Source organism: Porphyromonas pogonae (genome assembly GCF_036320655.1).
Taxonomy (GTDB): Bacteria; Bacteroidota; Bacteroidia; order Bacteroidales; family Porphyromonadaceae; genus Porphyromonas; species Porphyromonas pogonae.
This window is the reverse complement of sequence record NZ_CP143258.1, coordinates 2,616,029-2,673,699: the sequence shown is the minus strand read 5'-3', so window position 1 is coordinate 2,673,699 and position 57,671 is coordinate 2,616,029. Positions and strand designations below refer to the sequence as shown.

Genomic DNA, 57,671 nt, shown 5'->3' with positions numbered 1-57,671 from the left:
AATCCTTTTCGGGAAGATTCGTTAGCTTGGGCTTCGTGGATAATAGCCCGACTGGGATCATGGAAAGCTTATGTAAAATCTGGCGGACCTCCAGGATATAATACCATATGCAAAGGTCTAAAGGTTTTCCATGAGCACCTCACTGTACTATCTTTCATGAAACAAAAAAATTAAAAGATGTGTATAAAGATTAGCTTGTCAAGAGGTGAGATCGTTTTTTGTGTAGAAAAATATTATAATGCATTTACATACTATTATACTTATTTTAAGTACTTTTGCGTAGTATGGAAACAGAGCAAATTTCGATTATAGATTACGATTATAATCTTCCTGATGACAGAATAGCCAAATATCCACTCACCGAGCGAGATTCATCTAAATTACTCGTCTACCGTAAAGGTGATATTTCTTATACATCATTCAGTGATTTGCCTGATGTATTGCCCATTGATACTTTATTGGTGCGCAATAATACACGGGTTATACGTGCACGACTTTTGTTTCGGAAGGATACCGGTGCGCAGGTCGAGGTTTTTTGTCTTGACCCTATCAACCCTCATACTTACGAATTGTCTTTGCAGTCACATATCGGATGTTCTTGGCATTGTATGTTAGGTAATGCCAAGAGGTGGAAGGAGGCTCCGCTGCACAAAACCATTGAGCATCCTGATGGCAACATCACCCTCACTGCACATAGGTTGGATACCGATACTGTGCATTTTACATGGGATCGTGAGCAGTATACCTTTGGAGACATCTTGGAGTTTATGGGCATCTTGCCTATACCGCCCTATCTCAATAGAGATACGGAGCAAACGGACCTCATCACTTATCAAACGGTATATGCCCGTGAGCAAGGTAGTGTGGCAGCTCCCACCGCAGGACTTCATTTTACTGAAAAGGTCAATGATGCTTTACAGCGTAGGGGGGTGGGTATACTGGATGTAACGCTACATGTGGGTGCAGGCACATTCAAACCCGTAAAAAGTGATACGATAGGAGAACACATGATGCACAAGGAGCTTGTTATTGTGGATTGTGATACCTTGCAAAAGATGCTTCAGGGCAAGGACAGGAGGGTTGTTGCCGTAGGTACTACCTCTGTGCGTACACTGGAGAGTCTGTATTGGTTGGGTGTGAAATTGATGGCTCAGCCCTCTCTTACGGCAGAGGAGTTGTGCGTAACACAGTGGGAGCCTTATCGAACAACGCAAGACCTTGTCTTGCCGGTCAAAGAGGATGCTTTGAAGGCGCTAGTGAGTTGGCTTGATCGCAACGATACATCCCAACTTGTATTTCCCACAGGTATCTTGATTGCTCCGGGCTATAGTTTTCGCATCGTGCAGGGGATGATTACCAATTTTCATCAGCCTCGCAGCACATTGCTTTTGCTCATTTCTGCTTTTATTGGTGAGGACTGGCGCAGAGTATATGACTATGCGATGCAAAACGGATTCAGATTCTTGAGCTATGGCGATAGTTCGCTACTTTTGCCCTGAGGCACCGGGGCAGGTTTGGAAAATCAGGTGCTTTGTCCCAAATAGAAAAGACGCTATTTCATAATTGTTAGATTAGCTGTTGAACATATCTTTAGTTATTCAAATTATATTATCGGAAATGCGTTGATAAGAGGGAGAATGAATGTTCATTTTCTGTTGAATAAAAGAGCTTTTTGATGAATAGAATATTAAAAAAGGAGTTGATACGGATTGTCAGGGTTTTTTCCGTATTGTCAATATCATCCATCTGTTGTAGCATGCAGTTGGCTGCCAATACTCAAAAGAAGGATAGTACCTTGGTACTCTCACTCGATGATGCCGTGAGAGTAGCTCTCAGTGAGAATCCCAAAATAAAAGTAGCGGATCTGGAGATTGTAAAAAAGAATTACGATCATAAAAAGACGTGGAGCAAATTTCTGCCTCAAATCGATTGGAATACCAATTATTCTTACACCATTAAGAAGCAGAAAATGTATTTCGACGGTATGCCGGGAATGCCTACCAAAGGAGAGCCGGTGGCTTTCGAGGTGGGACAAACTCATAATATACAGACGGGGGTGCAGGCGGGTATTCCTATCATTGCACCGCAGTTATGGAGCACGTTGGCTGTGACGGAAAAAGACATTGAGCTTTCCAAAGAGAAATCGAGAGGTAGCAAGATAGATCTTGTGGCTGAAGTGAAGAAGGCATATTACAGCATACTCCTGGCCAAAGACTCCTATGAGGTATTTAAGCGTAGCCATGATAATGCCACTCTCAATTATAACCAAATCAAAGAAAAGTTTGACAGAGGATTGGTGGCGGAGTTCGATCTGTTGCGTAGCGATGTGCAACGGAGAAATATTGAGCCCAATATGGTGCAGGCCGAGCAGTCTGTTGACTTGGCGAAGGCTCGTCTCAAAGTTCTGCTTGATCTGGATCAGAATTACAACATCATAATCAAGGACTCTCTGACACATTACAAAGACGACCTGATCTCAAAAAGTCTGGCACCTGTGGATACTATACTTACCAATAACTCTGCTCTACGCCAGTTGAGTATACAGCAAGGACAACTCAAGGACAACCTCAAGATAAGTAAACTGGCTTATCTCCCCACTTTGTCATTGGGTTTTTTGTACAACTATAATTACATGAGTAATAAGTTCAATTTGGACGATAGCAAACGCTGGACACCTTATTCAATGCTCAACCTCACCCTGAAAATTCCATTGTTTAGCGGAGGTGATAGGTATTACAGTGTCAAAGCTAATAAGATATCACTACAACAAATGGAGATGTCGCGCCATGATGCTGAGCAACAGACACGGCTGGGTATCCTCAATGGACGCACGCAGCTCAAGAATGCCGTGCAGCGATATATTGCTGCCGAACAAGCGGTACGTATGGCCAAAAAAGGATATCAGATTGCCCAAGTGAGGTATAAAACGGGAGAAAGCACTCTGGTAGAACTCAATGATGCGGATCTGGCTCTGTTGCAAGCGGAGCTGAACTATAATCAAGCGATATATGATTTTATGGTGGCACGTGCGGAAATGGATAAACTTTCCGGAGTGGAACCCATCTATACATACAAGAATAATTCTCAAATAAACAACAGTCTCAGATGAATAAGAGATTTATATTTTCGGGTATCATAGCTCTGATGGTTGTGACACCGATGTTCAATTCTTGTGGCAATAAAGCGGATAACAAGAAAGCACAAGACTCCACAGAATCAGCAGCAAAGTTGGTAGATACGGCATCGGTGATTACCGGTTCCATTAATATAGAAGAAGAGTTTACCGCTGCCATAATTTCCAAAGTGAAGAACAATATCTCAGCTCAGATGGGAGGGCGTGTAGAAAAGATCTATGTGAAAGTAGGTGATCGGGTCAGTCAGGGGCAAGCTTTGGCTCGGATGGAAGGCTCTCAGCTCTCACAGATCAGAGTGCAACTGGATAAGGCGAAGACTGATTTTGCCAGAATGGATGAGCTGTACAAGATAGGAGGCATATCCAAGTCTCAGTGGGAATCAGCCAAGACAGCCATGGAGATAGCTCGCTCGCAGTATGGTAATCTCGCTCAGAACACTTCTCTTCGCAGCCCTATATCAGGTCTTGTCACAGCCAAGAACTATGATGATGGTGATGTGACCTCACCACAGCTTCCTATACTTACCGTGGAGCAGATATCTCCGGTGAAGTTGGTGATCAATGTATCAGAAGACTATTATAAATCACTCAAACTCAAAATGCCGGTAAATATAACAGTGGATGCACTGGGCGATAAACCTTTCGAGGGATATGTATCGCTTATTCATCCTACGATAGACCCTATGTCTCACACTTTCACTGTGGAGATAGAAATTGCCAATAAAGACCAGCAGATAAGACCGGGAATGTATGCCCGTGTGAATATGAGTTTTGGAAACAAGGAGTCTGTGCTGGTACCTTACCAGTCTGTAATGAAGCAGCCGGGCAGCGGAGATAGATATGTATATCTCTATGATGAAGGCAAAGCTCACTACTGTAAAGTGGAGGCCGGTAAGGTGCAGGGTAAATACTTCGAGGTGATCTCGGGTTTGAAGCCCGGCCAAGTGGTCATCACTGCGGGCTTGAATAATCTTACGGACGGTGGAACCGTAAAAATAAAGAAGGGATAATGCAATTATGAGTATTTATGAAATTGCCGTCAAGAAACCGGTAACCACAAGTCTCATCTTCATAGGGATATTTGTTTTAGGCTTATTTTCGCTTACACGGCTATCAACCTCTTTGATGCCGGATATCGAGACTAATAATATCATGGTGCTGACTTCGTATAACGGAGCTAGTGCAGAGGATATCGAAACGAATATAACGAAGCCACTGGAGAATGTGCTCAACGGTATCAGTAACCTGAAGCATATTACGTCAAAAAGCCAGGATAACATCTCTGTAATAACCTTGCAGTTTGAGGCGGGAACGGATATTGCCGAGGCTACCAACGATGTGCGCGATAAGCTGGACTTCATATCGAACCTGCTCCCGGATGAAGTAGGGCGTCCTATGATCTTTAAGTTCGGTTCCAATGATATTCCTGTTACGGTACTATCGGCGGAAGCCAAACAGAGTACAGGATCTCTCAAAAAAATACTGGAGAATCAACTTACCAATCGCTTGGCTCGCATCGATGGTGTGGGTACGGTATTGGTGGTAGGAACCGTAAACAGGGAGATTCAGATCTATTGTGACCCATACAAGTTACAGGCTTACAATATCCCTATAGCTCAAATAGCTCAGATCGTAGGCGCTGAAAACCGTAACATCTCTACGGGGCTTATTGATGTGGGTTCGCAGACCAACTCTCTCAGAGTACAAGGTGAGTTGAGAGACCCCAAAGAGCTCGAAAGCCTTGTGATAGCCAATTATCAAGGCCATAATGTGTACTTGAGGGATGTAGCTCGTGTTGTAGATACAGAGGCTGAACGCCAGCAGGAGATCTATGCCAATAATAACCGTGGTGCTATCATTGTAGTACGTAAGCAAGCTGATGCCAATGCGGTGAAGATATCACAAGCTATAGCCAAAGCTCTCCCTGAGATCAGAAGCGGCCTGCCCTCTGATGTCAAGGTGAAATATGTAGTGGATACTTCTACTTTTATCGTAAAGACGATAGATAGCCTCAAGAGCACTATCTTCATTACTTTCCTTGTAGTTATGTTAGTGGTGTTGTTCTTCTTAGGGCGTTGGCGAGCGACTATTATCATTGTTATCACTATCCCTATATCATTGATAGGAGCGTTTATATACCTGATGGCTACAGGCAATACTCTCAATATTATATCGCTTAGCTCCCTATCCATAGCTATAGGTATGGTGGTGGATGATGCTATTGTGGTGCTTGAGAATATCACCAAGCATATAGAGCGGGGTAGTTATCCCAAGCAAGCTGCAGTGCATGCTACCAATGAGGTGGGTATTTCGGTAATAGCTTCTACTTTGACTATGTTGGCGGTATTCCTTCCGCTCACGATGGTGCAGGGCTTTACGGGAATATTGTTCCGTCAGTTGGGATGGATTGTGAGTATCGTGATGATAGTATCTACCATAGCAGCTTTGTCGTTGACTCCGATGCTGTGTTCGCTTTTACTCAAACGTAATCCCAAGCAGTCTCGCTTGCAAAAGAAGATATTCACACCGATTGATAAGTTCCTCGACAAAGTGGATACTTATTACGGGCGTTTCTTGCATTGGGGGGTGCATCACCGCACATTGGTTATTTTGGGAACATTGGGATTATTTATTTTGACTCTCATGATGTCTCCATTGCTTAAGACGGAATTTATGCCGGAAGCAGACAACTCTTATCTTACAGCGACGGTGGAGCTCCCTGTGGGAACTAATATGCCTATTGCCAAAGAGGTGGGACAGCGTATCTATGACCGATGGATCAAAGAGGTCAAAGAGATTGATGTATGTACCATGACGGCAGGGCAGGCTGATGAGGACAACAGTATGTCTGCAATCAATGAAAACGGAAATAACATCCTCTCTTTCTACATAAATCTTTTGCCACGGTCCGAGCGTGAGCGTGGTATTGGTGAGATCTCTGCTCAGTTGCGTAAGATAGTGGATGATTTCCCCGAAGTATCAAGCTATACCATAGGCTCAGGCCAAGGAGGAGGAGCCACAGGTCAAGCTAATGTGAAGATAGATATCTTTGGACATGACTTTTTGGAGACGGACAAAGTGGCCAAGAAACTTTTGGATGACTTGCATAAGTCTAAAGCATGTGCCGAAGCCAATATCAGCCGTAAGGACTACAAACCGGAATATCGTATTGAGTTCGATAGGCAGAAGCTGGCCGATAATGGGCTTAATATCAGTAGTGCTGCTTCATTTGTGAAAGCGGGTTTGACGGGGAATATCGCTTCTTATTACAGGGAAGACGGTGAGGAGTATAAGATCAGGGTACATCTTGATCCTAAATTCCGTGAGTCTATGACGGACATATCCAACATCATGATATATACCCCACAGGGAAAAGGTATACGTCTCGGAGACTTGGCCAATATTGTAGAGCGTGATACTCCCCCGACCATCGATCGTAAGGACAGATCTCGTGTCGTGACAGTAACGGCCTCAGTGGCCAAAGGCGCAGCGCTGAGTGACTTGGTCAAGGATACCAATAAATCCATGAAGTCGATGCAAATCCCTTCAGGCATTACCTATACTATAGGGGGAACATATGAAGACCAGCAGAAATCTTTTGCCGATCTCGGTACGCTCATGCTACTTATCATACTGCTTGTGTTTATTGTGATGGCGGCACAGTTTGAGAGTCTTGTTGATCCTTTTGTGATTATGTTTGCTATTCCATTTGCTATAAGTGGTGTTATTATAGGTTTACTGTTGAGCGGAAAACCTTTTGGGGCCATGGCTCTGATAGGGCTTATCATGCTTATGGGTATAGTGGTGAAAAACGGTATCGTGCTTATCGACTATACAAGGCTCTGCCGTGAGCGAGGCATGGGTATCCTACAAGCTGTGACCACAGCCGGAAAATCGCGCTTAAGACCTGTATTGATGACTACCCTCACTACTATATTGGGTATGGTGCCGCTGGCAATAGGTATTGGCGAAGGCTCAGAGCTATGGCAACCCATGGGGATCACTGTGGCATGGGGATTGGCATTTTCGACACTTATTACACTGATCATTGTGCCCACAGTATATGCTTCCATATCCGGCATAGGAGTGAAAAGAGAACGTAAACGACTGGAGAAAAAACTCAAAGTAAAGCATCATAAAGCATGAAACAGCAGAAATGTATATTCATAACATATAATCAGGCATATCACCCATTGATATTGCGGATTCTTCACAAGAACACCCTGAAAGGTTATACTACTTGGACGGAGGTTGCCGGTCAAGGCTCTGCGGATGGTGAGCCGCATTTGGGTTCACACGCTTGGCCTACCATGAACTCTGCTATGATGGTGATATGTGACGAAGATAGGGTGGATGCGATATTGAGTGACCTGCATCAGCTCGATACCGCTACCCCGGAACAGGGACTTAGGGCTTTTGTAATGCCGGTGGAGAAGTCTATATGAGATTTTTCTGAAAGCTTCTCTTTTTATTACATAAATGATTTCTCCCGCATGTGCTTACAAAGCCACGCGGGAGTTTTTTATATAAATGTGTGTGTGGTTTTATGGTGAGGAGGGGATGATACAAGATGTTTGGACGTAGGGGCGTTATGAGGTATTGTGTTAAAGTGATATCGAATCTTGTTTGGTATTGTGGGATTATAACCTAATCTGATTTTGCCTATCTTTGCACTTATGAAACATCCTCATATACATCGCCAACTTATCTTGCTGTGCAGTGTGCTGTGCATAGTGTTTTCTTCATGCGGATATCCCCGCAAGCAACCGGTTGTAATCACTTCTCCCGACAATAGGCTTGCGGTAGAGTTTGTGTTGAATGATCACGGTGAGATGTTTTATAGCTTTAAAGTAGATGATTCTTTATTGATCGATAAGTCTCGTCTGGGATTTGTAGCATCCAGTGGGCAAAGGCTAAGCGATGGTTTTACACCTCTACTAGTGAGTACTGCCGGTGTAGATAGCTCTTACACCATGCCTTGGGGTGAAAATAAAGAAGTTCGTAACCGCTACAATGAGATGCGCATACCTCTTAAGAATGATGATGGAGGCTTAATGGAAGTTATTTTCAGAGTATTTGATGATGGTATGGCTTTTCGCTATGCTTATGAGACTAAGAATAAGGCTGATTCCGTAATGATCAAAGATGAATTGACTTCCTTTCGCTTTACTCACGATGCGCTTACATGGTCTATTCCCGCTAATGGGGATACATATGAATTGCTATACCGTAAATTAGCTCTTTCCAAACTTAAGGATGCCAATACGCCTATTACATTTAAATTCTCAGACTCGCTATACGTTTCGCTACATGAAGCGGCTCTCACGGATTTTCCTGAGATGACACTCAAAAAAGACCCTTCTAATGCTCTCGGACTGAAAGCGGAGCTTATCCCTCTGCCCGATGGTACTAAGGCCCGTATGGGGGCTTCGTTTGTGACACCTTGGCGCAGTATTATCATTGGCAGAAGAGCGATAGACTTGCCTGCCAGCAATGTATGGCTCAATCTCAATGAACCATCCAAAATAAAAGATACATCCTGGATAAAGCCCATGAAATACGTTGGTATTTGGTGGGGAATGCATTTGGGCTTAGAAACATGGACAATGGATGACAGGCATGGTGCTACCACTGAAAACGCCGTGAAGTATATTGATTTTGCTGCCGACAATGATATTCAGGCTGTACTTTTTGAAGGTTGGAACGAGGGCTGGGAAAACTGGGGCGGTAGCCAACACTTTTGTTATACTTGTCCATATGCCGATTTTAACATGGATAGCATAGTCAATTATGCGCAATCCAAAAATATTCAACTGATCGGTCACCATGAGACAGGTGGTAATATCCCCTATTACGAAAGTGTGCTCGATAGTGCTTTTGCTTGGTATGCTGCCCGTGGCGTAAATGTTGTAAAGACAGGTTATGCGGGTGCTTTTCCTGGTAAATATCTACATCATTCGCAGTATGGGGTACGCCACTATCGCAAGGTGGTGGAGACTGCCGCTAAATATAAAATAATGATAGATGCTCACGAACCCATTAAAGATACTGGTATAAGAAAAACTTATCCTAATATGATGACTCGTGAGGGTGCACGCGGAATGGAATGGAATGCTTGGAGCGAAGGTAACCCTCCCGAGCATCAGGCAATCTTGGCGTTTACACGCCTTTTATCAGGACCAATGGATTATACCCCCGGGATTTTTGATATAAAGCTAGAGAAGAGTAAGCAATCTCCCAAGCGTAAGAAATGGAATGGACTCGATAAAGGCAATAGCCGGGTAAACAGCACTCTTGCTAAGCAAATAGCTAACTGGGTAGTATTGTACTCTCCGCTACAGATGGCTGCAGATCAGATCGAGAACTATCAGGATCATCCTGCTTTTCGTTTTTTTAAGGACTATGATACCGACATCGATAGTTCATATCCCTTAGCCGGCGAGCCGGGAGAATTCTATGTGGTGGCAAGACGAGCAAAAGATAGATTTTTCTTGGGTGCTATAACCAATGAAAAAGCTAAGGAAGTAAATATCCCTCTCAACTTCTTGGAAAAAGGAGTGCAATATACAGCAACACGCTATATGGATACCGAGAAGTCACATTGGAGAACAAACCCTCTAGCCTATGAAATAGTAGAAGAGACTGTGGATGCCAATTCTAAGATAAACATTATGATGGCTCCCGGTGGGGGGCAAGCTATCACTTTTATTCCTATTAATCAGTAATACAATATTGTAATATATTATGAGCAGTATCAGAGAAGGAGAAAATGAACTAACTCATTTGGGCAACTCTACAACTTACAGTCAGGACTACGCCCCGGAAGTATTGGAAGCATTTACAAACAAACATCAAGATAATGATTATTGGGTCAAATTCAATTGTCCTGAATTTACCAGTCTTTGCCCAATAACAGGACAGCCTGATTTTGCCACAATATACATTAATTATATCCCGGATATAAAAATGGTGGAAAGCAAAAGCTTAAAGCTTTATCTATTCAGCTTTCGTAGCCATGGAGCTTTCCATGAGGATTGTGTAAACATCATCATGAAAGATCTGATAAAGCTTATGGATCCTAAATACATTGAGATACAGGGAGACTTTACGGCTCGCGGAGGCATCAGTATTTTGCCTTATTGCAACTATGGTCGTCCCGGGACGAAATATGAGCGCTTGGCTGAGACACGCCTTGCTAATCTGGATATGAGATGAAAAAGGCTCTGGCTATTATCAATCCTATTTCAGGGATTAGCTCCAAAGGAAGTATTCCGGAACTTTTGGCCGATGCTTTCAGAGACACAGATATCCAATTATTTCTTACCTATACCAAAGAAGGCGGACATGCTTATGACCTTGCCCGTACAGCGGTAGACCATGGGTATTATATGGTCATTGCTGTGGGGGGGGATGGTACAGTAAACGAAGTAGCCAAAGCTTTGCTATACTCCAGCGCTATCTTGGGCATTGTACCCAAGGGATCGGGTAATGGATTGGCAAGAGCGCTGAACTTGTCAATGAACGAGGGTAGGGCTATAGAGCAACTGGTAAAAGGCCGTGTACGGACTATAGATTGTTGTAAGGCCAATGAGCATCCTTTTTTCTGTACTTGTGGTATGGGGTTTGATGCCGAAGTAAGTGCCAAGTTTGCCGAGTCTCCTTTCCGTGGTCCCATAGCTTACGTCAAGACAGCTATTGAAAAGTTTATATCTTATACTCCCGGTTATTATGATGTGGAGTTTAATGACCAAAAGTTGAAGAAGGAGGCTTTCTTGATTGCTGCTGCCAACGCTAATCAATATGGCAACAATGCTTATATTGCACCCAATGCCAGCATGGAAGACGGAGTGATGGATCTGGTGATTATGAAACCGTTTCATGATATAAGAGCGGCACAGATGGCTTTACAACTTTTTACAAAGCAGTTGGATAAGAGTTCCAATACAGAGATTTACCAAACAAAGAAAGTAACCATTTGCAGGGAAAAGGACGGTGTGGTGCATCTTGATGGCGATGCTGTAAACATGGGTAAGAAGATTATTATAGAAGTGCTACCGCGATCCATCAAAGTAGTGGCTCCTGCTTGAACATAAAATCACATTCATACGCTATTGCTCCATTATGATATAATGTGAAGAGCTGGGAGTTTGAAAGCATTTACAATAATCTTTTATTGATATTAAATAGTAAGGGTGATACAAATCTTATTGATTTACATCACCCTTGCTATTTATGATTTTCTCATCCCGTAAATAATGAGAATTCTTATATGATACTCTCATTAAACAATCTTTTGTAAGATTGGTCGGAAGAGAGATTAGTGCTTGCTTAGATACTCTGATACACCTTTGTTATCTGCTTTCATTGCATCTTGGCCTTCATTCCAGTTCGCAGGACAAACTTCACCGTATTTTTCAACATGTTGCAAAGCTTCTACCATACGAAGTGCTTCATCTACATTACGCCCCAAAGGGAGGTCATTAATTACCACATGGCGCACTACTCCCGATTTATCAATCAGGAATAGACCACGATAAGCTACCGGCTCGCCGGTCATATAGGCATTGCCATCTTCATCGTAATCCATTTCTCCTGCAAGAACACCGTAGTTATCCGAAATCGTTTTCGCAAAGTCAGACACAATAGGGTACTCTACACCTTTGATACCACCTTGGCTCTTGTCCATTTGTAACCACTGGAAATGGGAGAACTGTGAATCTACCGAGCAACCCACTACTGCCACATCACGCTTTTCGAATTCAGCCAACTTGGCTTGGAAAGCATGAAGTTCTGTGGGGCAAACAAAGGTAAAGTCCATGGGATAGAAGAAGAAAATTACATACTTCTTACCCAGATATTGATCCAAAGAGAAATTCTCTATGATTTCGCTGCCTTTCACTGCTGTTGCATTGAATGAAGGCGCTTTTTTTCCTACTAAACTTGCCATAAATTTTTTGTTTTATTAATTTTATTAATTGTCTTGTTTCTTGCTATCGCAAAGATAAATGAGAGGGATTGGCATAACAAATATTTTAAATAGAACCTTTCAATCATATCATAAACTATATCAATAACGCATCTCATGACACATATGTTTTATAATGGCAAAGAGTATACATGTGTTTATTTTCTATTTTATCAAATTAAAAAGCATTGGACCTGCTTTGCTTATGCCTGTTGCATTTTATTTATTTTAACGTTAGTTCGGTCTAAGCGTGGGGTGCTAGTGGGTTGATGGATTGTGTATGATTTCTAGGTTTAATTCCGGTTTTTTTGGTAGCAGATTGTAGGCAATTATGCCGGCAATCAAATTAATGGCGAAATTATTGACGCTTCTGTGTCGTGTGTGCTCTATTTGACAAACGTTTTTGAGTAGGTCATTAACGGTTTCCACAAGGGCTCTTTTTCTGAGTAATATCCTATCATACAGGCTCATCAGAGTGTTTTTTATATTTTCTCGTGATGAATTTTTTAGAAGTCAATCTGTTATTTCAATCACTTATAAATTTGTAATCAATTACAGAATACCAAAAACATAAAAAGCAAATTTTAAAAACTAAATAAATAGTGTCATTTGGATAGATTTGTTCATTATGATGCTTTTATTTTAAAATAATTTGATTTCTTTTATTTTTTTCATGTTATAATTCCTAATTGACAGGAATAATCATCCTGAAGTAAATTTTTGTTATCTAGATTTTTGTATTAAAAAACAAACTGCTATATTAGCAGGACTAATACTATAAAAAATAATGAGGAGAGGTCATTCGAATTTAAGTCATAAATAATTTCCTAACATTATAATAATTTAAAGTTTAGAGTATGAAAAGATTTACGCTGTTTTTTGCAATCCTTTTTGCCTCGATAGGGATTGCTTTGGCACAACAGAAGGTTGTGAAGGGTGTAGTCATATCTGCTGAAGACAATGAGCCTATCATAGGCGCATCTGTTTTTGTTAAAGGCAACACTAAGATTGGTGCTGCTACGGATGTGAACGGTAAATTTACCCTCTCAGTACCGGCTGATGCCAAAATTCTTGTAGTATCTTCTGTTGGTATGGCTAATTTGGAAGTCAAAATCCAGCCCAATATGAAGATTATCATGAAATCCGACTCCAAACAATTGGATGAAGTTATGGTTGTTGCTTATGGAACAACAAAAAAAGAATCTTTTACAGGGTCTGCAGCTGTAATAAAGTCTGATAAGTTAGCTGAAAGACCTATTTCTAACGTTACGAAAGCTTTAGACGGTTTAGCCCCCGGGGTTATGGCTACTTCGGGCTCTGGACAACCCGGGGAGGGGGCTTCAATCATGATCCGTGGTATTGGTTCAATGAATGCAAGTGCAAGCCCGTTATATGTTGTGGATGGTGCTGCCTATGATGGTTATATTAACTCTATAAATCCAGATGACATTGCAACTATAACTATCTTGAAGGATGCGTCTGCTGGAGCTCTTTATGGTGCAAGAGGAGCTAATGGGGTAATTTTGATTACAACTAAAAAAGGGCGAGCTGGTAAAACTGCTGTTAATTTTAAAGCAACTTGGGGTTTTTCTTCTCGTGCAATTCCACGATATGAAACTGTTGATGCTGCCGGCTTTATTGAGGCAATGTATCAGCACTATAAAAATACTAATTTAGATGCAGGTCTAGATCCTATCGATGCCGGCAAAAAAGCAGTCAGAGATATGGTCTCCGGTAATGAGCCTATTTTCGGTAATAAAGAGATGTATAATCCATACAACATGCCTGCAGAGAAATTAATTGACCCGGCAACAGGCCTTGTGGATCCTTCTGCCAAATTGAATTATCATTCCGACTGGTTAAAGGAGGCTATGAGAAATAATCCTTTACGTCAAGATTATGTTGTTTCTGTTAGAGGAGGATCTGATAATACTAAATGGATGTACTCTCTCGGATATTTGGATGAGCTTGGACTGTTAAAAACAACTTCATTTAAGAGATATACGGGACGAATGAATATTGACACTAAGATGACTAATTGGATGAATGGCGGTTTAAGTTTTAACTATGCAAAGTCAGAGAGTAATTATGCATTAGGTTCCGGTTCTCAAAATGCAAATGTATGGTTTACTGCTCAACGCATGCCTACTATATATCCTTTGTATAAATTAGATGAAAACTTTAATCCTATTAATCAAGACGGCAAGCTTGTGTTCGATTATGGAGAGTTTCGTCCGGCTGGAGCTATCCCAAATAATAATCCAGTCGCCACCTTGTACGACGACAAGTCAAATACAGATAATGACAATCTAAGTGGTAAAACATATATAAATATTGAAAATACCAAAGACAATTTACTTCAGGGGCTAAAATTTGCATTAAATTTTAATTTTGATTTAATTAATTATAGAGCTTTTTCGTACAGAAATCCTAATAATGGGGATGGCAAGAAGTCACATGGATCTGCAACACACTACAGTGATAGATTCTTTTCCTACACCTTCAATCAATTGTTGACTTATGATAAAAGGTTTAATACTCATCATGTGGATTTATTATTGGGACATGAGTTCTATAGTTATAAAGCAAATAAACTGTCTGGTTACAAAACTAATTTTCCTTTTCTTGGTCTTTACGAGTTAGATGCAGCTGCAGTGCAACAATCCTCATCCAGTATCATGAATAATCATCGTATCGAGTCTATCTTGTCAAGATTTAATTATGATTTTGATAACAAATATTATTTTTCATTTAGTTATAGGAGGGATGCTTCTTCTCGTTTTAGAAAACAAAAACGTTGGGGTAATTTCTGGTCTGTAGGCGGAAATTGGAGAGTCAGCAAAGAACAATTTATGCAAGATGTAAAATGGGTTGACGAGCTCTCTTTAAGAATGAGTTACGGGGTGCAAGGAAATGAAAGTATAGGTATGTTATATGCTTGGCAACAATTATATGACTTAGGATATCCAAATGCCAGCTTCCCTGGAGCGATGTTGGGAAGCCTAGCAAATCCTGATTTGAAATGGGAGAAGAATGGTAATTTTAATATTGGGGTTGAGGGTTCACTTTTTAACAGACTGAAGTTTGGTATAGAATGGTATTCTCGAAAAACAAATGATATGTTAATGTTCGTTCCGATGGCTTCCTCATTAGGTTATGATGGATATAATGATAATGTCGGTTCAATGACTAACTCCGGGTTTGAGGTCTCACTGTCTGGGGATATAATTAAAACTAAAGATTTTAACTGGAATCTTTCCTTAATGGGGGCTACAATGAAGAACAAAGTTGATAAGCTTATTAATGGAAAAGATATTATTTCTGGATCGCGTATAACACGTGAAGGAGAAGTGTATGACTCTTATTTTCTACCTATATCAGCGGGAATTGATCCGGCAACAGGAGAACAATTATTTAAAGTTTGGGATACAGATAAAGACGGAGCTAAAGGCCCGGAATATATCACATCTAACCGAACAAAGGCTGAGTCATGCAGAGTAGTCGCCGGAAATAGATTTGCTGATTTATCAGGTTCAATCCAAAACTCATTAAAATATAGAAACTTTGATTTTGGTGTTATGTGTACTTACTCTATTGGCGGGAAAATGTTGGATGGAGTGTATTCCGGATTTTTAAGACCAGATCAATTAGGCTCTAATTTTTCTACTCATATTAAGAATGCTTGGAGAACTCCAGGGCAAGTAACGAATATCCCAAGAATAAAAATAGGCTCTAAGTATACAACGACTGATTCTGATCTTATTGATGCTTCATATTTTGCAATAAAGAATATTTCTTTGGGTTATAATATACCTCAGACATGGGTTCAAAAATGGGGTATAGTTGGGTTAAGATTGACGGCTACATGCGATAATGTGTATATGTTTACCCATTTGAAAGGAATGAATCCTCAGATGTCTTTAACAGGGGGTACATCTCATAGCTACGTTTCTACAAGAATGATTGCTTTTGGTCTTGATGTTAAATTTTAATTTTTTTGGCTTTATGAAGAAAAATATATATATAATGGCATTATTAGCCATATTTGCATTTCCTTCTTGTTCTGACGAATTAGATACTAATCCGACAGATAAGGTCCCCTATGATATGCTTTTTAAAGATGGCGAAAATGCCCAAACTGCAATAAATGGTATATATAGGTCTCTGTATACTGCTGGTTGGGGAAGTGGTTGGACTCATGAAAATCCAGGATTGATGACTATTCCTATTATGTGCAGTGCCTGGGGGGAAGACTTAGTTATAAAAGAATCTGGATCAGGTTGGTTTTACTATGACTATACACTACAAATAGCAGGTGATTACATTCACAAAAGTGGGCATTCTTATCAGATGTGGAATATGAATTATACAATTATTAATAATTCAAATGAGATTATAGGCTCGGAGAAGAGACTGACTGATCCTTTAGGCCAAAATGTGGTTGCCCAAGCTAAAGCTTTAAGAGCATTTGCTTATTTTAATCTTATTCAGCTATACCAACAAACATATGATGGTAATCAAGATAAGCCAGGTGTTCCTGTTTATACAGAGCCGGTATCTATCAAATCCGAAGGTAAGCCTCGAGGTACGGTAAAGGATGTATATACCCAAATCAATAAGGATTTAGATGAAGCAATCTCTATGTTTGAGAAGCTTGGACGGAAAAATCAGGTTGATCCGTCTCATATTGACTATTATGTGGCACAAGGATTCAAAGCAAGGGTTGCTTTGGTTATGCATGATTTTGAGAAGGCAGAAATCGCTGCTCAAGCAGCTTTGTCAAATCCATCTAAGAAATTAGCAACAATGAAGGAATTAGGTCATTTTAATAAGGTTGACGCTCCTTCTGTATTGTGGGGCTCAAAGATATTAAAAGATCAGTCTTTGACTATCCTTTCTATTTTTGGTCATTTTGATGCTTCTAATTCCAAAGGATTTTATGCAGAGAAGTCAAGAAAACTCATTTCTACGGGATTATACAACCAAATTTCTGGTACAGATTTAAGGAAATCTGGTAAAGAGTCTTGGTGGAATAGTGTACTGCCTGAGGATGCTGCATTGGGAGATCAAGTTTCATATTGTCAAGAAAAATTCAAATTTGATAATCCAAGTGATCAGACGGGTGACTATATTTATATGAGAATGGAAGAGATGTTATTAATTCTTTCTGAAGCTCAGTGTCAATTAGGGAAGTTTGGAGATGCTAAAGCTAATCTTAAAAAACTCATGGACTTGCGCGATCCAAAAGCTCAGGATGTATTGTCTAAATTATCTGATAGTAAGGATTATAGTAAGGATACTAATCAAATTCCAACTACATTGATGGAGGAGATTCTATTACAAAGAAGAATTGAATTATGGTGTGAAATACCTCGAATATGGGATTTGCAAAGGCTACATTTAGGCTACAATAGGTCTTATAGCGGATCTAATCATAGAGTAAAGGTTGATGCATCAAATACCACTGCAGCTGCTCCCAATTTTATTTTGCCAATTCCTATGGAGGAGTTTAATGGAAACAAATCAATGGATCCGGGTAAAGATCAAAATCCAATTGTCCAACTTTAAAATAAAAGAACATGACTAATATATTAAGATTAATTTTGGCATTTCTTTGTGCTATTGGGTTATTCTCATCTTGCAATAAAGAGCCTGAAGGTGTAAAATATTCCGTTGAATCAGGATTTAATGGAGTTACATTCTTGCAAAAAAGCTATTCAACCTCTATAGCACAACCTGAAATAAAAATCCAGGTGGCAAGATCTAATCCAAATGAGGAATATACTGCTAAATTAATAACCAAAGTATCCAAAGAAGTTTTGACGTATTTCGATATTCCTTCAAGTGTCAACTTTGAAAAAGGTGTATCATCTACGTATATCATTATTAAGGTTAAAGATTTTAAATCTTTACCTTACCTGGAAAGTTATTCATTTAACTTGTCATTTGAAGATGAGAAGCAAGTTTCATATTCAGGTAAGTCTTCTATTATTGTTTCAGCCACAAAGGCTTTAACATGGATTCCTTTGGGAAAAGCTACCATAAATGAGTATGATGTTTTGGTTGGTACGGATGATTTTAAGGGTAGCGTATTTAGAGGAAAGGAAGCAAATATATTTAAGGTTATGATGCCTTACAATGGAGATGATTCTGTCCCTGTAATTTTTAAATTATCAGAGGATTTTATGACGCTCGAATCTTTTCCTAAGCAATCATTGCAAAAATATTCAGTCTTTGTTGAAGGGGTAAGTTTAATTGTTAAAGGCAATGATTTAAACTTTAAAGTTAATTATTATCAGGGTCCTAAGCTAATTATTAAAAACTATGATTTGCTTATAAAGATGCCTGATGGATGGAATAAGAAATAAATATCTATTATAGAGTATCTTCAGTTGTAATATTTAACTTGAGACTGTTTCATAATGAATTAGTCGCAACAATTGAACAAATTAATAATTATTTATTCTGATCTAGAGCTCGGTATTGTACCGGGCTCTTCCCATTCAATCTTAGTTTCAAAAAGTTATCAACAAATTGAGACCGTTGCATAGCAGGCCAATTGCTTCGTTGCTTGTGAGATTCGCGCTTGGTCATTTACCTGAAGTAAACTCCCTGTGCACTCACTCTTAGCGCCTTGCACTTTACCCTCTCTGCCCGGTCAAAGAGTCTTTTGTCGGCTTTGCCTCCAAAATCCATGAGACTGTTGACTTTTGCAACAGTCTCAATTTGCATTTTTCTACTCAAGGTCATTGTGCATGGGCGTTTCACGCTCTATTTCTTCTCTTTTCCAACCCGCTATATTTATCTTGTTTAGCAGGGATTTTGGCAGGGCGGTTTTCTTTGTTTTTGAGCGTTTTTCGGTTTGCTTTTTTTTGATTTGAGAGAGGGTTCAGGTTTTGGGTATTTTTCGTTTTTGATGATTGGAAGGGTGATTTTGTCCGTTTTTTGTTGATGTTCTTTTTCCGCCCTTTGGGCGGTGTTTTTTGGGGGAGGAGGCTTTTCACTGCTTTGCAATGATATTGTATTCCGCCAAATGCGGAACATTTTATTTCTTGAGGTGTATAGGTCAAAAAACAGCCTCCTTTTTGACCTATACACCTCGGTTTATGTGCCTATGTTGATATATTTGATACTTCTTGTTTTTTTTGTTTTTGTCAGATAATACACCTCGTTAGAAGAGATAGAAGAAGCTGACTTCACAATCAATGAAGTCAGCTTCTTTCGTTTGAATTGCTACTATCCTACATAATAGCCTTTTGCAGCGGGCAATAAGTCTAAGTATAATCTTTATCGAAGAGGTTTGATTTCTCTAAGAATCTTCAGAGTAGCTCCCGTATTTTGCTTTACATATCTACCGGCATTCAGCCCGTATGCTTCACGAATGTCTTTGTTATCCATCCAACTATCCATTATGGTATTGAACTGGTCTGCCGATCCTATTAAGGCTGCACCTTTTTCCTGAATCAGATCTTTGGCCTCTTTGAATTTATTCATATTTGGCCCGATAATTACAGGTATACCATATACCGTAGCTTCCAATGTATTGTGAAGGCCATGTCCGAAACCTCCTCCTACATAGGCCATATCGCCATACCGATAAATAGAGGATAGCAATCCGAAGCAGTCTATGATGACACAGTCATACGAACCTAAGTCTTGCCCCTCGATCTGAGTGTAGCGTATGCATGGGCGGGATATGCGACTCTCGATTTCTTGTAAGTGTGGTTCGTCTATTTCATGTGGAGCGATGATGAGTTTCAAGTCCTTGCGACCATTGAAATAATCAGCAATGAACTCTTCATCCACAGGCCAGCTACTACCTGCTATCAGCACTGTGTTACCGACTGAGAATGCTGCTATGAGTGGAAGTTCTTTGGCATTCTCTGCTACACGCGATACACGGTCGAAGCGTGTATCGCCTGCTACAGTCACCTTGTTTATATTATGCCTGAGCAGTAGCGCTTTACTATCGCTGTCCTGAACGAAGAGCTTGTCGAAATAGGTAAGAAGCCTTCGGTACCAAAGTCCGTATTTTTTGAAAAACAATTGATCAGGTCTGAAGATCGCGGATATAATATAGGTGGGGATATGGCGCCTATGCAACTCTGTGAGAAACGTAGGCCAATAGTCATATTTCACAAATATAGCCATCACGGGATTTACATAATTTAGGAATCGTGTCACATGGCTATAGCTATCTTCCGGGAGGTAAACCACCCAGTCAGCACCGTTATAATCCTTCTTGACTTCGTACCCTGAAGGACTAAAGAATGACAACAATATCTTATGATCAGGGTAACAAATCCTAAAAGCTTCCATAAGAGGTCTTCCTTGCTCAAATTCCCCTAGTGAAGCGGCGTGTACCCATATGACGGGGTTATCCTGAAGAGCTTTCTTTTCCTTTTGCAGAAAAGGCCATAGGCGAGATCTTCCCTCAGATATTAGTTGGGCTTTGTGGTTAAAGGGGGTTGCTACTTTTATCCCCAATCCGTATAGATGTCCGGCTAAACTGCTTAGTAAATTCATCCCAAAGTCTTTATCGCCTTGTCAAGTCTCTCTAGAGTTTCCTCTTTTCCTATCAGGGCTGTAATATCGAAGATGTGTGGGCCTTTGCCTTCTCCTACAAGAGCGAGACGGAAAGCGTTCATGATCTTACCCATGTTGTAATTCTTCTCCTCTATCCAGTTTTTGACTGAAGTCTCTGTGGCTGCATCCTCAAAATTGTCAATGCTTTGTAGCAATTGGCTTAGCTCTAGCATCTGCGTAGCACTATCATCTTTCCAGCGTTTCTTTACTGTTTTTTCATCGTATTCAGATGGTGCTACGAAGAAGAATGAAGCTTGGTCCCATAGTTCTTTCACAAAGTTTACACGCTCTTTGACCAAGGCTACTACTTTGGATACATATTCCGGTGTTGTGGTAATATTATGCGTTGATAGCACGGGCATGAACAGAGAGGCCAGCTTATCATTGTCCATCATTTGGATATAATGATGATTGAACCATTTGCCTTTTTCGTAATCAAATTTGGCTCCGCTCTTGCTACATTTCTCAAGGTTGAAATGTTGTATCAATTCGTCCATATTCATTACTTCCACATCATTACCGGGATTCCAACCCAACAAAGCCAGGAAATTTATAACAGCTTCCGGCAGATATCCGCTTTCACGATATCCGCTGGATATTTCACCTGTTTTGGGGTCTTTCCATTCTAGTGGAAATACGGGAAAGCCCAATCTGTCTCCATCTCTTTTACTCAGTTTGCCATTGCCTTCGGGCTTGAGTAGAAGTGCAAGGTGTGCAAAGCGGGGCATAACCTCTTCCCACCCAAAGGCGCGATAAAGTAATACATGAAGTGGTGCACTGGGAAGCCATTCTTCGCCACGGATTACATGACTTATTTGCATCAGATAGTCATCGACAATGTTGGCCAAATGATACGTTGGTAATTGATCGGCACTTTTGTAGAGCACTTTGTCATCCAATATAGAAGAGTTGATTACTACTTTGCCTCTAATAATGTCATTGACCTCCACATCTATACCCGGCTCTATTTTGAAGCGTACTACATATTGGGTGCCTTCATCAATGAGCTTGCTTACCTCCTCTTGGGGCATGGTCAGAGAATTTCTCATCAAATCACGTGTATGTGCGTCATATTGGAAATTTTCTATCTCTTTCCTTTTCAGTTCCAGCTCTTCGGGAGTATCAAATGCAATGTAAGCTTTGCCATCGTCAAGAAGTTGCTTTACGTATTTTTTGTAAATATCTTTGCGCTCACTTTGTCTGTAAGGCCCCAAATTGCCTCCATAACCGACTCCTTCGTCGAATTTAATACCCAACCATTGTAGTGATTCTTTGATATAATCTTCTGCCCCCGGCACAAACCTATTGCTGTCTGTGTCTTCGATGCGTAGTATCATATCACCATTGTGCTGGCGTGCAAAAAGGTAATTGTAAAGGGCCGTGCGTACACCACCTATATGTAATGCTCCTGTGGGACTTGGGGCAAAACGTACTCTGACTTTTCTTTCCATGAGGATATACCAAGTAATATTATTTTCGGCAAAATTAAGAATATATTTTGTGTCTTACTCAAATATCAGAAAGTAAGTGTATATTCTTGCCAATTAGCATAGGAAATTGTCTATTTTTCACCGTTTATTTATGATTGTTAGAATCTCTTTGATGGTAACTTCTTTGCTCCCTGTTTGGGTAGAGAGTATGGGCAACCTCGCTATAGAGCTTCTATGGATGATCTGTTTACCAGCTCTCTCTTCAACCATATTTTCATGACAGGGTCGGGGATGACTGTTTGTTGCTTTTCAATCTCTATCAATTCTTTTTTTATAAGAGCTTTTTTACAATACTTACATTGGCTGAAGATCCGAGTTGATACTTTTGCAACGCATCTTGCGTTGTAAATTCCTTGTGTACTCCATCTATAATGGCACGTAAGAAGTTCATTTGGTATGTAGTAAGACTTTCTGTTTGTTTCTCAAACAGGGGCGTGTTTGGGTCTGTGATATCTTGATAAGCATCTGCAAAGTTTTGATCTTTAGCCTCTTCTTGTGTGTATATCCATACTAACCAAGCCAATTGCTGCACTTATGATGAGTGATTGTCTACTGTATAGCAGATCTTTTTGGCAAGTTCTTTTGATGTTCGTTTTCCTGTAGATTCAAAACGTTGGCAAATATATTTTACCCAGTCAGGTGTACTGTTTTTCGACAGATATATTGAATCACTAAATTTGTAGAGTGGAAGACTCCTTTTTTCAGAAAGCTCATTCATCAGATGCTTTTACTGCCGAATAGACAATATGACACGGATTTTTGTAATTGCCACACTCCTCGTAGACATTTCTGGATATTCTTTGAGTTTTTGAATTCTGCTATTTGTTGAAACTCATCAATGCACACCACAATGTTAAAACCTTTCTTATGAGCTGTTTTTCGGGTAATTGAAGTATTTCGTTAATGTCATCACTTTGTGGATTAAATTCGAGATACAAAGAGAAGTCGGACATAGGATCAGGTTCTATAGATATTTTGGACTGATGCGTGACAAAAATAACTTAACGTGAGTTCGATATAAGGGATAATAGGAATAATAGAGTTTAGAAAGTGTTGTAAATCAGTGTAATTTCTTATGTATTTCATTGCAAAAGTGGTGAATTATTTGTATCTTAGTAGTTGACAATCAATAAGATATAAACAAACAAAACACCACTTTATGAAAACAAATATAGTTGAAATTTTCTGTCTTACCGATGATTTTTCCAAACTTTTCGATACCTTGATTCAGCAAAGAACCCTTTGCGAAGGAAACAAAAAGCGAAGAAATCGCAAGTTTAGGATGTCCGATGCTGAAATCATGACTATTCTGATTCTTTTCCATCATTCGAGGTATCGCGATTTTAAGTCCTTTTATCTTCAATATATTACGCAACAATGTCATTCGGATTTTCCTTCGTTGGTCTCTTACAATCGTTTTGTGGAATTACAAAGCAAGGTGGCATTCAAACTAATTTCATTTCTCAATATGTGTTGTTTGGGCGAATGCACCGGTATCTCATTCATTGATTCCACACCTTTACGCACCTGCCATATCAAGCGGGCACACGGGCATAAGACCATGAAAGGATGGGCCCAAAAGGGCAAATGCAGTATGGGATGGTTCTATGGTTTCAAACTACATATTGTGATTAACGACCGGGGTGAAATCATTCAATATCAAATCACACCGGGGAATACGGATGACCGTGCTCCACTTAAAGGCGGAACCTTCACGAAGAAACTATTCGGCAAACTTGTTGCCGACAGAGGATACATCTCACAAAGTCTTTTCGATAAGCTCTTCATTGACGACATACACATGATTACGAAGATAAAGAAAAACATGAAAAACACTCTGATGAGCCTGTATGATAGGATATTACTCAGAAAAAGAGCACTTGTGGAAACCGTTAATGACCTACTCAAAAACGTTTGTCAAATAGAGCATACACGACACAGAAGCGTCAATAATTTCGCCATTAATTTGATTGCCGGCATAATTGCCTACAATCTGCTACCCAAAAAGCCGGAATTAAACCTAGAAATCATACACAATCCATCAACCCACTTAGTACATCACGCTTAGACCGAACTCACGTTAACTTAGCATTCTCGATCCATTCATCCCATTTTGATGAAGTCTGCTTGAGCACAGCTTCTGCAAATGTATCATAAAACTCTCTGTCGCTACGACACGAAAAGATATCCAGATACACGATCTTGAGATGATTTGTCTGTGCTAGTTGACACACTTTCTGCACCAGGGAAGTTTTACCCCAACGACGAGGCGAAATCAGTACAGTATTGACTCCATGCTGAAAATTGGATAACAAACGTGCAGTCTCCTTTTCTCTATCTGTAAGTTGTCTCCTGAGGTTACTACACCAAAGATGGGGGGAGATATTTGCCATAATATCTTAATAAGAGACTGTTGCAAAAGTCAACAGTCTTGTGGGTTTTGGAGGCAAAGCCGACAAAATACACTTTGACCGGGCAGAGAGGGTAAAGTGCAAGGGGCTAAGAGTGAGTGCACAGGGACTTTACTTCAGGTAAATGACCAAGCGCGAATCTCGCAAGCAACGAAGCAATTTGCCTGCTATGCAACGGTCTCAATTTGTAAAAACCTATTGCTTTGAGGAAGTCAAAGAAGCAATCAGCCCTCAAAGAGATATAAGAACTAAAGTAACATCTATCGAATTTCTCAACACCTTAGTGTGAAAAATCATAATTTGTATTTCATTAAAATCTTAGATTTTGCTAATGTTAAATTGAATATTTATCCCTGTTTTCAATATTAATATGCTATTGTTTTGCTTAGAAATGCATCTTTTTGATAATACTTCGAGGCCTACGAATGATAAATATTGAGAGTAGTATATAAGTACAAAATCTCTGAATATTTCTAAAACTACGTCATGTTATTTTTCTAGTTAGGTTTTGATATTTTTCTAACTAAGAAATCCCTGATACGTAGTTAAGAAAATCACACAATCTAGTTACGAAAATAGGATAATGTAACTAAGAAAAAAGCTTGTATAGTCCCAAAACAGAAAAAGCCGTAAAAGGAATGTTCTTCCCCTTTTACGGCTTTTATTATGACGGCTCGTTGTTTTTTACATTCTGACAATTTGATATTTTTACATCATCCTCTTATCTTGATAAAATGTAATGCCGGATGACGGCAGATTCAGATATGACGTTCCGTAGTGCAAATACAAGGGGGGCAGTGCTGTATTATGATATTATTGATTGGAGATTTCATATTGTTATATATTGATGTGTCTATATGTGAATTAGATTTGTGTGTAAATGTGAATTTAAAATCATTCGTTCTGAGACAAAGATACAGCATCGGATAGGCCATTGTCAAGAGGTGACGATAATTTTATAAAAAAAAGATCAGTCTATGCTGTAACAAGTCTTGGCATTAATAGAACAATGCTCTTTTTGGTCTTTTTAGTTTTATAGAATCGCAAAGAAAAGTAATATATTGTAAGTCGGCTAGGCCGTGAGTGGATAATGAAAAAGCGGTTATCTTCGTGCAAAGATAACCGCTCATATAATCGAGTGACCCCGGTGAGGCTCGAACTCACGACCCAATGATTAAGAGTCATTTGCTCTACCAACTGAGCTACGGAGTCATTAATCAATCTTACAGACTGTTTTCAAGAGTGACCCCGGTGAGGCTCGAACTCACGACCCAATGATTAAGAGTCATTTGCTCTACCAACTGAGCTACGGAGTCATTTCTTTTTGACAATCTTAAAAGACGGTGCAAAGGTAGAAAAAATATTCTTTTTACAAAATGAGTTTTTTCATTTTTAGAGACTCAAATCTCTTTCAGAATATATAATGTTTAGATAAATCAGACCTTTAAGTAAGGCTAAAAATTTATCCAAATATTTTTCTCCATCCTTTTTTTTCTGAAGTTTTGTTTTGAATAGGTGAGTTGCCTGATTCTTGATAAGGTTCCAGTGGACGCCCGCTACTGATCATTTCGTAGATGGTACCCCAGTCGGGAAGTCCTCCCAGACCTCTATCATCAATAAATAAATCAGCCTTGATTTTTCTTGAATAACCTCTTGATCCATCTTCTTCTTCCGGAAAATCACGGTTTACAGCGTAAAATTCTACACCGCGTTCTCTGCACCAATCTACCGCTTCTTGGAGCAGATGTCCCTCTCTTACACTCCAAAGGATAAGCTTGTGGCGATCTTCAATGAGCATTTTCAAAGTATCTGTAGCAAATGGAATTTCTTCTCCTATTTTAGGATATCTATGCTTTACTATCGTACCGTCGAAATCAACAGCTATAATCATATTCTGTATTTAATAATAGTGATTTTAGAGTCACAAAATTAATAATAATAAAAGAAAAAAGAATTTTAGTGAGATTAAATGCAGTATTCAGTAGATGAACGCCTTTTTAAGTTATATAATTATAATGTTTTAAATATTTAACATATCTTTTGTACGGGGATATAATAACAAGTGAAAAACTTGTTTGAACAAATAAACTTAGTTAACTTTGCGCAGTTAAAATAAAGCGTTACATATTGCTCGTTGATGCAACTTCGTTCATAAACATTTGTTAACATGGCGAGTCGGTTTGGTTACATTCCGCTTGTATTGGGGTTGTAGGGAGATTGTTTTTGCAAGCATACTTTTGTAAAAGATTTCTTGAAGATCATTAGCTGTAGCGGTTACTAAAATTCAAATGAAGCATTCAGTTTTTATGACAAAAATTACAAAACTAACTCTAAGTCTTTGCGTATTGGTAGCCGCACTGACATCTTGTGGAAGTGTTAAAGACGTTGCATATTTCCAAAGCAAAGACAAGGAGAGCGAAGCGAAGTATATCATTTCTCAGTCGAAGCTTTATGATGCCGTTATCCACCCCAAAGATCTGCTCACCGTGACTGTTTCTGCAGCGACACCTGAGAAAGAAATTTTGGAACCCTTCAATATCGGTAATACCAATGTCACTCCTGACGGCGCTATATCTCCTTACGCATATCCCTCTTATGTTGTGAGTAATGACGGAGAGATCAGCTTGCCCATACTTGGTAAAGTAAAAGTTGTAGGTCTTACTGAAAATCAGGCAGAAGATGTCATTAAAGACAAATTGAAAGCATATCTTAAAGAAGGGATCAGTGTAAATCTCAGGATTATAAACTATAAGGTGTCTGTGGTGGGTGAAGTGAACCGCCCCGGTATATGTGTTGCAAATAATGGGAAACTTAATATCTTTGATGCCATAGCACAGTCTGGCGATCTTACAATATACGGTAATAGAAAAAACGTGAAACTACTAAGAGAACTTGCAGACGGAAGAAAAGAACTGGTTACCCTTGATCTTTCGCAAAGTGATATCATATCTTCTCCTTACTATTATCTTCAGCAGGGAGATGTTTTGTATGTAGAGCCCAATAAGGCAAAGGCACAATCTTCCGGAATTTCTGCCGGTACAACTATTTGGTTTTCTGTAGCCTCATTGCTCACATCTATTGCTACTTTGGTCATATCCATCTTGAAATAATCCTATACAGTATAAATGGAAGATTTGTATTCTAAACCCAACACTCCTTATAATGAAGAGGGCGAAGCTCAGGACCTCAAAGCAATAATTTCTAAATATATCATTCATTGGAGATGGTTCGTTGCCTCTGTTATTGTATGTATTTTGGCCGCAATGATATATATGCGTTATGCCCAAAAGCAATATGATATCAGTGCCACCATCATGTTCAAAGAAGAAAAGAACAAGCAAGGTGCTGCCAATGAAATGATGAGCCTCCAGAATTTGGGTATTTTGGCTACGACAAATAACGTAACCAATGAAATGGAGATTCTGCAATCTAAAACCATCGTCAAAAAAACGGTTATTGCACTCAAAGCATATAATAGCTATAAAACAAAAGGATCTGTAGGCACCAATTATCTTTTTTATAATTATCCTTTAGAGGTGAATACGTCCGATAGCACATTGGATAAGTTGATGCGCCCTTTTTCTTTTACTGCTAAACCTCAGACCAATGGCTCATTGGAAGTAGTATGGAAAGACAAAGAAGAGAATACGCACAAGGAAAGTTTCTCGAAATTCCCTGCTGTTTTAAAAACTGATGTAGGTGATTTTGAACTTGTTCCAAGGAAGAACTATTCCGACTTTTTTGATGAGTCTGTCTACATAAGTGTAACTGCCCCTATAGAAGTAGCGAAGAATATTCTTACCAGAATGTCTGTAGATCTGGCTAATAAAACAAGTTCGGTGGCCGTTATTCATTTCAAATCATTAGATAAGGATTGGGGTGAGGAATTCATTAATACCCTTATCAAGACTTATAACGATGACTCTCGTATGGATAAAAACTTAGTGGCTGTAAGGACTGCTGAGTTTATCAATGAGCGTTTGGATATCATAAGCAAAGAGCTTGGTACAACAGAGAAGCGCATAGAAGATACGAAAAGAAGTGCAGGACTTACTACTGTGGAGGATTACCAAATGGTAGTCAAAGGCAGAGCTGATATCAATAAGGATCAGCTAACTGTAAGCACTCAGCTTTATATCATGGAGGATCTGAAAAAATACGTAGATAATCCTGCCAATAAGAATCAAGTAATCCCAAGCAATATTGGATTGGATGATGAAACGCTGAAGGGAATCATCAATCAATACAATGAGAAACTTCTTGAGAGAAACAGACTCATACGATCTTCTTCAGAGAATAACCCTATCGTAATAAAAAGAGAAGCTGAGCTCGAAACGTTGCGCAACAATGTGAGTGCGTCAATAGCCAGTGCATACCGAGGACTCAAGATCAATGCTCGTGCAATACAGGGGCAAGTAAACCTCTATAATGAAAAAATCAGTAATGCTCCTACACAGGAACGTGTACTTACCGATATAAACAGGCAACAAGAGATCAAGGCTAAGCTGTTTTTGATGCTTTTGGAGAAAAGAGAAGAAAACTCTATAGCTATGGCTGCTACTGCCGACAATGCTAAGATTATCGATGAAGCATTGGCAAGTACCAACCCTATATCTCCCAAAAAACCTTTAATACTTGCGATAGGGTTGTTGCTTGGTTTGATATTACCGGTGCTTATCATTACTATCTTAGACTTCTTCCGCACTAAGATTGAAAGTCATTCAGAGGTCGAAAAGTTGACTAAATTGCCTATAATCGGAGATATTCCCTTTGAGAGATCAGCAAGAGACTCTGCTATTGTGGTCAAGAAGAATGACAATAATCTGATGTCTGAAGTATTCAGAACGTTGAGAACCAATATTCAGTTTACTTTGAAAGAGGATGAGAAAGTAATCATGTTTACTTCTACAATATCCGGTGAGGGTAAATCTTTTGTATCCAGTAACCTTGCCGTTAGTTTGGCTTTGCTGGGAAAGAAAGTGATTATCATAGGTATGGATATTCGCAACCCTCAGCTTCACAATGTATTCGGCTTCAAAAATCCTCGAAAAGGATTGACAAATATTATTGCGGAGAACTCGCTCGATTATGAGCCTTATATTATCACAGCGAAAGAAACTGAAAATCTTCATATCCTAAATGCAGGTGCAACTCCTCCAAATCCCGCAGAGCTTTTGGATCGTCCCGCATTGGATCTGTTGATGAAAAAGTTCAGACAGCATTATGAATATGTAATTATTGATAGTGCACCGGTAGGGTTGGTTGTAGACTCTTTGGTCGCATCACGTATAGCTGATACGACTGTATATGTGTCTCGTGAGAATTACACGGAAAAGAGTGCTTTCGAACTTATCAATACTTTGTATCGTGAGCATAAGTTGCCCAATATTTCTATCGTAATCAATGGCGTCGACCTCAAGAAGGTGGCACGCAGTCACTATGGCTATGGTAAGAGATATGGCTACGGTGGCTATGGTTACGGATATAGCTATGGCAATAACAGTCAGACACAGAATAAGCCTAAGAATATTTTCCAAAAGCTATTAGGAATGTTTAAAAAAGGCAATTAAAGAAAATCTATCTGATAGTAAAAATAAAGGATGTCATAATTGACATCCTTTATTTTTGTATGAAGATCTTTAATACTAAAAAATGCTTTTAGGGCTGAAAACCTTACAAAAGAATTTCCATATTTTCTATCCTATTGAGACCGTTGCATAGCAGGCCAATTGCTTCGTTGCTTGCGAGATTCGCGCTTGGTCATTTACCTGAAGTAAACTCCCTGTGCACTCACTCTTATCGCCTTGCACTTTACCCTCTCTGCCCGGTCAAAGAGTCTTTTGTCGGCTTTGCCTCCAAAATCCACAAGACTGTTGACTTTTGCAACAGTCTCCTATTGATTAGAGAGCATCTTGCAAGCGGATGAGTTTGTGGAGCAATCCCTCCAATTGGTCTAATGGTAACATGTTGGCCCCATCACTTTTGGCAATCGCAGGGTTGGGATGAGTCTCTATAAAGATTCCATTCGCACCTACTGCTATGGCTGCTTTGGCTATGATTTCTATTTGTTCAGGCTTCCCTCCTGTTACTCCTGAACTTTGGTTGGGTTGTTGCAGTGAGTGAGTAATATCCATGACTACGGGAAATCCACTCCTTTGCATTTGAGGGATATTAGTAAAGTCTACCACGAGATCACCATATCCAAACGAATTGCCACGCTCTGTCAAGATAACTTGATTATTACCCGAGTCTGTTACTTTCTTAGCTGCATGTTCCATCCCAACGGGGGATAAGAACTGGCCTTTTTTGATGTTTACGATTTTATTGGTTTTGGCAGCAGCGACTATCAAATCTGTTTGCCTACAGAGAAATGCAGGGATTTGTAATACGTCCACATATTCGGCAGCCATAGCTGCTTCGTGCGTTTCATGGATATCGGTTACTACCGGAATGTCAAAGGTGCTTTTTACTTTACCGAGTATCTTCAGCGCCTTTTCGTCACCAATACCGGTAAAAGAATCGATTCTGGATCTATTAGCTTTTCTATATGACCCTTTGAATATGTATGGGATATTGAGTTTGGTCGTAATATTTACTATTCTCTCCGCAATTTGCATAGCCATTTCTTCACTTTCTATGGCGCATGGACCCGCCATTAGGAAGAATCGTGATGACTTTACCAGATCTTTATATGTGATCATTGTATTTATCTTGTTGAGGCATTGTGGTGCCATTAATATTCATAATGATATTGATGCATAAGCTCAAGAGCGCGCTCTATTTTTTCAGACATAGGGGCTAAGGCGGGAATTCTATGCAATGTAAAACCCCTTCTTTCCATACCTCTAAACCAGGTCATTTGTCTTTTGGCAAATTGATGTATAGCTATCTCGAGGTCTTTAGTCATCTCTTGATATGTTATTTGTCCTGTTAAATAAAGAGTGACAAATTTATATTCGAGTCCATAATAAATAAGGTCTTCGGGCTTTACACCTTGACTAATCAGATGCTCTACTTCATCAGTCATACCTTCTGTGATTCTTTTCTTCAATCTCTCACTGATCCGATTTCTTCTTTCATCCCGCGATAGGTGAGTACACAAGATCAGACTCTCTATAGGCTTAAACTCTGTGTAAATTGATTTGTCGCTTTTTCCTTTTTTTTCTTGTAATATATATTCTGCAATCTCTATTGCCCTTATGGCTCTTTGGGCAGAGTCAACGTCTGTTTTGTTGTGCAATGGGCCATAACTTTGCAATATACGAGTGAGTTCATCCAAAGACTTCCCTTTAAGTTGTTCTCGAAGACTTTCATTGGGTTCAACATCGGGAAGATGATAACCTTTCAGAACTGCTTCGACGTACATTCCTGTTCCTCCACAAAGTATAGGCTGCTTGATCCCACGTCGGAGCATACTGTCATAAACCTTGTGAAAGTCGTGCTGAAAGTCAAAAAGGTTGTATTTGTATCCTGCCGGTAAAATATCAATGAGGTGATACGGTATATGTTTACCGTTCACCTCATAATCTGACAGGTCTTTGCCTGTCCCGATATCCATTCCCCGATAAACTTGTCGGGAGTCGGCACTGATTACTTCGCTATTGATACGTTCTGCCAGATGAGCAGCAAAAGAAGTTTTACCCGAAGCAGTAGGGCCCACTATGGTAATCATCCTCTTTCTTTCAGAATAACATCATGAGCACCACCTTCTACAATAGACGTGCTGGAAACTAATGTTACCTTTGCTGTAGTTTGGAGTTGTGGCAACGTTATAGAACCACAGCTACACATAGTAGCTTTGATTTTACTGAGAGTCACATTGAGATTGTCTTTGAGCTTTCCTGCATAGGGAACATAGCTATCTACGCCTTCTTCAAATTTGAGATTTTCAGAGCCTCCGTTATCATATCTTTGCCAGTTTTGAGCTCTGTTCGATCCTTCGCCCCAATACTCTTTCACCATATTGTTCCCGATCTTCATCTTACGTGTGGGAGACTCGTCGAAACGAGCAAAATAACGTCCCATCATCAAAAAATCGGCTCCCATTGCCAGAGCAAGAGTCATGTGGTAATCATGCACAATACCACCATCGCTACAAATTGGGATGTACACTCCAGTTTCTTTATAATAGTTGTCACGAGCTTTTGCCACATCCATAACAGATGTTGCCTGACCGCGACCAATTCCTTTTTGTTCACGTGTTATACAGATGGATCCCCCACCTATACCTACTTTGATAAAGTCAGCTCCAGCCTCGGCAAGATATCTGAACCCTTCTTCATCCACAATATTGCCTGCTCCAATGGGTACTTTGTCTCCATAAGTCTCTTTTACCCATTTGAGAGTTTCAGACTGCCATTCTGAGTAACCATCGGAAGAATCTATACAAAGTACATCCACTCCTGCTTCTATAAGTTTGGGAATACGTTCTTTATAGTCCCTTGTATTTATCCCCGCACCCACAAGTAACTCTTTGCTTTCCTTATTGGAAAGTTCCATAGGATTGTCTTTGTGGCTGTCATAGTCCTTGCGGAATACAAAGTGTTTCAGATGCCCTTCTTCGTCAATGATAGGCAGGGTATTCAGTTTATGTTCCCAGATAATATTGTTTGCTTCTTTGAGAGTAATTCCATATTTGCCTACGATGAGTTTATCAATTGGTGTCATGAATTCCTCTGCGCGCATAGATAGAGAATCCGTTCCCAAGCGATAGTCACGGCTGGTTACGATGCCCATAAGTTTACCGTTGGGTGTTCCATCTTCAGTAACTCCTATGGTAGAGTGCCCGGTTTGTTTCTTTATATCCAATACATTGGCCAATGTATCGTGAGGTTTAACATTAGAGTCACTTTGTACAAACCCGGCTTTGAAACGCTTTACTCTACTCACCATTTCAGCCTGTTCCTCTATTGTTTGAGAGCCGAAAATAAAAGAAAGCCCTCCATTTCTTGCCAATGCTATAGCCAGTGTATCATTGGATACAGACTGCATGATAGCCGAAACAAAAGGTATGTTGAGATTTATTTTGGATTCTTCCCCTTTTTTATGTTTGATCAGGGGCGTCCTGAGACTGACGTTTTGTGGGGTACACTCACGTGTAGTAAGACCCGGTACTAGTAAATACTCTCCGAATGTGTGGGAAACTTCATTGATGAGAACAGCCATAATTATCGTATTATAGATATGAAACAATCTGAAATTTCCTGCCAAATTTAATACATTATTGCCAATTATCAATCATCCTGATCACAGAAACTGCACAAAAGGAGATTTCTTTACACTGTTTGATTTGCTGAAATCCGTTGTAAAGTGTTGTGATATAATATACAGACATTAGTCCAATCTCACTCCCCCTTATTGGGATTAATCAGAATGTGTGAGAAATTCGTTTATATCATCCATTACTTTTTTTAGAGAATTTTTTGGCAAATCTTCAAATACTAGGAGTTTCAGATCCCTTTCCAGTTTATAATCTTTCATAGCCGACAAGGGCTCAATTGGTCGTGAATGTACCAATCCTACAAAATTCTTATCCTTAAAAAGGATGAGCACTCTGCTGATAGGCGACGGATCTTCTATCCAATTTTCATACATCAGATACCCCTCGTAGGGAGACATTATATCAAAGGGTTTGAAATCAAAAGAGTGAAAAGCGGAGTCAAAGTCAGACTTTACAAGTGAAGCTTTATCTTTGAGGAATTCGTTCAGATAGTTTTCTATAATAGATTCCTTGTAGATGTCTTTTTCCTGTACATAACCTGTAAGTTGTATAGTATTATGATCGTCCATGAAAAGTTCCTCTTGTGATTTATCTTTCAGGAGCATACCTATTACCTTGTTATTGTCCGTTGTGAGTTTTGTTCCTTTTCGGAAAATACCACCCTTCATTTTATTTATATCCACAGAGCATATGACTCCCACCTGATACCACCCATTTTTAAGAGGAGTGCAAGAGACTTGTGTGCTATCATAAAGTTCGGCAATATCATATCCATTGGGGTTTGCCTTAAGTAAAACATTACCTCTGATTCTTTCTCCCAATAGGGGAGTTTTGGTTCCCTGTTGTTTGGTAGTAGGGACATTATTGATCTCATCTTTCCTGTGCTTGTTATTCTGGTTGCCACAGGCACTTACAAGGAGCAAGGTTAAGTTTAAGTATATGATGTAGTGCAAAGTTTTCATAAAGCTATTTCTATTTTGGTGATAATTACAACCGTACCTCATACTATACAAACAAATATACAAATATGATTCGTTTATAAGTGTTAAAATTAAGAATAAATAGTGCATAATTAGGGTGTGAAATGACTTTATTCTCAGGGATGTTGTGTGACCTACTATGTTTTGTTTAAAAAAGTTTAATTGGGCTATCCGAAAACCCTTTATATAGTAGGACATTACTTCATAGTAAATAGCTGCATTTTGAACGGGTGTGGGATAAATTTTTAACTTTGTGCTTTCCCCTTTTGTGATTATGGGATATTTTAAATAATAAAAGCTAAAATCAACAAAATTATGAAAAAGAAAATTTTGATCGTATTTATGATGGTAGTAACATTTTTATCTTGCCATCAAAATAAAAAAACTGATTCTCAAGAAATAGCATCAGCAGACTCAGTAGCGTATATAACAGTAAAAGGACAGCTGGTTATGGGACATGAAGGAGAGGTATTTACTCCTTGCGGAAGCAAAGACGCTTTTTGGGTTGAGGATACCACCGATAAGTTGAAAGCTCAATATGAGGAGTTGACAAAAGACGCTAAAGAGCATTACACCCCCATATATGCAGAACTCAAAGTGGTAGATAAGGGTAAAACAACTGAGGGATTTGCTGCTGAATACGATGGTGTCTACGAAGTTATTGAAGTAATAAATGTAAGACCACTCAATGAAACTGATTGCAAAAGTGAAGAGACAAACAGCAGGCAACAAGTCATATCACAGGAGTTTATCAGTAAGGACGGAAAGAGCCTTAGCGCTGTTTATAATACTAGCGGTGAAAAGCCTACAGTAACTATTACTTATGATACTTACAAAGATCAAGTGCTGCCGCAAACTACTGCTTGGGCCAAAGGTGCTGAATACGAAAATGAAGCAATGAAATGGACAACTAAATCAGATGGCGGAGAACTGACGATCAATGGCAAAACCATTACTTTCAAGCCTCAGAAATAATCTTTGAATACTTTGATTTATGCCCATTGTATAAAAAGAGACCGTTGCATAGCAAGCAAATTGCTTCGTTGCTTGCGAGATTCGCGCTTGGTCATTTACCGGAAGTAAACTCTCTGTGCACTCACTCTTAGCACCTTGCACTTTACCTTCTCTGCCCGGTCAAAGTGTCTTTTGTCGGCTTTGCCTCCAAAATCCACGAGATTGTTGACTTTTGCAACAGTCTCAAAAAGGATGTAAGAATATTAAAAATTTTCTTTGCCCTCAACTCAAAAAGGCTCTATTTCACACAATTGAAATAGAGCCTTTTTGTTTCTTAGGAATATATATATTGATGTCCCGGAAGTTCACTTTATCTATGCCAATATCGGGATACAATATCTTGATAAGAACTTTGAGATAATTCATCAATATAATATTTTGTGTTGTCTGCGCTGTATTTGTCTGCATCCTTTTGCTGTGCAGCCACATCATTTAGTTTATTCAGAGCTTCCGTAACATTGTGATCAATGAAAAAATTGAGGTAAGCTCTCTCTGCATCTGCCACATTTTTATCGATCTTTTCTTTTTGTGCATATGCTTCAAACTTTAGGAGTGCTTGTTTGAATGCCGTTTTAGCTTGTGCTGTATGGCCTATCTTTTCGTATAACATACCCAAAGAGAAAGAGAATCGAGAACTCTCGGGAAATCTTTTTACAGCAGCTTCAAGTACAGTTATAGCCTTTTGGGTATCTCCGCAAATGCTCAGGTATTGGGCTTTGTTGAGATAGGACATGTCATAATCAGGATCTATAGCGATGGCTTCATCCAGCATCGTAATAGCCTTTCTTATTTCTGTAGGGTTGTCCATGTTTTCAATGTAGAAATCCACCGCCTCTGCATTTTTTTTCATTGCCAAGGCTTCCTTAGTTTTATTTTGTGCTAGAAGGGCTACATTACCGACAACACAAATAAATACTAAGAGAGACCATTTTTGGAGTCTGTTCATATGTCTATATCTTTTATAATAGAAGCAAATATAATAAAAACGGGTCGAACCCATGAAGGTTACGACCCGCAATGACTTATCTTTTTGTTTGCAGATGAGCAATATTATCTCAGCATTTCTCTGTATTTTTTGTCTATAGTCTTTCTGGCTTCTTCTGTAGGTTTGAAGTTGTCAGAAGCTTCCATAGATTGTAGCGTCTCACGATCTTTGTTGTTAAGTATTGTGGGGATATAGACATTTACGTTGACCAACAGATCCCCTGTCCCAAATCCATTTACGCTCGGTAGTCCTTTGTTTCTCAATCGGAGTACTTTGCCCGGTTGAGTTCCTGGCTCTATCTTTACACGGGCTTTTCCCGTTATGGTAGGCACCTCTACAGAGCCCCCTTGTGTAGCCAAAGGAATTGAGATAAGTAGATTGTAGATAAGGTCATTCCCATTGCGAATAAGATTGGGATCCGGCTCTTCCTGGATCACAACGATAAGATCTCCGCTAATACCACCTCGAGGGGCTGCATTTCCTTTGCCGTTTACAGTGAGCTGCATACCCTCTGCCACTCCAGCAGGAATATGGAAACTAATCAATTCCTCTCCAATCTCTATGCCCTTACCACTACAATGAGAGCATGGCTTTGTGATGATTACTCCTTCTCCGTGGCAAGTGGGACATACACTTTGGGTTTGCATTTGTCCCAAGAAAGTATTGCTTATTGAGGTTACGGTACCGGTGCCTTGACAAGTCGTACAAGTAGTTTTGCCGTTGCTGTCCTCAGTCCCTTCACCATGACAATGAGAACAAGGAACGTATTTTTTTACCTTTAGCTTTTTTTCTACACCTTTACTGATATCTTCCAATGTAAGCTTTACTCTTACTCTAAGGTCTGAGCCTCTGGCTACTCTTCTTTGAGTCCTTCCTCCCATGCCGCCCATACCACTAAAGCCACCAAAACCACCATAATGTCCGCCGAATAAGTCTCCGAACCTACTGAAGATATCCTCCATAGACATACCTCCTCCAAAGTCAGCACCATTGCTTGCAGCGCTACTACCTACTCCGGCGTGTCCAAATTGGTCGTATCTGGCACGTTTCTGCGGGTCACTAAGCACGTCATATGCTTCTGCTACTTCCTTAAAATGTTCTTCAGCTTCTTTATCCCCCGGGTTTTTGTCCGGGTGATATTGTATTGCTTTTTTTCTGTATGCTTTTTTGAGTACATCGTCAGTGGCGTTTTTGTCAACCCCGAGTATCTCGTAGTAATCTCTTTTACTTGCCATCGTGATTATTATATGATCTTTAGGTCAATTCTTAATTTATTGTCCGACCACGACATTTGCATGGCGGATTACTTTACCGTTCAGGGTATATCCGCTCTTGATGCAATCCAATATTTTACCCTTGCTGTCTTCATTTGGCGCAGGAACTACCGCTATAGCTTCACATTGCTCATCATCAAAAGGTTTGTTTTCTGTTTCTATAGCCTTTACTCCTTGTCGCCCAAGGTAGTCCATAAATTTGTTGTAAATTAGAAACAGACCTTCTTTGATCGCTTCGGAGTCATTGGATTCTTTGATGTTTTTTAGAGCAAGTTCCATATCATCTATGACAGGGAGTAGCTCTGTCAAAGCTTTTTCTCCACCGTTTTTAATCAATTCGCTTTTCTCTTTCAAGGTGCGTTTGCGGTAGTTGTCATATTCCGCCATTAATCTTAAGTGACTATCATTGAGAGTTGCCAATTCTTTTCTTATTTCATCGATTTCGTTTGTCACCTTGTCACCTATGGCAGACATATCTTCACTTTCAGGCTTATCAGACTGACTTTCTGTCATTTGATTTGTCAATTCCTCTTCTTCCATAGAATTCGAGTGTTGTTTGTTCTCGTTATTCATATTTTGATGATGTTATTTTAATAGGAGTATTCTGTCCAAAATCATTTCGTGCATAATTACCTCCAAAGGTAATATATATACTCATAACAAGCTTTTTATGACTGATGAGTATATCACGAGCAGATATTTTTACAGCTTTACCTTATTAATCTGTTAATAGCTATGCATTATAATACATATATAAGTACACAAAAAGAGTACCACGATATGACAATAATACAGCAAAGCCTTATTTTTTCAACAAATCAGGTCTTAGGCGTTGAGTTCTTTCCAGTGATTGCTCCATTTTCCACTGGTTTATTTTTGCTTCATGACCGCTCAAGAGTATTTCGGGAACCTTCCAGCCTTTATAATCTGCCGGGCGGGTATATACCGGGGGAGCCAATAGATCATCTTGGAAAGTATCGGACAATGCACTTTCTGCATCTCCTATAGCTCCCGGGATTAACCTTACTACAGCGTCAGCAATTACTGCAGCCGCCAACTCACCCCCCGTAAGTACATAATCCCCTATAGAAATCTCACGGGTGATAAGATGTTCTCTGATTCTGTAATCAATGCCTTTGTAATGACCACAGAGTATGATGATATTTTTGTAAAGGCTCAGCTCATTGGCTATAGCTTGATTGAATGTTTCTCCATCCGGGGAGGTATAAATGACCTCATCGTATGTACGCTCTTTTTTTAAAGCGGTAATAACATTATCTATAGGCTCTACTTTCATCACCATACCGGCTTCACCTCCAAAGGGATAATCATCTACACGTTTCCACTTATCATTGGAATAGTCCCTTAGCTGGTGCAGGTGTACTTCTGCCAAACCCTTCTTTTGAGCTCTATTTAATATGGACGTTTCGAAGGAGCCTTGGATCATCTCCGGAAGCACAGTTATGATGTCGATTCTCACTTTAAAAAAATAATTATGGATAAAAAACATTAATTGATGCAACAAAGTTAACCAGTATCTCGATATATTCATTATTTTTGAGAATGATTAGTTAAGACCATTGACAGGAATGAAAGGAATGACAGAACTGCCGTTGTTTTATGCACCCGAAATCGGCATAACGGGACAGCTGCCTGAGCCGGAAGCAATGCATTGCGGAAGAGTATTGAGAAAGCAGGTAGGGGATCAAATACTGATAACGGACGGACACGGCAAAGTCCATGTGGCTACAATAGTTTCTCTCAAACGTCAGGAATGTATGGTCAGCATTGATCAGACCACTATTTGGTCGAGAAACTGGAATGGCCCTATAGTCATCGCTATAGCACCGACAAAGAATCTTGACCGCATGGAGTGGATGGTCGAAAAATTGGTTGAAATAGGCATTGACGGCATAGTATTTCTGAAAACGGAGCATTCCGAGCGTAAGACAGTCAAGCCCGAGAGGATAGAACGAGTGATGATAAGTGCCATGAAGCAATCTCTCAAAGCCGTGCTACCCGCCTTGGAAGTAGATGTACCGTTTATAGATTTTGTCAAGCGACCTTTGACATTCAATTCAGGGCTTATCGCTCATTGTGTAGATGATGCTTCATTACCTTTGAGAGAGATACCCGCTTCGATCCTTCCACCGGGAAGCGGAGCTACTATTCTTATCGGACCCGAAGGTGATTTTAGTCTGAAGGAGATAGAGCTGGCCGTTAATCTGGGTTACCATGGTATTACTCTGGGCGACAGTAGACTTCGCGCGGAAACCGCCGGAATAGTTGCTTGCCAGTGGGTGCATACTTTACAGCAAATTGAAAAACAAAAAGATAAAACGCACAACATTATAAATCATTTATAATACATCTGTTCTATGAAAAAAGAAATCAAATTTAGCCTAGTTTATCGTGACATGTGGCAATCCTCAGGGAAGTACCAGCCACGTTTGGATCAATTGGCTAAGATCGCGCCTGTGCTTGTTGAGATGGGTTGCTTTGCTCGAGTAGAGACCAATGGTGGTGCTTTTGAGCAAGTGAATTTACTTTATGGCGAAAACCCAAACAATGCAGTTCGCACGTTTACTAAACCATTAAATGACGCAGGTATTCAAACACACATGCTCGACCGTGGGCTGAATGGTTTACGTATGTACCCGGTACCAGCAGACGTACGTAAACTGATGTACAAGGTCAAGAAAGCACAAGGAGTAGATATCACTCGTATTTTCGATGGTCTCAACGATGCCCGTAATATTATACCATCTATCAAGTATGCGCTTGAGGCCGGTATGATACCTCAGGCTACGTTATGTATTACTCATTCACCGGTTCACACTGTAGAGTATTACTCCAATCTTGCCGATGAGCTTATTGCTGCCGGTGCTCCTGAAATCTGTCTTAAAGACATGGCCGGAGTAGGCCGTCCCGCGTTTTTAGGCCGATTAGTAAAGGATATTAAAACAAAACATCCTGAAGTAATCATTGAATATCATGGCCACTCGGGCCCAGGTTTCTCTGTTGCTTCTATGCTGGAAGTATGCGAAAACGGCGCCGATATCATCGACGTAGCTATGGAGCCGCTATCTTGGGGTAAAGTGCATCCGGATGTAATCACTATTCGTGAGATGCTTTTTGATGCAGGATTCCAAGTGCCTGAAATCAATATGAATGCTTACATGAAAGCTCGTTCACTCACTCAGGAGTTTATTGATGATTTCTTGGGATACTTCATCGACCCCACTAACAAACATATGTCATCCTTACTGGTTGGTTGCGGTCTGCCTGGCGGTATGATGGGTTCTATGATGGCTGACCTCAAAGGGGTACATGCCGGTATCAATATGTTCCTCAGAGGCAAAGGTGAGCCCGAACTTACTATCGATGACTTGCTCGTGAAGTTGTTTGATGAGGTGGCTTACGTATGGCCTCGGTTGGGTTATCCTCCATTGGTAACGCCTTTCAGCCAATATGTCAAGAACGTAGCTTTGATGAATGTATACAACATGGTTCGTGGCGAAGGTCGCTGGCAAGCTATTGACCAGAATACTTGGGGTATGATCTTGGGTAAGTCCGGTCGTCTTCCGGGCAAGCTTGATCCCGAACTCGTTGCTTTGGCAAAAGAAAAAGGTTTTGAATTTACTGATGATGATCCACAGCAAAACTATCCTGATGCTCTCGACGAATATCGTAAAGAAATGGATGAGAATGGCTGGGAATATGGTCCTGACGACGAAGAGCTTTTCGAACTCGCCATGCACGATCGCCAATATCGCGATTACAAGAGCGGTGTAGCCAAAGAGCGATTCATAGCCGAAGTAGAAAAAGCTAAGACCGATGCTTTGGTAAAACAAGGCTATAATGAGGAGGATGCTCTCAAAGCTAAACGTCTGGGTACGGAAGCTATCGTTTCACCGGCCTCAGGTAAGATTATCTGGGAGGTTGATTTGGATGACAAATCAGTACCACCCGCAGTGGGCAGTGAAGTAAAGACTAATCAGCCATTCTGCTTTATCCAAACACCGGCAGGGTATATTGAACCGGTAGCGAGCAATTTTACCGGTCGTCTTACAGAAGTGATGGCTCAGGGTAAAACTGTAACCAAAGGAGATGCTTTGGCTTATGTACGACCTGCGGAGAAAGAAGAACTTTGGTCTGAACCCGAAGTTCAACGTCTGAAAAGAGTGGAGAAAATCGAAGAATTCAAACATACTTTCAGAAAAGCAAGAAAATAAGTTTGCCACTACTCTAAAATCAAAATGGGAGAAGCATCATCGTATGTTTCTCCCATTTCTTTTGTGTCAATATATTTATTTACAAAAGGCTTTTTTAACTCAAAGGGTACAGTTCCGATTTATTTCATTTAGGATGGATTTTCTCTTCTTTTACACTCATAAATCAGCTAAAAATGAATTTTTTCTGATTGTCGTATTGATAGTGATTTTGGATTGACAGTGTTAAGATAATTGATATTGCCGGCTTTTTATGTGCTTTTGTTTTTTTGGGGGGTGTTTGGGTTTTTATCTTATGGAGGAATGTCATTTATTATTTTTCTAACTAGGCTACGGTTTTTTCTTAGTTATGTTTTGTTATTTTCTCAACTAGGAAAACTCAATTGCCTAGTTAGGAAAATAATATGTTATAGTTAGAAAAAAATGATGTTGTAACTAAGAATAAAAGCCGTTTAAGCTTTATTGTAAAAAATCCGTAAACGAGCTTATAAAGTTCGCTTACGGATTTTTTATTGATGTATGAACTATATTTTTACATTATGACAATTTGATATTTTACTTTGAATGTCTTTTTGTCGTATTTACGTGATCAGGATGCGTGCAAAGTTGCATAGAATATTCCCACCCTAAAATAGTATTATTGTTGAATCCCCGTATGTTTTTTGATTAACTACTCATAACAGCTGTAATGAATGTGTATATAATAAATATAATCTGTGCTGATACAAATATACAACAAGTCACCCCCCTTTGTCAAGAGGTGAAGATATTTTTATTTCCTGTTATTCGATTTTTTCTCGTTGCACAAGGTAATATGCATCATACATTCTTTGCAGTCGAAACTTAGTTGCATCTTATTCCCATCTTGCAGGAGAAATAGAGGTTCTTTGAAAGGCATTTTATGAGTATTTTCTTTGTTACAATAGCCGATCTGACGGCGTAAACAATGTTTTGTAAACATAAGTATTGCATTTGAAGAGGGATTCAGCTCATAAGCTTCAGCCACTTGCTTGTATCCTCTTTGTAGGTAATGTTTTCGGGCAAAACTATTGGATACATTCCCAAGATATGAGATTTCTTGTAACCCTGAGGGAGTATGAAGAGCTGATACTTTGTCCTTCATTACCTGTGTAAGCTTATTGGTGCAAGGTCTTTGGTTAATGTCAATTGCTTTCAGTAGGCTTTCCACTGTCTCTCTTCGGAGCTCTCCCAGTAATGACATAGGGATGAAAGGCTCGCTATCCAATGATATTTCTATGATGCCGGGTGTAAAGATAGTATTGCCTAACTTACCCAACTCAGTTTGTATTCTTTGGCGATCAAACTTTTTTGCCGGCTGATGCTCGAAATCAAGAGCGTTTGTTACCTTGGCAATTTGGAGCTCAGGACAACACATGTCTAAAGCAAATCCGTCAGGAGTTTCTCTCAGGTTAATATCGATTCTTAGTTTCCGCTCTGCTGTGGGTGAGCTAAGCTGTCTTTCAAACTTATGGTCTAAGTTTCTGTATATTCTTGTTCCCGCAGGTAGATTGATGGGATTGTTAAGGCCTATAACTCCTTTGGCATTAATTGTGTTTATCTTTGCTCCGCCCGATTGTTCATCTTGCGTTACATAGTAGATACCATCACCATTATGCAGGTCGGTAGTGGCATCCATTTTCATTATTCCTTTTTTACATTCTTTTACTATACCTATAGGTTCTCCTATGCTTTTGGGTGATATTGCATTGATGACAAGCTGGTTAGGGTGCTTGTGTGTGGGTTTGTGAAAGTAAAAGTCAGTAAATCCCCGATTGAAGCTTTTGGCTGGATTGGGCTGAAATGTAATCACAGACGTACCGCAAGAGGAGCGTTTGTATCCCTCAGGGTGGTCGGCTATATAGGCGTCTATGATATTGCGGTAGTGGGCTGTTATGTTTTTTACATAAGTCTGCCCTTTGAGCCTACCCTCAATTTTGAATGAAGAAGCTCCTGCTTCTATAAGTCGGTCAATAGATGTAGACCTGTTAAGATCTTTGGGTGATAGGAGGTGTCTGTCTCGGATAATTACGTTATCATCTGCATCGATAAGTGTATAGGGTAAGCGACACATTTGGGCACATTCGCCTCTATTGGCACTACGCCCCTTGATCGCCTGAGAAAGGTAGCACTGTCCGCTCAGACTTACACAGAGTGCTCCATGAACAAATACCTCGAGAGGAACGGTAGTGCGGGAAGCTATCGTTGTGATTTCTTCAATATTTAGTTCACGAGCAAGCACGACTTGTGTAAATCCCAATGACTCCAGTGTGATCACATCATCTACTGTGCGTGTATTGCACTGGGTGCTTGCATGCAAAGGGATGGGTGGCAGATCAAGCGACAGAATGCCCATATCTTGAATGATGAGGGCATCTGCTCCTGCATGATATAAGTCCCATATAAGTGATTGGGCATCCTCCATTTCGTTTTCGAAGAGGATGGTATTGAGGGTAACGTATATCTTTACATTGAATCGATGCGCTTCGTGAGTAAGCGTAGCTATGTCTTGCAAGGTGACACCTGCTGCCGCTCGGGCTCCGAAGCGAGGTGCTCCTATATATATGGCATCGGCTCCGTGAAGGATTGCTTCACGAGCCGTGTCAAGATCTTTAGCCGGAGCTAAAAGTTCGAGTTCCTTGATTTTTGACTCCTTAGAGTTTTTCGCCATAAGCAAGGTCACCAGCGTCACCGAGTCCCGGTACTATGTAGGAATGCTCATCCAACTCAGGGTCAATATCAGCCACCCAAAGTGTAATATTGCTTTGCGGATAAATACTTTCAAGATAATCGATGGCTTGCTGACTAGCAATGATAGAAGTCAAATGAATGTGTCTGGGTTGTCCTTTGGTAAGAAGAGCCCTGAAAGCAAGCTCCATAGAGCCACCTGTAGCGAGCATGGGATCTGCAAGAATAAGCGTTTTGCCTGTAAGATCAGGGGAAGCGATATATTCGATAAATATATCGAAGTTGAGGCGGTCTTTATACTTGCGATATGCCGAAACGAAGGCATTTTCAGCATCGTCCAAATAGCTTAGAAATCCTTGATGAAAAGGCAATCCCGCACGGAGTATTGTACCTATTACAACCTGTTCTCCCGGAAGTGAGCAGGAACAACAACCCAGTGGAGTACGGATCTCTTCAGTCTTGTAGTCGAAAGTTTTGCTGATTTCATAAGCCATAATTTCGCCCACACGTTCTATATTGCGGCGAAATCTCAAGCTATCTTTCTGAATCTGAATATTTCTCATTTCAGATACATAACGGCTAAGAAGAGAATTTTCCTTAACCAAGTGTTTTATTTCCATATTTTCGATAATGTATTGTAGCCAAAATTTGATTATCGAAAGACAAATGTACAATTATAATGGCATAGTGAAAGCATGTTATGACAAAAATCTACTTATATACTGCATGATTTATATCTTTGGGAGGATCTTTTCCTCTTATAATTAAAATTTTATATTCTATTCAGGGTCGGTTATGATGGGTGTAGTTGTGATCGATTTTGGGAGTAGTGCCAAGTGGCTTTGAGGTGAAAATGTTGTTGTAATAGTTTGAATAGATGTAAACATAGAAGGCTGTATGATGTGCGCATTACTTCATTCCTATCAAGCCCCCAAGAAAAGCGATCCATGAAGTCAAATTCATGGATCGCTTTTCTTGGGGGGCTATTTTATATTATGGGACAGAGTTTCTTATATCCCGAACAAAATAAATCCTATATAAGCTACAGGGATAGCAAAGAGGATACTATCTATCCTATCGAGCATACCTCCGTGACCGGGCAGCATACGCCCTGAGTCTTTGACCCCGGCGTTACGTTTGAGTGAAGACTCAAAGAGATCTCCCCAAGTAGCACCCACCGAAATAAGTGCTCCCAAGATAACCCAAATGTACAAAGGCTTGTCTATCTCAATAAAGAAATGCCCGAAAATTGCGGCTGAGATCATTGAAAAGACTAATCCGCCCCAAAAACCTTCCCAACTTTTGAGAGGGGAAAGAGATGGAAATAGTCGCTTTTTCCCGAAAGATGACCCTATTATATATGCCCCTGTGTCATTCATCCAGATTATCACAAAGATGAAAAAGAGTAGGGTACTTCTAGCCTGATCGAATGATGCCGTTGCCGGGGTAGAGCTAAAGAGGATGAAGTTTGCCAATGACATACCGCCCGCAATGTATATTTGTCCCAATACAGTACGCGAGAGTTCTTGGGGTAGCCCCTTGACCTCAGAATATATTGCTCTCACCATAATATAGATGATGTAGAAGATATAGGGAGCAAATAGGATGCGTTCAAAACCTGATACTGCTGAGATAAGGCTTACGGAAAAAAGATAAGCCCCTGCTATACCATCGAGGATGCTTCTCAATGGACGAGTCCTGTTGTTTTTTGCCAGACGGCAAAACTCCATAATGGCTATCATAATCATCAATGAAAACACCGCTACATAAAGCGATGGCTTCTTGAGCAATACGGCCATAGAGATAACCACAATGTAGATAAGCCCGGTAATAAGTCTTTTGATTACTGGTTTCATATATAGGAGATAAATCAGTTATAATTTTTCGTCAGATGATGCTTTGGTGGCCGCCACTTCGTCATCACCCTCACCATATTGTTTAGTACTGCTTTCCTCTTTGGGAGTTTGAGCATTTTCTCCCTGTGCAACTTGAGTTTCACCTTTATCGCTCGGGGTCAATTGTGTGTTTTCATTTGCACCCAATTGTTTCTTTCTCTCCTCCTGAGCCGTGATGAGTTCCTCTGAGCGTGATATCCACTGTCTTTTGCCAAAGATTTTCTCTACATCTTCAGTGTAGATAACCTCTCTTTCGAGAAGCAATCTTGCCAGTTCATGATGACCTTCGGCTTGCTCTTTGAGGATAGTTTTGGCTCTCTCATATTGCTTTTCGATGATTTCTTTGACTTCTTTATCTATCAATTCGGCAGTGCGGTCGCTATATGGTTTGCTGAAACCATAGCCCTCGTTCTGCATTTCATAATAGTTGATATTGGGAAGTTTTTCGCTCATTCCATAATAGACTACCATGGCATATGCAAGCTTGGTAACCCTTTCCAAATCATTGGCAGCTCCGGTAGAGATTCTTCCAAGGAAGAGTTCTTCTGCTGCACGACCACCGAGAGTGGCACACATCTGATCCAAAAGAGCATCTGTAGTGGTAATTTGTCTTTCTTCGGGTAGATACCATGCCGCACCCAAAGCTTTACCACGAGGTACGATAGTTACTTTTACCAGAGGGTTGGCATACTGTAGCATCCAGCTGATAGTGGCGTGTCCTGATTCGTGTATAGCAATACTGCGACGTTCCTCTTCTGTGGTGATTTTATTCTTCTTCTCCAATCCGCCTATCACTCTGTCTACAGCATCCATGAAGTTTTGCTTATTGACAAATTGCTGTCCTTCCCTGGCTGCTATCAAAGCAGCTTCATTGCAGACATTAGCAATATCGGCCCCAGAAAATCCCGGAGTTTGACGTGCCAGTAAGTCTACATCTACGCTGGTATCCGTTTTGAGGGGTTTGAGGTGAACAAGGAAGATCTCTTTACGATCGTTGAGGTCGGGCAAGTCCACATAAATCTGTCTGTCGAAACGCCCGGCTCTGAGTAATGCCTGATCAAGGATGTCTGCTCGGTTGGTAGCTGCTAATATAATGACACCGCTATTGGTACCGAAACCATCCATCTCTGTCAATAATTGATTCAGAGTATTCTCTCTTTCGTCATTACCTCCGAGATTGGCATTTTTACCTCTGGCTCTACCTACTGCATCAATCTCGTCAATGAAAATGATACAAGGGGCTTTTTCTTTGGCTTGACGGAAAAGATCTCTCACACGAGAAGCGCCTACACCCACAAACATCTCCACAAAATCAGATCCTGACATAGAGAAGAAAGGAACATGAGCCTCGCCTGCCACAGCTTTGGCAAGAAGAGTTTTTCCCGTTCCGGGAGGGCCTACAAGGAGGGCTCCTTTGGGTATTTTACCTCCAAGTTGGGTATATTTCTCAGGATTCTTGAGAAAATGTACAATCTCTTCCACCTCTTCTTTGGCTTCGTGCAAGCCTGCTACATCAGAGAAGGTTACATGTATATTTTTCTTGTCATAAAGCTGAGCTTTAGATTTACCTACGCTGAAAATACCTCCACCTCCGCCGGCATTGTTTCCTCCGCTATTCATCCTACGAACCATATAGATCCAGAATACGATCAAGAGAATGACCGGTCCCAAGCTAAGGAATATTCCCCAAAAGTTGAATTTTTCTTGTTCGTAATTTACTTTGGCTTGAATCTGATTCTGATCATAGAAATCAGAGAACTTGTCTACTGATGGTATTTGTGTAGAAATACGATATTCCTGAGCTTTTTCTACGCGATTGTTGGGAAGTTCTCCTTTTTTGAACACGCTGTCAGCCATGTTTCTTTTGAGTATCCCCACTGCGTCTTTTTTATCTCTATTAACAGTGATTTCTTTGAATGCTTGCTTCTTTGCAATATTCTGAAACTCATTCCAACTTACTTCCTTGCCTATGCCACCGCTCCCGGGCATGAACATCAAAGCTGTGAGGATGATGAGTACAATGCCGTAGATCCACATTTCATTAAACCTAACAGGCTTTTTGTTTTTCTTGTCTTTGTTGTTTGTTGCCATTTATATCGTGAAAAAACTTTTTCTTATGTCTTTGATTGCTTATTGAATAACAAATCTTTATTTACTAACCTATATTACAAATGATAGGTTCTATAGCTACTTGCATTAATTGACGAACAAAGTTAGCATAAAAGTTATATTAATATTGAGTTAGTTGTTATGATTAGTCGAAAACTGGAATAAGTCAGGTTATTTAAAGACTAACCCTTATGGTACTTTATCAAAAACCTTGCACGTTAAAATCTTTGCCAATATGTCAGGTGTATTATAATTTTTTTTGATAAACAAGAGTGGCTTTGTTTACGAGGGTTAAGGAATATAGTGTTTATGGATTAGTGAGTAGTGAGGAATGCAAAATGTAATTCATGTAAACTTCATTCGACTTTATACATTTTATATTAGCCTTTTTACAGTACTATCAAGGCTTGGGCTTAAAAATAATAATCCCTGAAGAATTATTCCGGTGTATCCGGTGTAAATTCCTCAGGGAGTATTGATTTTATGGAATCTATTGTTTGATCAGCTTATGCTATCTTGAACAATTAGCTGTCCATGCGGCTCCGTCTTTGGTTACAGCCATTACAAGCTTATCTTTAGAGATTGTAATCAAACCGGTCATACCACTAGAAATACCAACCCAAGTATGATCATCTTTCTTGTTAAACTTCACGTCTTTGAGGTCAGGAATTCCATCTGAGAATGCAAACATATATTCTGAACCTGCTTTGGCAACTGTAACTTTACCACTGTCAGGCTTGATGATTTTATCACCTTTGATATATGATATACTACCTGTATATGATCCGAGAAATACATCTACTTCTGTGGGATCAGTGTCTTTACTACAAGAAACAAATGCTACGGCAACTAATGCAAATAGCATAAAACCAATACATTTCAATGACTTTTTCATGTGTTCAATTCTTTTTTGTCTTTATTTGTTTATTTCATATTCTCGTTCAAGCCCATATATTATTCATTTAATAGATGCTTGTACAAGTTGTCGGTTATCACTTTGATGTTTTTATTTGCAACTTATTCTGTGTTAAATTTAGTCAAATTATTTGAATTAATAACATGTATGGGTAAAATAATGTTTAAATAACGTAAATAACTTTTAGTGTTTTCTCCATTTTTGCCTGTAGAACTATAAATCTCAGATAGCTTAGAAATTATTATTCCCTACAGAGAAGTGAGAGTAGAAGACTCTATTTTCGTTTCATTTTAATTGTTATTGTAAGGTTGTTAGCATTGAATTCCGTATCAATACTATCTCTACTGTGAATTTTTATTTTGTATGTCCTGGGTGTTAAGCTTGAAACTTTCTCAATATTCTCAGTAGACCATTGTCCTTCACCTTCAAAAGATTCTATTATCTTGGGGTAAGTGATTAGGAGGCCTTTGCTTTTATTTACACGATATACCCCGCGCTCACGGTGAGTGGTAGGGTCAAATCTATTTTTCATGAAAGTTTCTGTATAAATGGAATCGTTTTCAAACTTGATCGTAGAGTTGCGAGTAATTTCTTTGGCGGCCTGCATGTAATAATCAGGAACTTCACTTTTACTCTTGGTTACTATTACGTCTGTACGAACCCATTCTCCTTCCAGAAATTTTGTGCTGAGGGATTGTCCGCAAGAGGTAAATGTGCACAGGCTTAGGATTGCACAGGAAAATTGGGCTAAGAATGAATTTTTCATATAAAAAATGATATTTATGAGGATATGGTTAGTAAAGAATATAATCGGAGACTGTTGAAAAAGTCGGATCTAGAGACAGAGACAGAAGACGAGCAGTTTTCCGCCCGATTTTAGAGAACAGACGAAGGAATTTTGATTCTAATTTTCTTGATTTAGCTCATTTTTGAGCTACTTGAGGGGGCTTACCCTTCAATCGGGGGGTTAGCTTACGCTTTGTTGCATAAGTAGCCTTGGCGCACGTTTGAGATTGTAGGCCAAAGACTCAATGAGGTTCTGATAATGCGTTTTAGCAATCCTCGGTAGCGACATCGTCCTCCATGAAACCATCGTATAATGCTACCAAAGCTACGCTCTATTTGCCATCGCATGGAACTGATCAGCCTATTCAATTGCTTTTTACCCTCCTTCAGTGGCACTCCCTTGACTGCTTTGTGCATGATGCCATCTATCAGGTTGTGGTCGCACAGATAACCTCTGTTCCTCTTGGATGTGTAACCTTTGTCCGCTAATATCATTGTCTCTTGGGGGAGTTGAGCCTGCTCCAAAAGAGGAATGATTTGTGTCGTATCTGCCACATTAGCCGCTGTGGTGATTACTTCATGTATCAGTCCCCCGGTGTCTGTTAAGACGTGCTTCTTGTAACCGTATCTATATTTGTTGCATTTCTTTACCCAACGAGCCTCTTCATCTACGCCGGGTTTCGTTGAGCAGACTTTGACCTGGTATTCTTCCTCAGCCTCTTTCTCCTGATCTCTACGAGCATCCACTCGATCATCGCAGATCACAATTTGACACCCTCCCGTTGGTTTGTTGGGACTGTCAACAATGCTTGCGTCCACAATGGCGCCCTCTTTGATCTCCATGATGCCATGTTGTTTGAGTTGCTTGTTGAGAAGCTTGAATAGCTTTGCCATTAAACCTTTCTCTATAAGCTCCGGACGGAAGCAACAGATGGTCGAGTGATCGGGTGAAACGAAATCCATCGTCAGCCCTAGGAAGGCACTCCATGTGAGGGAATCGTTGATTCGCTCTTCTACTTGACGATCTGAGAGACCGTACCAAGTCTCCAAAAGCAGGATCTTGAAGAGCATAATGGGGCGGTAAGAGGAAGCGCCAAATGGGGTGTCTCCCTTAAGGCAATGTTTGTTGAGCAAGTTGGAGATGGGACGCCAATCTACAATGGTGTCAATCTGATACAAAAAGTTGTTTTTGGTGGCTTGGGGACGACGTTCTACTGCTAGTTCTGCAAAAGATGGGGCCTTGGTGTTCTTTTCCTTACTCATAGAGACTGTTTTGATTGCGGTTTTACATCTCAAATATAATGATATTCAGCGATATATACAAGATTAAAAGGACAATTCTCGTGCAACAGTCTCGACAAGTCTCTTCGCTTTTTACCGGGCAGTAGGGCTGTCCTTAGCTTTTGGAGTGATAAGGGCAGCCTTTCTTTTGCTTTCTTCCTTCTGGAGACCGTTGCATAGCAGGCCAATTGTTTCGTTGCTTGCGAGATTCACGCTTGGTCATTTACCTGAAGTAAACTCCCTGTGCACTCACTCTTAGCGCCTTGCACTTTACCCTCTCTGCCCGATCAAAGTGCCTTTTGTCGGCTTTGCCTCCAAAATCCATGAGACTGTTGACTTTTGCAACAGTCTCTTCTGATCGATTATTCCTGAAACAGGAGTGGAATATGGCTATTGTGATGAGCCAACAAAAAAGGCTGTTACTTTTTTCGGTAACAGCCTTGCTTGTATATCTGAGTAGTATTTTTACTTGAAGTATTCCTTAACAGCTTCGTTAGGAACCATTTCTTCTTGGAACGTGTAAGCTCCCGTTTTAGGAGACTTTACCATTTTGATAACCTTAGAATAGGTACGTCCGTCAGCTTTTTTAAACGAAGCAACCGCTTTCTTTGCCATTTTCTATGTCTCCTATTATTACTTGATTTCTTTATGTACAGTCATGCGCTTAAGGATCGGGTTGAATTTCTTCAGTTCCAAACGCTCTGTAGTATTCTTTCTATTCTTTGTAGTGATGTAGCGTGATGTACCCGGCATGCCGCTCTCTTTGTGTTCGGTACACTCAAGAATCACTTGTACTCTGTTACCTTTTGCTTTCTTTGCCATAATTTTCGATTCTCCCTTAGTGTTATGCGTTTAAATAACCTTTTTCGGCAGCACGCTTGATGGCAGCGTCAAGGCCGATCTTATTAATAAGTCGTAGTCCGGCTGCAGACACTTTCAGTTGTATCCAGCAGTCTTGTTCCGGCCAATAAAATTTCTTTATGAACAGGTTTACGTCGAATGTGCGCTTCGTTCTTTTCTTTGAGTGCGAAACGTTATTGCCGACCATTGCCTTCTTACCTGTAATCTGACAAATTTTAGACATTTCTTATTTTGTTTTTAAATTATTCCAAGATAGATATGTGTATCTCTGACAACATTGCCGGCTACCCGTAGCATCATTGAGTTCCGCACAATCAGGGTGCAAAGTAAACAAAAAAATTTGTTTTATGCAAAAACTACTCGGTAAATGTTTTTCTTCGGAGTTGAAAATCTTTACCAAGATACTTCTCTCGAACGATTTCATTTTCAGCCAACTGCTCAGCAGTTCCTTGGAAAAGTACCTTGCCTTCGAAGAGTAAGTAAGCTCTGTCTGTAATGCTGAGAGTTTCGTAAACATTGTGATCTGTAATGAGGATACCGATGTTTTTATGTTTCAGTTTGGCCACAATAAACTGAATATCTTGTACAGCTATGGGATCGACTCCTGCAAAAGGCTCATCCAACATGATAAACTTAGGGTCGATAGCCAGACATCGAGCAATTTCGGCTCGGCGTCTTTCACCTCCGGAAAGTCTGTCACCCAAGTTTTTTCTTACCTTTTCGAGGTGAAACTCTCCGATGAGTTCTTCCAGCCGTTCGTGTTGCTGCTCTTTGGTCCGGGGAGTCATCTCCAATACGGAGAGAATATTATCTTCCACAGACATCTTCCTGAATATTGATGCTTCCTGAGGCAAATAACCTATACCTGCCTTGGCTCTTTTGTACACAGGGTATTCTGTAATATTATTGCCGTCAAGAAAAATGCGCCCTTCATTGGGCACTACCAAGCCTACGGTCATATAAAAAGTTGTAGTCTTCCCGGCACCGTTAGGCCCCAGTAATCCTACAATCTCGCCTTGTTCTACCTCGATAGAGACATGGTTTACCACCGTGCGGTTGCGATATCTTTTTACTAAATCCTCTGTTCTTAGTATCATTGTTTTTATTGTTATCGTCAGACTACAAAGATAAGTGTTATATTTGTGTGTTAGAATTAATATTTTATGTTAACAAGCGCATTAGCAACTTTGGGTGATTATACCCTCCTGATGAAACGGACTTTTGCAAAGCCCGGGAAGCATATCATGTTTTATAGACAGCTGGTAAAAGAGATGTACGGGTTGGGTTTGGACTCACTCCCTATTGTGCTTATCATATCTTTCTTTATAGGCACTGTAATCACCATACAGCTTTCCATAAATATGACTAACCCGTTGATCCCCCGCTTTACCATAGGGTATTCGGCCAGGGAGATCATATTGCTTGAGTTCTCATCTACTATCATGTGTCTTATCCTTGCGGGTAAGGTAGGCTCCAGCATTGCTTCCGAATTGGGGACTATGCGTGTTACAGAACAAGTAGATGCCATGGAAATTATGGGAGTGAACTCAGCAAACTTTCTGATACTGCCCAAGATCATGGGACTTATGCTTTTTATTCCTGTACTGAGTATTATCTCTATGGGGATAGGTATATCCGGCGGATATGTAGCCTCTATGTTGGTCGATAATTTGCCTCCGGAGTCTTATGTGTTTGGGATTCAGTTCGGATTCAAACCCCGTTTTATCTTACACTCCATTGTAAAATCACTGGTATATGCCTTCATTATATCATCTGTGTCCAGCTATTATGGCTATACCGTAAAAGGAGGAGCATTAGATGTGGGTACTGCCAGTACTAATGCTGTGGTGAAGAGTAGTGTGCTCATCCTATTCTTTGATGTGATACTCACCAATTTGCTCCTTGTATAAAATTCTGACCTTTGCCCCGATTCAATTATGATAGAAGTAAAAGCGCTAAAAAAGAGTTTTGAGGACAAAGATGTTCTCAAAGGTATTGATGCTGTGTTTGAAACCGGCAAAACAAACTTGATTATAGGAAAGAGTGGTGCGGGCAAGACCGTATTCCTCAAGTCTATGATTGGGCTTATTATCCCTACTTCGGGAGAGATTCTTTTTGATGGAAGAGATATTGTGGGTATGGGGAAATCAGATTTGCTCATGTTGCGGCGAGAGATGGGTATGTTATTTCAAGGCTCGGCCTTGTTCGATAGCATGACTGTGCTGGAAAACGTGATGTTTCCTTTGGAAATGTTTTCCGACGAGTCTCAGGCAAAAAAACGTAAGCGAGCCTATAATTATCTTGAAAGAGTTGGTCTTGAAGATGCCGCTTCCAAATACCCCAGTGAAATAAGCGGAGGTATGATGAAGCGTACAGCTATAGCTCGTGCCATTGCTTTGGGGCCTAAATATTTGTTTTGCGATGAGCCTAATTCAGGGCTTGACCCCAAGACATCCCTGATGATAGACGAGCTGATACATTCTATCACCAAAGAAGATAACATCACTACGGTGATCAATACCCATGATATGAATTCCGTACACAATATCGGAGACAAGATCATCTATCTGAGAGATGGTGTCAAGGACTGGGAAGGCTCCAGCGAAACATTGGAAAAGGATGGGACGGAAGAGCTCAAGAAATTTGTCAATGCCGGCATTGATCGTAATTAATATAAAATTATAATGGGGAAATATATTCGTTAAGATGGAGAATAAGAAAAAATCAAGAATACAAGGGCTAAAGAACAGCTCGTTTTATACTAAACATCCTATTATTGGCAATATACTGCTGATGATATTACTCTCTTTCATCATTATTTTCATAGTCATGTTTGGTCTCGATTTTTATACTCGTCACAACTCCATTATACAGGTGCCGGATGTCAAAGGTAAGATGACGGCTGATGCAGCTCGAATACTCGAAGGCGCAGGCTTGCGATATGAAGTTGTGGATTCCATTTATTCCGACGAGTACCGTAAAGGTGCAGTTGTAGATGTGTCTCCTCAGCCGGGACATAAAGTGAAACCGGGACGTATCGTTTTTCTCACTATCAATGCAACTTCTCTTCAAAGAAAAGCTCTGCCCAACATTCTTGATATGTCTGGTAGACAAGCCATTACTTTGCTCAATAGTATAGGGTTCAGCAATGTGACAGTACAGATAATCCCCGGCGAATTTTTGGATTTGGCCAAGGGGGTGCGTACGCCGTCGGGCAAAATGCTCAAGGCCGGTGATATGGTGCCTATAAAAGAGCAACTAACCCTTTTGGTCGTAGGTAATGTAGCGGATACTACTGCTATTCAAGGTAACTATGCCGATACCCTTGGGGTAAGCGAAAAAGATAGTTTGTTCAAAGCTAATGCCGACAGCATAAGTAAATCCAAACCCAAGAAAAAGAAGGACGAAAACGAGAACTGGTGGTAACTTTCCATCACGTTACATTATATTTTAATTCACAAATTTTACTGCATGATTGAAGACCCGGACTTGGAATATGAAGAGGATTTCCCGGACGAAGACCTAGCCTCTGAAGTGGCTATTGATGATGCCGACTTTGATCAAGGTTCAGGTGATAAATTATATGAACATTACCGGGTAGTGGCAGATGCAGGCCAGTCGCTCATACGCATCGACAAATATCTTGTCGATCGCATGACACATACTACTCGCAATAGGATTCAACAAGCTGCCGAGGCGGGTTTTATCTTTGTCAATGACAAGCCTGTCAAGAGCAATTACAGAGTCAAGCCCAGAGACGTTATCACTTTGCAACTGAGACGTCCCAAACACGAACTCAAGATTATCCCTGAAGATATTCCCCTCAATATTATCTATGAGGATCATGATCTCTTGGTGATTAATAAACCTGCAGGTTTGGTAGTACATCCCGGTCATGGCAATTACACCGGTACGCTGGTCAATGCCCTTGCTTTTTATCTCAAAGACGATCCGCAATATGATCCCGATGATGCGCGTGTAGGTCTTGTACATCGTATTGACAAGGATACAAGTGGGCTTCTTGTTGTGGCCAAGAATCCGGAAACAAAAGCCGATCTGAGTCGTCAGTTTTTTTACAAAACTACGCATCGCTCATATAGAGCATTGGTGTGGGGTCGTTTTGATGAAAACGAAGGCACTGTAGAAGGCAATATAGGGCGTGATCCTAAGGATCGCTTGCTCATGACTGTGTTCCCCCCATTGAGTCCTATGGGCAAATCTGCCGTCACACATTACCGTGTTTTGGAAGAACTTGCTTTTGTGTCGTGGATAGAGTGTAGGCTTGAGACGGGACGTACGCATCAGATTAGAGCACATATGAAGTATATTGGTCATGTTTTATTCGGTGACCAAAGATACGGAGGAGATAAAATATTGCGAGGTAATACTTTTGTCAAGTATCAGCAGTTTGTACGCAATTGCCTGGAGATTTGTCCACGTCAGGCTTTGCATGCCAAGACTCTTGGTTTCAAGCATCCGAAAACGGGAGAAGAGTTGATGTTCGACTCCGAACTTCCCGAGGATCTTACCATTCTTTTAGATAAATGGAGGGCTTATGCCACTCAATTAGATAATGAATAAATAGCTATAGGGAATACTGATCCTATGAGTAATAAATTATTGAATGTTGCTATTGTAGCCGGAGGATACTCCGGTGAGTACGAAGTGTCTTTGAGAAGTGCTTCCGGTATCATGTCATGGATGGATGCCGATTTATTCAGTCCATACCTTGTGATTATTAAGAGAGATGAGTGGCAAGTTGCGCTCCCGGATGGAGCTGTAGTGCCGGTATGTCGCGATGACTTTAGTTTTTTGGATACCTCAGGG

General features: G+C 40.2%; 48 protein-coding genes, 2 tRNA genes and 3 pseudogenes (2 of these 53 running past the window's edge). 24 read left to right on the top strand and 29 right to left on the bottom strand.

The window, feature by feature from the left end; all coding sequences use genetic code 11:
• The 9 genes from VYJ22_RS10675 to VYJ22_RS10635 form a co-directional block, all read left to right on the top strand.
• Positions 1–174, top strand: partial view of an IS4 family transposase gene (locus VYJ22_RS10675; RefSeq protein WP_329903271.1) — the 3' end only. It extends 1,176 nt beyond the left edge of the window; the window shows 174 of its 1,350 coding nt (coding positions 1,177–1,350); its start codon lies beyond the left edge, outside the window; the stop codon is at positions 172–174.
• A gap of 110 nt (positions 175–284) precedes the next feature.
• Positions 285–1,499: an S-adenosylmethionine:tRNA ribosyltransferase-isomerase gene (locus tag VYJ22_RS10670; protein WP_329904042.1), complete on the top strand. Its 1,215-nt coding sequence runs from the start codon at positions 285–287 to the stop codon at positions 1,497–1,499.
• A 176-nt stretch (positions 1,500–1,675) separates the two neighbouring features.
• Positions 1,676–3,109, top strand: a complete 1,434-nt coding sequence (locus VYJ22_RS10665; RefSeq protein ID WP_329904041.1) for a TolC family protein — start codon at positions 1,676–1,678, stop codon at positions 3,107–3,109.
• Positions 3,106–4,143: an efflux RND transporter periplasmic adaptor subunit gene (locus VYJ22_RS10660; RefSeq protein ID WP_329904040.1), complete on the top strand. Its 1,038-nt coding sequence runs from the start codon at positions 3,106–3,108 to the stop codon at positions 4,141–4,143. Before VYJ22_RS10665 ends, VYJ22_RS10660 begins: the two co-directional genes overlap by 4 nt.
• Before the next feature lie 7 nt (positions 4,144–4,150).
• Positions 4,151–7,279 carry an efflux RND transporter permease subunit gene (locus tag VYJ22_RS10655; protein WP_329904039.1) on the top strand — a complete coding sequence of 1,043 codons (3,129 nt, stop codon included), beginning with the start codon at positions 4,151–4,153 and terminating at the stop codon, positions 7,277–7,279.
• Positions 7,276–7,578 carry a PG0541 family transporter-associated protein gene (locus tag VYJ22_RS10650; protein WP_329904038.1) on the top strand — a complete coding sequence of 101 codons (303 nt, stop codon included), beginning with the start codon at positions 7,276–7,278 and terminating at the stop codon, positions 7,576–7,578. The genes VYJ22_RS10655 and VYJ22_RS10650 overlap by 4 nt, the downstream gene beginning before the upstream one ends.
• 231 nt (positions 7,579–7,809) lie before the next feature.
• Entirely contained in the window at positions 7,810–9,858 is a 2,049-nt protein-coding gene (locus tag VYJ22_RS10645; protein WP_329904037.1) for a glycoside hydrolase family 97 protein, read from the top strand.
• A 19-nt stretch (positions 9,859–9,877) separates the two neighbouring features.
• On the top strand, positions 9,878–10,348 hold the full coding sequence (gene queF / locus VYJ22_RS10640; RefSeq protein ID WP_329904036.1) for a preQ(1) synthase: 471 nt from the start codon (positions 9,878–9,880) through the stop codon (positions 10,346–10,348).
• The gene (locus tag VYJ22_RS10635) at positions 10,345–11,220 is read left to right on the top strand and encodes a diacylglycerol/lipid kinase family protein (RefSeq protein WP_329904035.1); all 876 of its coding nucleotides are present in this window, start codon (positions 10,345–10,347) and stop codon (positions 11,218–11,220) included. Before queF ends, VYJ22_RS10635 begins: the two co-directional genes overlap by 4 nt.
• Positions 11,221–11,450: 230 nt before the next feature.
• Here the strand turns inward: VYJ22_RS10635 and VYJ22_RS10630 are convergent, their stop codons facing one another.
• Positions 11,451–12,080 (bottom strand): peroxiredoxin, encoded by a 630-nt coding sequence (locus tag VYJ22_RS10630; protein ID WP_329904034.1) that lies wholly within the window; start codon positions 12,078–12,080, stop codon positions 11,451–11,453.
• A 276-nt stretch (positions 12,081–12,356) separates the two neighbouring features.
• A pseudogene (locus VYJ22_RS10625) lies at positions 12,357–12,593 on the bottom strand (transposase); the annotation flags it as partial.
• Between the two features lie 362 nt (positions 12,594–12,955).
• Between VYJ22_RS10625 and VYJ22_RS10620 the strand changes: the two are divergent.
• The 3 genes from VYJ22_RS10620 to VYJ22_RS10610 are packed head-to-tail and all read left to right on the top strand — an operon-like array spanning position 12,956 to position 18,466.
• A complete protein-coding gene (locus VYJ22_RS10620; RefSeq protein ID WP_329904033.1) occupies positions 12,956–16,090 on the top strand; it encodes a SusC/RagA family TonB-linked outer membrane protein in 3,135 nt (1,044 codons plus the stop codon).
• 13 nt (positions 16,091–16,103) lie between these two features.
• Complete coding sequence (locus tag VYJ22_RS10615) at positions 16,104–17,666, top strand: RagB/SusD family nutrient uptake outer membrane protein (protein ID WP_329904032.1); 1,563 nt, start codon at positions 16,104–16,106, stop codon at positions 17,664–17,666.
• 11 nt (positions 17,667–17,677) lie between these two features.
• Positions 17,678–18,466 (top strand): hypothetical protein, encoded by a 789-nt coding sequence (locus tag VYJ22_RS10610; protein WP_329904031.1) that lies wholly within the window; start codon positions 17,678–17,680, stop codon positions 18,464–18,466.
• An 88-nt stretch (positions 18,467–18,554) separates the two neighbouring features.
• On the opposite strand, the gene VYJ22_RS10605 is transcribed toward VYJ22_RS10610, so the two are convergent.
• The 4 genes from VYJ22_RS10605 to VYJ22_RS10590 all read right to left on the bottom strand — a co-directional run bounded on the left by VYJ22_RS10605 (position 18,555) and on the right by VYJ22_RS10590 (position 22,706).
• On the bottom strand, positions 18,555–18,692 hold the full coding sequence (locus VYJ22_RS10605) for a hypothetical protein (RefSeq protein WP_329904030.1): 138 nt from the start codon (positions 18,690–18,692) through the stop codon (positions 18,555–18,557).
• A 693-nt stretch (positions 18,693–19,385) separates the two neighbouring features.
• A complete protein-coding gene (locus VYJ22_RS10600; RefSeq protein ID WP_329904029.1) occupies positions 19,386–20,624 on the bottom strand; it encodes a 3-deoxy-D-manno-octulosonic acid transferase in 1,239 nt (412 codons plus the stop codon).
• The gene (gene gltX / locus VYJ22_RS10595; protein WP_329904028.1) at positions 20,621–22,135 is read right to left on the bottom strand and encodes a glutamate--tRNA ligase; all 1,515 of its coding nucleotides are present in this window, start codon (positions 22,133–22,135) and stop codon (positions 20,621–20,623) included. Before gltX ends, VYJ22_RS10600 begins: the two co-directional genes overlap by 4 nt.
• Before the next feature lie 310 nt (positions 22,136–22,445).
• Positions 22,446–22,706, bottom strand: a complete 261-nt coding sequence (locus VYJ22_RS10590; protein ID WP_329904027.1) for a hypothetical protein — start codon at positions 22,704–22,706, stop codon at positions 22,446–22,448.
• 627 nt (positions 22,707–23,333) lie between these two features.
• On the opposite strand from VYJ22_RS10590, the gene VYJ22_RS10585 reads away from it, so the two are divergent.
• A complete protein-coding gene (locus VYJ22_RS10585) occupies positions 23,334–24,242 on the top strand; it encodes an IS982 family transposase (RefSeq protein ID WP_329903135.1) in 909 nt (302 codons plus the stop codon).
• Between the two features lie 13 nt (positions 24,243–24,255).
• On the opposite strand, the pseudogene VYJ22_RS10580 reads toward VYJ22_RS10585, so the two are convergent.
• Positions 24,256–24,560 (bottom strand): annotated as a pseudogene (locus VYJ22_RS10580) (AAA family ATPase); the annotation flags it as partial.
• A gap of 149 nt (positions 24,561–24,709) precedes the next feature.
• On the opposite strand from VYJ22_RS10580, the gene VYJ22_RS10575 reads away from it, so the two are divergent.
• A complete protein-coding gene (locus VYJ22_RS10575; RefSeq protein WP_329904025.1) occupies positions 24,710–24,874 on the top strand; it encodes a hypothetical protein in 165 nt (54 codons plus the stop codon).
• Between the two features lie 850 nt (positions 24,875–25,724).
• Here the strand turns inward: VYJ22_RS10575 and VYJ22_RS10570 are convergent.
• The 3 genes from VYJ22_RS10570 to VYJ22_RS10560 all read right to left on the bottom strand — a co-directional run bounded on the left by VYJ22_RS10570 (position 25,725) and on the right by VYJ22_RS10560 (position 26,476).
• Positions 25,725–25,797 (bottom strand) — tRNA-Lys (locus VYJ22_RS10570).
• 31 nt (positions 25,798–25,828) lie between these two features.
• Positions 25,829–25,901 (bottom strand) — tRNA-Lys (locus tag VYJ22_RS10565).
• Between the two features lie 146 nt (positions 25,902–26,047).
• Positions 26,048–26,476 carry a BT0820 family HAD-type phosphatase gene (locus VYJ22_RS10560; protein WP_329904024.1) on the bottom strand — a complete coding sequence of 143 codons (429 nt, stop codon included), beginning with the start codon at positions 26,474–26,476 and terminating at the stop codon, positions 26,048–26,050.
• Positions 26,477–26,891: 415 nt separating this feature from the next.
• On the opposite strand from VYJ22_RS10560, the gene VYJ22_RS10555 reads away from it, so the two are divergent.
• Together VYJ22_RS10555 and VYJ22_RS10550 are read left to right on the top strand one after the other, a co-directional pair.
• The gene (locus VYJ22_RS10555; RefSeq protein WP_329904022.1) at positions 26,892–27,695 is read left to right on the top strand and encodes a polysaccharide biosynthesis/export family protein; all 804 of its coding nucleotides are present in this window, start codon (positions 26,892–26,894) and stop codon (positions 27,693–27,695) included.
• Between the two features lie 15 nt (positions 27,696–27,710).
• Entirely contained in the window at positions 27,711–30,155 is a 2,445-nt protein-coding gene (locus VYJ22_RS10550; protein ID WP_329904021.1) for an exopolysaccharide transport family protein, read from the top strand.
• A 330-nt stretch (positions 30,156–30,485) separates the two neighbouring features.
• Here the strand turns inward: VYJ22_RS10550 and kdsA are convergent, their stop codons facing one another.
• From kdsA to VYJ22_RS10530, 4 genes are all read right to left on the bottom strand, one after another.
• Positions 30,486–31,286, bottom strand: coding sequence for a 3-deoxy-8-phosphooctulonate synthase (gene kdsA, locus VYJ22_RS10545; RefSeq protein WP_329904020.1), 801 nt, complete (start codon positions 31,284–31,286; stop codon positions 30,486–30,488).
• Between the two features lie 32 nt (positions 31,287–31,318).
• A complete protein-coding gene (gene miaA / locus VYJ22_RS10540) occupies positions 31,319–32,257 on the bottom strand; it encodes a tRNA (adenosine(37)-N6)-dimethylallyltransferase MiaA (protein WP_329904019.1) in 939 nt (312 codons plus the stop codon).
• On the bottom strand, positions 32,254–33,750 hold the full coding sequence (locus tag VYJ22_RS10535; protein ID WP_329904018.1) for an IMP dehydrogenase: 1,497 nt from the start codon (positions 33,748–33,750) through the stop codon (positions 32,254–32,256). The genes miaA and VYJ22_RS10535 overlap by 4 nt, the downstream gene beginning before the upstream one ends.
• A 198-nt stretch (positions 33,751–33,948) precedes the next feature.
• Positions 33,949–34,767: a hypothetical protein gene (locus VYJ22_RS10530; RefSeq protein ID WP_329904016.1), complete on the bottom strand. Its 819-nt coding sequence runs from the start codon at positions 34,765–34,767 to the stop codon at positions 33,949–33,951.
• Positions 34,768–35,100: 333 nt separating this feature from the next.
• Between VYJ22_RS10530 and VYJ22_RS10525 the strand changes: the two genes are divergently transcribed.
• A complete protein-coding gene (locus VYJ22_RS10525) occupies positions 35,101–35,760 on the top strand; it encodes a hypothetical protein (protein WP_329904015.1) in 660 nt (219 codons plus the stop codon).
• 349 nt (positions 35,761–36,109) lie between these two features.
• Here VYJ22_RS10525 and VYJ22_RS10520 read toward each other — a convergent pair whose 3' ends face one another.
• The 4 genes from VYJ22_RS10520 to trmD all read right to left on the bottom strand — a co-directional run bounded on the left by VYJ22_RS10520 (position 36,110) and on the right by trmD (position 39,538).
• Positions 36,110–36,745, bottom strand: coding sequence for a tetratricopeptide repeat protein (locus VYJ22_RS10520; RefSeq protein ID WP_329904014.1), 636 nt, complete (start codon positions 36,743–36,745; stop codon positions 36,110–36,112).
• A 104-nt stretch (positions 36,746–36,849) separates the two neighbouring features.
• Complete coding sequence (dnaJ, locus tag VYJ22_RS10515; RefSeq protein ID WP_329904013.1) at positions 36,850–38,019, bottom strand: molecular chaperone DnaJ; 1,170 nt, start codon at positions 38,017–38,019, stop codon at positions 36,850–36,852.
• 36 nt (positions 38,020–38,055) lie between these two features.
• The gene (locus VYJ22_RS10510; protein ID WP_407988965.1) at positions 38,056–38,631 is read right to left on the bottom strand and encodes a nucleotide exchange factor GrpE; all 576 of its coding nucleotides are present in this window, start codon (positions 38,629–38,631) and stop codon (positions 38,056–38,058) included.
• Between the two features lie 229 nt (positions 38,632–38,860).
• Positions 38,861–39,538: a tRNA (guanosine(37)-N1)-methyltransferase TrmD gene (gene trmD / locus VYJ22_RS10505; RefSeq protein WP_329904011.1), complete on the bottom strand. Its 678-nt coding sequence runs from the start codon at positions 39,536–39,538 to the stop codon at positions 38,861–38,863.
• Positions 39,539–39,647: 109 nt separating this feature from the next.
• Here trmD and VYJ22_RS10500 point away from each other — a divergent pair, with 109 nt between their 5' ends.
• Positions 39,648–40,424, top strand: coding sequence for an RsmE family RNA methyltransferase (locus VYJ22_RS10500; protein WP_329904010.1), 777 nt, complete (start codon positions 39,648–39,650; stop codon positions 40,422–40,424).
• 12 nt (positions 40,425–40,436) lie between these two features.
• Positions 40,437–42,293: an oxaloacetate decarboxylase gene (locus VYJ22_RS10495; protein WP_329904009.1), complete on the top strand. Its 1,857-nt coding sequence runs from the start codon at positions 40,437–40,439 to the stop codon at positions 42,291–42,293.
• 769 nt (positions 42,294–43,062) lie between these two features.
• On the opposite strand, the gene VYJ22_RS10490 is transcribed toward VYJ22_RS10495, so the two are convergent.
• From VYJ22_RS10490 to lptB, 11 genes and pseudogenes are all read right to left on the bottom strand, one after another.
• The gene (locus VYJ22_RS10490; protein ID WP_329904008.1) at positions 43,063–44,979 is read right to left on the bottom strand and encodes a peptidase U32 family protein; all 1,917 of its coding nucleotides are present in this window, start codon (positions 44,977–44,979) and stop codon (positions 43,063–43,065) included.
• Complete coding sequence (gene upp / locus VYJ22_RS10485; RefSeq protein WP_329904006.1) at positions 44,963–45,616, bottom strand: uracil phosphoribosyltransferase; 654 nt, start codon at positions 45,614–45,616, stop codon at positions 44,963–44,965. The genes VYJ22_RS10490 and upp overlap by 17 nt, the downstream gene beginning before the upstream one ends.
• 390 nt (positions 45,617–46,006) lie before the next feature.
• Entirely contained in the window at positions 46,007–46,852 is an 846-nt protein-coding gene (locus tag VYJ22_RS10480) for a phosphatidate cytidylyltransferase (RefSeq protein WP_329904005.1), read from the bottom strand.
• A gap of 18 nt (positions 46,853–46,870) precedes the next feature.
• A complete protein-coding gene (gene ftsH / locus VYJ22_RS10475) occupies positions 46,871–48,982 on the bottom strand; it encodes an ATP-dependent zinc metalloprotease FtsH (RefSeq protein ID WP_329904003.1) in 2,112 nt (703 codons plus the stop codon).
• 529 nt (positions 48,983–49,511) lie between these two features.
• Positions 49,512–49,895 (bottom strand): hypothetical protein, encoded by a 384-nt coding sequence (locus VYJ22_RS10470; RefSeq protein WP_329904002.1) that lies wholly within the window; start codon positions 49,893–49,895, stop codon positions 49,512–49,514.
• Positions 49,896–50,190: 295 nt separating this feature from the next.
• Positions 50,191–50,682: a hypothetical protein gene (locus tag VYJ22_RS10465; RefSeq protein ID WP_329904001.1), complete on the bottom strand. Its 492-nt coding sequence runs from the start codon at positions 50,680–50,682 to the stop codon at positions 50,191–50,193.
• A 201-nt stretch (positions 50,683–50,883) separates the two neighbouring features.
• Positions 50,884–51,965 (bottom strand): annotated as a pseudogene (locus VYJ22_RS10460) (IS5 family transposase).
• 483 nt (positions 51,966–52,448) lie between these two features.
• Entirely contained in the window at positions 52,449–52,598 is a 150-nt protein-coding gene (locus VYJ22_RS10455) for a DUF4295 domain-containing protein (protein ID WP_329904000.1), read from the bottom strand.
• Positions 52,599–52,616: 18 nt separating this feature from the next.
• Entirely contained in the window at positions 52,617–52,805 is a 189-nt protein-coding gene (gene rpmG / locus VYJ22_RS10450) for a 50S ribosomal protein L33 (RefSeq protein ID WP_329903999.1), read from the bottom strand.
• Between the two features lie 22 nt (positions 52,806–52,827).
• Positions 52,828–53,067 carry a 50S ribosomal protein L28 gene (rpmB, locus tag VYJ22_RS10445; protein WP_329903998.1) on the bottom strand — a complete coding sequence of 80 codons (240 nt, stop codon included), beginning with the start codon at positions 53,065–53,067 and terminating at the stop codon, positions 52,828–52,830.
• 133 nt (positions 53,068–53,200) lie between these two features.
• Positions 53,201–53,941 (bottom strand): LPS export ABC transporter ATP-binding protein, encoded by a 741-nt coding sequence (gene lptB / locus VYJ22_RS10440; protein ID WP_329903997.1) that lies wholly within the window; start codon positions 53,939–53,941, stop codon positions 53,201–53,203.
• A gap of 66 nt (positions 53,942–54,007) precedes the next feature.
• Between lptB and VYJ22_RS10435 the strand changes: the two genes are divergently transcribed.
• The 5 genes in view from VYJ22_RS10435 to VYJ22_RS10415 are tightly spaced (at most 45 nt apart) and all read left to right on the top strand, a layout consistent with a single transcriptional unit that may run on beyond the window.
• On the top strand, positions 54,008–54,754 hold the full coding sequence (locus tag VYJ22_RS10435; RefSeq protein ID WP_329903995.1) for an MlaE family ABC transporter permease: 747 nt from the start codon (positions 54,008–54,010) through the stop codon (positions 54,752–54,754).
• 27 nt (positions 54,755–54,781) lie between these two features.
• Positions 54,782–55,516, top strand: coding sequence for an ABC transporter ATP-binding protein (locus VYJ22_RS10430; RefSeq protein WP_329903994.1), 735 nt, complete (start codon positions 54,782–54,784; stop codon positions 55,514–55,516).
• Positions 55,517–55,550: 34 nt separating this feature from the next.
• The gene (locus tag VYJ22_RS10425) at positions 55,551–56,270 is read left to right on the top strand and encodes a PASTA domain-containing protein (protein ID WP_329903992.1); all 720 of its coding nucleotides are present in this window, start codon (positions 55,551–55,553) and stop codon (positions 56,268–56,270) included.
• Between the two features lie 45 nt (positions 56,271–56,315).
• Complete coding sequence (locus VYJ22_RS10420) at positions 56,316–57,425, top strand: RluA family pseudouridine synthase (protein ID WP_329903990.1); 1,110 nt, start codon at positions 56,316–56,318, stop codon at positions 57,423–57,425.
• Positions 57,426–57,449: 24 nt separating this feature from the next.
• A protein-coding gene (locus VYJ22_RS10415; protein WP_329903989.1) for a D-alanine--D-alanine ligase crosses the window boundary here: on the top strand, positions 57,450–57,671 show its beginning. The gene runs 771 nt beyond the window's last position; the window shows 222 of its 993 coding nt (coding positions 1–222); it begins with the start codon at positions 57,450–57,452; the stop codon falls past the right edge of the window.

Excerpts from the sequence above, each read along its gene's own strand:
- kdsA (WP_329904020.1), bottom strand. The coding sequence starts at position 31,286 with ATGATCACATATAAAGATCTGGTAAAGTCATCACGATTCTTCCTAATG.
- VYJ22_RS10610 (WP_329904031.1), top strand. The coding sequence starts at position 17,678 with ATGACTAATATATTAAGATTAATTTTGGCATTTCTTTGTGCTATTGGG.
- VYJ22_RS10480 (WP_329904005.1), bottom strand. The coding sequence starts at position 46,852 with ATGAAACCAGTAATCAAAAGACTTATTACCGGGCTTATCTACATTGTG.
- upp (WP_329904006.1), bottom strand. The coding sequence starts at position 45,616 with ATGGAAATAAAACACTTGGTTAAGGAAAATTCTCTTCTTAGCCGTTAT.
- VYJ22_RS10455 (WP_329904000.1), bottom strand. The coding sequence starts at position 52,598 with ATGGCAAAGAAAGCGGTTGCTTCGTTTAAAAAAGCTGACGGACGTACC.
- VYJ22_RS10620 (WP_329904033.1), top strand. The coding sequence starts at position 12,956 with ATGAAAAGATTTACGCTGTTTTTTGCAATCCTTTTTGCCTCGATAGGG.
- VYJ22_RS10645 (WP_329904037.1), top strand. The coding sequence starts at position 7,810 with ATGAAACATCCTCATATACATCGCCAACTTATCTTGCTGTGCAGTGTG.
- VYJ22_RS10490 (WP_329904008.1), bottom strand. The coding sequence starts at position 44,979 with ATGGCGAAAAACTCTAAGGAGTCAAAAATCAAGGAACTCGAACTTTTA.
- VYJ22_RS10435 (WP_329903995.1), top strand. The coding sequence starts at position 54,008 with ATGTTAACAAGCGCATTAGCAACTTTGGGTGATTATACCCTCCTGATG.
- VYJ22_RS10605 (WP_329904030.1), bottom strand. The coding sequence starts at position 18,692 with ATGACCAAGCGCGAATCTCACAAGCAACGAAGCAATTGGCCTGCTATG.
- VYJ22_RS10615 (WP_329904032.1), top strand. The coding sequence starts at position 16,104 with ATGAAGAAAAATATATATATAATGGCATTATTAGCCATATTTGCATTT.
- VYJ22_RS10560 (WP_329904024.1), bottom strand. The coding sequence starts at position 26,476 with ATGATTATAGCTGTTGATTTCGACGGTACGATAGTAAAGCATAGATAT.
- dnaJ (WP_329904013.1), bottom strand. The coding sequence starts at position 38,019 with ATGGCAAGTAAAAGAGATTACTACGAGATACTCGGGGTTGACAAAAAC.
- VYJ22_RS10530 (WP_329904016.1), bottom strand. The coding sequence starts at position 34,767 with ATGAAAACTTTGCACTACATCATATACTTAAACTTAACCTTGCTCCTT.
- VYJ22_RS10650 (WP_329904038.1), top strand. The coding sequence starts at position 7,276 with ATGAAACAGCAGAAATGTATATTCATAACATATAATCAGGCATATCAC.
- VYJ22_RS10575 (WP_329904025.1), top strand. The coding sequence starts at position 24,710 with ATGACCAAGCGCGAATCTCGCAAGCAACGAAGCAATTTGCCTGCTATG.
- VYJ22_RS10425 (WP_329903992.1), top strand. The coding sequence starts at position 55,551 with ATGGAGAATAAGAAAAAATCAAGAATACAAGGGCTAAAGAACAGCTCG.
- VYJ22_RS10500 (WP_329904010.1), top strand. The coding sequence starts at position 39,648 with ATGAAAGGAATGACAGAACTGCCGTTGTTTTATGCACCCGAAATCGGC.
- VYJ22_RS10600 (WP_329904029.1), bottom strand. The coding sequence starts at position 20,624 with ATGAATTTACTAAGCAGTTTAGCCGGACATCTATACGGATTGGGGATA.
- gltX (WP_329904028.1), bottom strand. The coding sequence starts at position 22,135 with ATGGAAAGAAAAGTCAGAGTACGTTTTGCCCCAAGTCCCACAGGAGCA.
- VYJ22_RS10525 (WP_329904015.1), top strand. The coding sequence starts at position 35,101 with ATGAAAAAGAAAATTTTGATCGTATTTATGATGGTAGTAACATTTTTA.
- VYJ22_RS10470 (WP_329904002.1), bottom strand. The coding sequence starts at position 49,895 with ATGAAAAAGTCATTGAAATGTATTGGTTTTATGCTATTTGCATTAGTT.
- VYJ22_RS10520 (WP_329904014.1), bottom strand. The coding sequence starts at position 36,745 with ATGAACAGACTCCAAAAATGGTCTCTCTTAGTATTTATTTGTGTTGTC.
- VYJ22_RS10420 (WP_329903990.1), top strand. The coding sequence starts at position 56,316 with ATGATTGAAGACCCGGACTTGGAATATGAAGAGGATTTCCCGGACGAA.
- rpmB (WP_329903998.1), bottom strand. The coding sequence starts at position 53,067 with ATGTCTAAAATTTGTCAGATTACAGGTAAGAAGGCAATGGTCGGCAAT.
- VYJ22_RS10670 (WP_329904042.1), top strand. The coding sequence starts at position 285 with ATGGAAACAGAGCAAATTTCGATTATAGATTACGATTATAATCTTCCT.
- VYJ22_RS10635 (WP_329904035.1), top strand. The coding sequence starts at position 10,345 with ATGAAAAAGGCTCTGGCTATTATCAATCCTATTTCAGGGATTAGCTCC.
- VYJ22_RS10555 (WP_329904022.1), top strand. The coding sequence starts at position 26,892 with ATGACAAAAATTACAAAACTAACTCTAAGTCTTTGCGTATTGGTAGCC.
- lptB (WP_329903997.1), bottom strand. The coding sequence starts at position 53,941 with ATGATACTAAGAACAGAGGATTTAGTAAAAAGATATCGCAACCGCACG.
- VYJ22_RS10535 (WP_329904018.1), bottom strand. The coding sequence starts at position 33,750 with ATGGCTGTTCTCATCAATGAAGTTTCCCACACATTCGGAGAGTATTTA.
- ftsH (WP_329904003.1), bottom strand. The coding sequence starts at position 48,982 with ATGGCAACAAACAACAAAGACAAGAAAAACAAAAAGCCTGTTAGGTTT.
- VYJ22_RS10465 (WP_329904001.1), bottom strand. The coding sequence starts at position 50,682 with ATGAAAAATTCATTCTTAGCCCAATTTTCCTGTGCAATCCTAAGCCTG.
- VYJ22_RS10630 (WP_329904034.1), bottom strand. The coding sequence starts at position 12,080 with ATGGCAAGTTTAGTAGGAAAAAAAGCGCCTTCATTCAATGCAACAGCA.
- VYJ22_RS10655 (WP_329904039.1), top strand. The coding sequence starts at position 4,151 with ATGAGTATTTATGAAATTGCCGTCAAGAAACCGGTAACCACAAGTCTC.
- queF (WP_329904036.1), top strand. The coding sequence starts at position 9,878 with ATGAGCAGTATCAGAGAAGGAGAAAATGAACTAACTCATTTGGGCAAC.
- VYJ22_RS10495 (WP_329904009.1), top strand. The coding sequence starts at position 40,437 with ATGAAAAAAGAAATCAAATTTAGCCTAGTTTATCGTGACATGTGGCAA.
- VYJ22_RS10660 (WP_329904040.1), top strand. The coding sequence starts at position 3,106 with ATGAATAAGAGATTTATATTTTCGGGTATCATAGCTCTGATGGTTGTG.
- VYJ22_RS10665 (WP_329904041.1), top strand. The coding sequence starts at position 1,676 with ATGAATAGAATATTAAAAAAGGAGTTGATACGGATTGTCAGGGTTTTT.
- VYJ22_RS10430 (WP_329903994.1), top strand. The coding sequence starts at position 54,782 with ATGATAGAAGTAAAAGCGCTAAAAAAGAGTTTTGAGGACAAAGATGTT.
- rpmG (WP_329903999.1), bottom strand. The coding sequence starts at position 52,805 with ATGGCAAAGAAAGCAAAAGGTAACAGAGTACAAGTGATTCTTGAGTGT.
- VYJ22_RS10510 (WP_407988965.1), bottom strand. The coding sequence starts at position 38,631 with ATGAATAACGAGAACAAACAACACTCGAATTCTATGGAAGAAGAGGAA.
- VYJ22_RS10585 (WP_329903135.1), top strand. The coding sequence starts at position 23,334 with ATGAAAACAAATATAGTTGAAATTTTCTGTCTTACCGATGATTTTTCC.
- VYJ22_RS10550 (WP_329904021.1), top strand. The coding sequence starts at position 27,711 with ATGGAAGATTTGTATTCTAAACCCAACACTCCTTATAATGAAGAGGGC.
- miaA (WP_329904019.1), bottom strand. The coding sequence starts at position 32,257 with ATGATTACCATAGTGGGCCCTACTGCTTCGGGTAAAACTTCTTTTGCT.